Origin of the sequence: Pseudomonas sp. YL2 (assembly GCF_023063025.1) — a bacterium.
Taxonomy (GTDB): Bacteria; Pseudomonadota; Gammaproteobacteria; order Pseudomonadales; family Pseudomonadaceae; genus Aquipseudomonas; species Aquipseudomonas putida_A.
On sequence record NZ_JAJSLU010000021.1, the window covers coordinates 1 to 57,671 of the forward strand.

Genomic DNA, 57,671 nt, shown 5'->3' on the forward strand with positions numbered 1-57,671 from the left:
GAGTCAGAATCGAGTCTGTAGTCCCGCCCACCCCTTCAAGTCTAAACATACAAGCGAGCCTGCTCGCGAAGGGGCCATAACAGCCAGCAGCATCCTTGGCTGGCACTCCGCGTTCGCGAGCAGGCTCGCTCCCACAAGATCAGGCGAGAAAGCCGTCGGTGCGCAGCAGGGTTTCCAGACAGTGCTCGCTGATGTTGTAGAAATCCTTGAGCTCCTGAATCTTCACCAGCAACTGAGCCGGGTCCACCGGCTCGGCGCGTTTCACCGCGAGAATCATCTTGTTCTTGTTGGTGTGTTCCAGCGAGATGAATTCGAAAACTTTGGTCTCGTAACCGCAGGCTTCGAGGAACAGTGCACGCAGGCTGTCGGTGACCATTTCCGCCTGTTGGCCCAGGTGCAGACCGTATTGCAGCATCGGCTTGAGCAGCGCCGGGCTCTGGATCTGCAGGCGGATCTGTTTGTGGCAGCACGGCGAGCACATGATGATCGACGCGCCGGAACGGATGCCGGTGTGGATCGCGTAGTCGGTGGCGATGTCGCAGGCATGCAGGGCGATCATCACGTCCAGTTCGCTCGGCGCCACGCTGCGCACGTCACCGCACTTGAACACCAGCCCCGGGTGCTCCAGTTTCGCCGCGGCGGCGTTGCACAGGTTGACCATCTCTTCGCGCAGCTCGACGCCGGTGACTTCGCCTTCGGCCTTGAGCGTGTTGCGCAGGTAATCGTGGATGGCGAACGTCAGGTAACCCTTGCCCGAGCCGAAGTCCGCCACCCGCACCGGTTTATCCAGCGCCAGCGGTGACGAGGTCAACGCATGGCTGAAGACTTCGATGAATTTGTTGATCTGCTTCCACTTGCGCGACATCGCCGGGATCAGCTCGTGCTGCGCGTTGGTCACGCCCAGGTCCTTGAGGAACGGCCGGCTCAAGTCCAGAAAACGGTTCTTCTCACGGTTGTGCTCGGCGGACGGCGCTTCACGCAATTGCTGAGGTTTGCTGTTGAACAGTGAACTCTTGCCCTTTTTGCTGTATTCGAGCTGGGCTTCGTCGGTCACGGTCAGCAAATGCGCATTCTTGAACGCGGCCGGCAACAGCTCGGCAATCACCGCCACGCCTTCGCTCAGCGGCAGATTCTTGGTGATGTCGCGGGTCTTGTAGCGATAGACAAACGACAGGTTTGGCTGCGCCTTGACCGTCACCGCTTTGATGATGATCCGCTGCAGATCCGCCTCTTCACCCACGTACTTGGCCAGCACCATTTTGATGAAGCCGTTGTGTTCGAGGCTGGTTTGCAGCAGCTCGATGAACTGGGCGTGATGATCGGGCGCGGGCTTGAGGGAGGGGGCGGTAACGGACATGGAAAAGCGGCCTCGGACGGGCGAAATCGGGAATGGCAGGTATTTTAGGGGGGATGGCGCTTGGGGACACGCTCTTATTTACCCAACGGCACAAGAACTCAGCGCACTGCCTGGCCCCTGTGGGAGCGGGCTTGCTCGCGAAAGCGGCGTATCAGGCGACATCGATGTTGAATGTCAGACCGTATTCGCGAGCAAGCCCGCTCCCACATTGGCTCGGCGTAATCCGGCCATATGTATCAGACAGGCCTTGTTCAGCGGGACCGGAAAGAACCGCACCCAGACTCAGCCCAACACAATCAACCGATTGGGCAATTCATTCCTCACCTGCGTTACCGGCACGTGCACCTTGAGCAGTTCCCCACAGGCCTCGATGCAGGTGACAAAGCCCTCGAGCGTGCGCCCCTGCCGCACCTGCTCGGTGAACGCGGCGACGATCGCGTCCCAGCTTTTGTTGTCCAGCCGCCGGGAAATCCCCTCGTCCACCAGAATCTCCACGTAGCGCTCGGCCTCGCAGACAAAGATCAGCATCCCGGTGCTGCCGACGGTGTGGTGCAGGTTCTGTTCGAGGAACTGCCGCCGCGCCAGGTTCGATGCGCGCCAGTGACGCACGCGGCGCGGGATCAGATGAGTGGTGATTTTCGGCAGGCGAAACAGCAGGCACAGGACGATGAACAGGCCCCATTGCACCAGCAACAGGCTGTGCATCGTCAGCCAGCCGGTCAGGTAATGGACGATGCCCGGCACCAGCAGCGCCAGCAGGCTGGCCCACAGCAGCGGGATGTACGCGTAGTCATCGGCGCGGGCCGCCAGCACGGTCACCAGTTCGGCGTCGGTATCGCGCTCGACCCGGGCGATCGCCTCGGCGACTTTGCGTTGTTCGTGTTCAGTCAGTAATGCCATGTCGAAAAGTGCCTGATCATTATTGTTGTGTGTTCACCAGCCGCCGGACGAACCGCCGCCGCCGAAACTGCCCCCGCCGCCGCTGAAGCCCCCGCCTCCACCGCCACCGCCAAATCCACCACCGCCGAAACCGCCCCCGCCTCCGGAGCCGCCACGGCCGGCGGGAAGGATACCGAGCATCTGGCAGACAAACACGGTCAGGATGAACAACACCACCAGAAAAACGAACAACAGCGGATGCCGCGAGACAAAATCGCTCTGCGGATCGCCGCTCGACTCGTACACCGTCGACGGTTCGTCCAGCGGATTGCCGCCGAGCACCACCAGCATCGCCGCCACGCCGTCGCTGATGCCCTTGCTGAAATTGCCGGCCTTGAACGCGGGGGTGATCACTTGATGAATGATCACCGAACTCTGTGCATCGGTCAGCCGATCTTCCAGCCCGTAACCGACTTCAATGCGCAGTTTGCGCTCGTCCCGGGCAACGATCAGCACCGCGCCGTTGTTCTTGGCTTTCTGGCCGATGCCCCAGTGCCGGCCCAGTTGTACGCCGTAATCCTCGATGGTGGTGCCCTGCAGATCAGGCACCGTGACCACCACCAGTTGCTCGCCGGTAGCTTGCTCGTGAGCCTGCAATTGCTGGCTCAACTGGGCGCGCACCGACGGCTCGATCATCTGCGCCTCGTCCACCACCCGCCCGCTCAGCGCCGGGAACGTCAACTCGGCCCGGGCGCTGACGGCGAACAGCCAGAGCATCAGCACCAGGCCTATCTTCAACACACGCATGGGCAACCTCGAATCAGAACTTCACTTCCGGGGCCTTTTCCGCACCGGGGGTGGTGGCTTCGAAGGTTTCGCGAATCGGCAGGTCGCTGTACATCACGCTGTGCCAGAGGCGCCCGGGAAACGTGCGGATCTCGGTGTTGTATTTCTGCACCGCCAGAATGAAATCGCGCCGCGCCACGGCAATCCGGTTTTCCGTGCCTTCGAGCTGCGATTGCAGGGCAAGGAAGTTCTGGTTGGCCTTCAGATCCGGGTAGCGCTCGGAAACCACCATCAAACGGCTGAGCGCACCGCTCAGCTGATCCTGAGCCTGCTGGAACTGCTTGAGTTTTTCCGGATTGTCGAGGGTGCTGGCATCGACCTGCATCGACGTCGCCTTGGCCCGCGCCTCGACCACGGCGGTCAGGGTCGCCTCCTCATGCTTGGCGTAGCCTCTGACGGTCTCCACCAGGTTGGGGATCAGGTCGGCACGGCGCTGGTACTGGTTCTGGACCTGGCCCCAGGCCGCCTTGGCCTGTTCATCGAGGGTCGGGATATTGTTGATGCCGCATGCGGTCAACAAAGTGGCAAGCACCAGCAGCGTGGCGACCTGCAGACGCGAGCGGTAGGTTGGACTGACATTCATCAAAGTGATGCTCCCTGGCATATTTCATAAAAAACCGACCGTGAAACCTTCTGCATCAGCGGTTGGGGCATAATCGGCCGCGCCACTGGATTGCAACGGGCCGATGGGCTAAAAAGAGGCCCTGCGCAAACGCAGCCGAGTGTCGGCGGGCGTTTTTGGCTCGGTCATTTTGAGCCTGCACCCGAACAACAATAGTCGCTCCCTAACTTTTGGCTGGCCGGCATTGCATTGCCGCTTGGGCCCTTGAGAAAAATATTCATGAAGAAGCTGTGTTTGCTGGGCCTGTTCGTCAGCCTGGCCAGTCATCAAGTATTGGCCGCCACGACCCCGGTACCCCTGGAAAACAAGGACGCGTTCATCAGCAATCTGATGAAACAAATGACCCTCGATGAAAAGATCGGCCAGTTGCGCCTGATCAGCATCGGCCCGGAAATGCCCCGTGAGTTGATCCGCAAAGAGATCGCCGCCGGCAACATCGGCGGTACGTTCAACTCGATCACCCGCCCGGAAAACCGTCCGATGCAGGACGCGGCGATGCGCAGTCGCCTGAAGATTCCGATGTTTTTTGCGTACGACGTGATCCACGGTCACCGTACGATTTTCCCGATTCCGCTGGCCCTGGCATCGAGCTGGGACATGGACGCCATCGGTCAGTCCGGGCGCGTTGCCGCCAAGGAAGCCGCGGCCGACAGCCTCGACATCACCTTCGCGCCGATGGTCGACATCTCCCGCGATCCGCGCTGGGGCCGCAGCTCCGAAGGGTTCGGTGAAGACACCTACCTGACCTCGCGCATTGCCAAAGTGATGGTCAAGGCCTATCAGGGCGACACGCCGAGCGCGGCTGACAGCATCATGGCCAGCGTCAAGCACTTCGCCCTGTATGGCGCGGTCGAGGGCGGGCGCGACTACAACGTCGTCGACATGAGCCCGGTGAAGATGTACCAGGACTATCTGCCACCGTACCGCGCGGCGATCGACGCCGGTGCCGGCGGGGTGATGGTGGCGTTGAACTCGATCAACGGCATCCCGGCCACCGCCAATACCTGGCTGATGAACGACCTGCTGCGCAAGGACTGGGGCTTCAAGGGCCTGGCCGTCAGCGACCACGGGGCGATCTTCGAGCTGATCAAGCACGGCGTGGCCGCCGACGGTCGTGAAGCGGCGAAGCTGGCAATCAAGGCCGGCATCGACATGAGCATGAACGACACCCTGTACGGCAAAGAGCTGCCGGGGCTGCTCAAGTCCGGCGAGATCGAGCAGAAAGACATCGACAACGCCGTGCGCGAAGTGCTCGCCGCCAAGTACGACATGGGCCTGTTCAAGGACCCGTACCTGCGCATCGGCAAGGCCGAGGATGATCCGGCCGACACCTACGCCGAAAGCCGTCTGCACCGCGCCGAGGCCCGTGACGTGGCACGCCGCAGCCTGGTGCTGCTGAAGAACCAGAACGAAACCCTGCCGCTGAAGAAAGACGCGAAAGTCATGCTGGTCGGTCCATTGGCCAAGGCGCCGATCGACATGATGGGCAGTTGGGCGGCGGCCGGTAAGCCGGCGCAATCGGTGACCCTGTTCGACGGCATGAGCTCGGTGATCGGCGACAAGGCGAATCTGATCTACGCCCGTGGCGCGAATATCACCAGCGACAAGAAGGTGCTGGATTACCTGAACTTCCTCAATTTCGATGCTCCGGAAGTGGTCGATGATCCGCGCCCGGCCAACGTGTTGATCGACGAAGCGGTGAAAGCGGCCAAGGACGCCGACGTGATCGTCGCCGCTGTGGGCGAATCCCGTGGCATGTCCCACGAATCCTCCAGCCGCACCGACCTGAACATCCCGGAAAACCAGCGCGAGCTGATCCGTGCCCTGAAAGCCACCGGCAAACCGCTGGTACTGGTGCTGATGAACGGCCGTCCGCTGACCATCCTCGAAGAGAACCAGTCGGCTGATGCGATTCTGGAAACCTGGTTCAGCGGCACCGAAGGCGGTAACGCCATCGCCGACGTGCTGTTCGGCGACTACAACCCGTCGGGCAAACTGCCGGTGACCTTCCCGCGCTCCGTGGGCCAGATCCCGACCTACTACAACCATCTGAGCATTGGCCGGCCGTTCACGCCGGGCAAGCCGGGCAACTACACCTCGCAGTATTTCGATGACACCACCGGTCCACTGTTCCCGTTCGGTTACGGCCTGAGCTACACCCAGTTCACGCTGAGCGACATGGCGCTGTCGTCAACCACGCTAAACAAGACCGGCAAGCTCGATGCCAGTGTCACCCTGAAAAATACCGGCAAACGTGACGGCGAAACCGTGGTGCAGCTGTACATCCAGGACGTCGCCGGTTCGATGATTCGCCCGGTGAAAGAACTCAAGAACTTCCAGAAAGTCATGCTCAAGGCCGGCGAACAGAAAGTCGTGCACTTCACCATCACCGAGGATGACCTGAAGTTCTACAACGCCCAGCTCAAGTACGCGGCCGAGCCTGGCAAGTTCAACGTGCAGATCGGCCTGGATTCGCAGGATGTGACGCAGCAGAGTTTTGAGTTGCTGTAATTATTCAGGCAACACATAAACCCCTGTAGGAGTGAGCCTGCTCGCGATAGCGGTCTATCAGCCAGATCAATGCTGAATGACACGACGCCATCGCGAGCAGGCTCACTCCTACATTTGGTTTTGGTGTGTGGCTGCTAGCCGCGTCTGTCGAGGATATTGACCACCAGCCGATCCACCCACCCCCAGATCCGCTGCTTCACCCGCCGCCGCAACGGCCGGCGCTGCCACTCCTCCAGACTGACCTGCTGGCTCAGACCGAAATCCTTCTCGAAACTCTGCACCACCGCTGCCGTCAACGACGGGTCCAGCGCCTCCAGATTCGCCTCCAGATTGAAGCGCAAGTTCCAGTGATCGAAGTTGCACGAACCGATGCTCACCCACTCGTCCACCAAGACCATTTTCAGGTGCAGGAAGCACGGCTGATATTCAAAGATCTGCACCCCGGCCTTGAGCAGGCGCGGGTAGTAGCGATGGCCGGCGTAACGCACCGACGGGTGATCGGTGCGCGGCCCGGTGAGCAGTAACCGGACGTCGACACCACGGGCAGCTGCCTTACGCAGCGAGCGACGGATTTTCCAGGTCGGCAGGAAATACGGGGTGGCCATCCAGATGCGCTTCTGCCCGCTGTTCAGTGCACGAAACAGCGACTGCAGAATGTCGCGATGCTGACGGGCATCGGCATAGGCCACACGGCCCATGCCCTCGCCCATGTCCGGCACCTTGGGCAAGCGTGGCAGGCCGACATGCGCCGAAGGTTTCCACGCTCGGCGATGGCGGTTGGCGATCCATTGACGGTCGAACAGCACTTGCCAGTCGAGCACCAGCGGGCCGTTGATTTCCACCATCACTTCGTGCCACTCGCTGCTGTCCTGCCCCGGTGTCCAGAATTCATCGGTAACACCGGTGCCGCCGACCACCGCCAGACGCTGATCGACCAGCAGCAATTTGCGGTGATCACGATAGAAGTTGCCGACCCAGCGCCGCCAGTTCAGGCGATTGTAGAAACGCAGTTCGACCCCGGCTTTGGTCAGGCGCTGACGCAGGTGCAGGGTAAACGCGAGGCTGCCGTAGTCATCGAACAGGCAGCGTACCCGCACTCCGCGCTCGGCGGCCTGGACCAGCGCCTGAACCACGGCCTCGGCACAAGCGCCCGCCTCCACCAGATACAACTCCAGTTCGACCTGCTCCTCGGCGCGGGCAATTTCCACCAGCATGCGCGGGAAGAATTGCGGGCCGTCGATCAACAGTTCGAAGCGGTTGCCGTCACGCCACGGAAACACCGCGCCGCGCATGTCAGCGCGCCGTGAAAATCAGCACCGCACCCACCGGTACCGACAGACTGATGGCCGACAGGCCGGCCAGGTCGCGCAGGGTTTCCAGCCCCGGCGCCAGATCGAAATCCTCGGCGTTGATCACCAACGGCTCCAGGGTCACCACTTGAAAACGCCGGTCGTCGAGACGGGTGGCCAGCAACTCTGCCGGGTATTCATGTTGCTTGCCGTGCAGGTTGACGGTCAGCGGCAGACGCAATTCCAGCTGCGCACCGGGGGCCAGATCGTTGATCGGGCGCAGGTCGATCCGGGTGCTGATGGTCGCTTCGGGGAATTGCTCGATCTGGAACAGCTCCTTGCGCATGCGCTCGTCGCGCAGCGGGATGCCGCTGTTGATCGAATCCAGCTCGACTTCGACTTCAGCGCGGCCATCCGGATCGACCTTGCCGTGCAGCACCAGAAAGCGCTGCACTTCAGAAATGTGGGCGTTTTTCGTGCTGACGAACGACAGCCGCGACGACTCGCCATCCAGATACCAGTTGGCCTGCGCCGGCAGCGCGGCGGCAGTCAGCAGCAGACTGGCGAAGGCTGTATAGAGGGAGCGGTTGAACATTGAATACTCGTGGGGGCGATAAACCTGCACGAACCTTAACCGCCCACGCCGTTATTGCAAACTGATCGCCGCAAATCTATCGATTGGTGAAACCTCCTGTGGGAGCTGGCTTGCTCGCGAAGGCGGTGAGTCAGTCAACACAAATACTGAATGGCACACCACATTCGCGAGCAAGCCCGCTCCCACAGGGTTATCTATTGACTTGAGGATTGAGGCGGCAGCCCTGGCGTTCGCCCAGCCACTGGGCACGATTGCTGCGGCCCATGCCGCTGACGGTGATGGTTTTGCTCGCGCTGTCATCGCTAAAGTGGCTGGTTGGCAGCCACTGTTTCACATAACCCCGGCAGTATTCGGCATCGTTGTTCATCACGTAACGACACGAACAATATTCCTTGGCCGTGTAGGCGCTGATGATGTCGGGGAACGCCCAGAGGTTTTCCCGTTCGAGCCAGATCCAGCCGAGCAGCACGATCAGCGCCAACAGCAACACCCGCTTCAACAGCTTCATGGCTGCACCGCCTTGAGCACTCGTTTGAGCAGTTCGTTGTGGCGATAGCTGCCGTCGCGGTCATCGGCGTAACGCACGATCACCAGTTTCTCGCTGGGGATCACATACAGCGCCTGGCCCCAGTGGCCGAGGGCGGCGAAGGTGTCGGGCGGCGCGTCGGGCCACGGCGCGGCGGCGCCATCCGCCGGGCGATTGAGCCACCACTGACCACCGGGCACCGCTTCGTCCTGATGCGCCTTGTAGCCGGCAAAGGCAGTGCGGTTGAAAGCGACCCAATCCTTGGGCAGCAATTGCCGGTCGTGCCAACGTCCGTCGCGAGCCATCAGCAGACCGACCCGCGCCAGATCCCGCGCCGTGAGATAGGCATAAGAGGACGCGACAAACGTACCGCCGGCATCGGTTTCCCACACGGCGTGGCGGATGCCCAGCGGCTCGAACAACGCGGTCCATGGATAGTCGGGATAACGCTGCGGGCCCACCATGTTCTTCAGCGCCGCCGCCAGCAGATTGCTGTCGCCACTGGAGTAACGGAACGTCTGCCCCGGCGGCGCATAAGCGTCGTGATTGGCAGTGAACGCGGGCATGTCGCGGTGCCCACGGGTGTAGAGCATCGCCACCACCGAGGATTTCAGCGGCGCGTATTCGTAGTCTTCCTGCCAGTCCAGCCCGGAAGCCCAGTGCAGCAGATCCGCCACGGTGATCGTGGGGTGTTGTTCCAGCGCCGGATAAAACTTCGCGACCGGATCATCCAGTTTGAACAGGCCTTCGCCATAGGCCACACCGAGTACCGTGGCCATCAGGCTTTTGCTGATCGACCAGGTCAGGTGCGGGGTCTCGGCACGGGTCGGGCCGGCGTAGCGTTCGTAGATCAACTGGCTGTCGCGGATGATCAGCAGCGCGTCCGTGCGGATGCCCTGGCGGGTAGTGTCGTCGCGGGGTGGGAAGGCGTAGGTCTCCAATGCCTCGACCGCTGCGCCGCTGATTTTTGCGTCAGTCGGCCATTGCTCACCGGGCCATTGTTCGGCCTGGACCGTGAAGCTGATCAGCAGCAGAAACAGGGACAGGCTTTTGCGCATGGTGAGGGCTCTTGGGGAGAACCTGCTGAGGGTAGTCTTGCCACATGACAGATGTGTGGTGTTTTTGCCGCCGCCTTCGCGAGCGAGCCCGCTCCCACATTTGAAACGCATTCCAAGGGTGGGAGCGGGCTTGCTCGCGAAGAGGCCAGTCAGCCCACCGCCAAAGCCTTGGCCAAGCGTTTGGCCCGCGCGCCGGCCGCCAACTGCATCACTCCCTGATCACGCTGCCACATCTGCGCCCACTCCGGACTACCCTCGGCCAACGCCTGATCGATCTCGCCCTTCAGCGCATCAAACTGCGCAAACAAACCGCCCAACAGCACATGCCCGGCCGGGTTGTTCGGTGGCTGGCGACTCGCTTCCGCGCACCCGGCCAACAGCGCCAGCAAGCGCAACAGCAGCGGCTGCGACCAGCCGCTGTCCTGACCGACACCGTACAGCCACGCGGTCATCGCGCTCAGCACATAGACATCTTCCAGGCTACGAAACGGCTTCACATAAGCGTCCCAGCCATCGCCCGCGAGCAACTCGCACAACGCGCCGTCCAGATGCAGCCGACCGTGACTGATGTCCGGCATCAGCGGCAGCGCCGGGAGTTTTTCCACGCGCACGCCGGGCTCGCCGGGATAGACCACCGCCAGGCTCAGGCGCGGCGTTTCGCCGGGTTCTTCACTGCGCGCGGCGACGAGCAGCCAGTCCGCCGCGTCCCCGGCGGTGACGAAATCCTTGCGCCCGCTCAGGCGCAAATCCGTCATGCGCGTCTGCATGTCCGCCGGGCGCAGGCTGCGCTGTTCGGTCGCACACAACGCGCCAAGACTCGGCGGCGCGCTCGGCCAGAGCATGCGCAACGCCGCCTGATACCCCACCAGAAACGCCAGCCCCGGCGTCGCCATACGCCGCCCTCCGGCCACCGCCAGTTCGAACGGCGTCACGTTGCCCAATTGATGCAGCAAGGTAGCGAAACCTTCCGCCAGATCAGTCACGGCGGGCAGGCGTTCATGGCTTTCGAGCAGGCTGGGCCAGGGCATAAGAGGCTCCTTGAGGGCTGTCATACAAGCATCACCAAACGTTCACGGTGATGACACCGGGGCTACATAGCCTGACTTTGCACAACATGGCTGCATAAAGAAAGTCGATCGGCTGCAACCCACGACGGGTTCAAGGCCCGTACGGAGATTCAAATGACTCAGATCGCCCGCATCAGCGACACCGGCAATGAACGCCGCCTGCAAGCCGAACGCCTGATCGGCGCCGAGGCCTTGCAGCAAGCCCAGGCCTTGCGCTTCAGCGTATTCAGCGGCGAGTTCAACGCCAAGCTGAAAGGCGCGGAACTGGGTCTGGACATGGATGACTATGATGTTCACTGCAGCCACATCGGCGTGCGTGACCTGAACACCGGGCGTCTGGTCGCCACCACCCGTTTGCTCGATCACACCGCCGCCAGCAGCCTGGGCAAGTTCTACAGCGAAGAAGAATTCAGTCTGCATGGCCTCGCCCATCTGCAAGGCCCGATCCTCGAAATCGGCCGCACCTGCGTCGACCCGGCCTACCGCAACGGCGGCACCATCGCCGTGCTCTGGGGTGAACTGGCCGAAGTGTTGAATCAGGGCGGCTACAGCTACCTGATGGGTTGCGCGAGCATTCCGATGCAGGATGGCGGCGTGCAGGCCCACGCGATCATGCAGCGTCTGCGCGAGCGTTATCTGTGCACCGAACACCTGCGCGCCGAGCCGAAGAATCCCCTGCCGTCGCTGGATATTCCATCGAACGTGATCGCCGAAATGCCACCGCTGCTCAAGGCCTACATGCGCCTGGGTGCGAAGATCTGCGGCGAGCCGTGCTGGGACGAAGACTTCCAGGTCGCCGACGTGTTCATCCTGCTCAAGCGCGACGAACTCTGCCCACGCTACGCCAAGCACTTCAAGGCGGCCGTGTGATGAGCCGGTTGCGCGTGTACGCGCGGATCACGCGGGTGCTGCTGGTGGTGGCGCTGGGCTTGACCATGGCCAGCGTCTTCGGCGTGTTCGAACGTCTGGGCCTGGCGCACTCGATGCAACGTCGGCAGCGCTGGTCGCGGTTTTTCATGGCGCGTTTGAGCAATGCCCTGCCCTTTCGCGTGACCGTGCACGGCGACCTGCCGAAGCAGCCGATGCTGTGGGTCAGCAATCATGTGTCATGGACTGACATTCCGCTGCTGGGCATGCTCACGCCGCTGTCGTTTCTGTCCAAGGCCGAAGTGCGCACCTGGCCGGTGGCCGGTTGGCTGGCGGCGAAGGCCGGTAGTCTGTTCATCCGTCGCGGCTCGGGCGACAGCCAGTTGATCCGCAAACAGATGACCCGTCACTTGCAAACGCAACATCCGTTGCTGATGTTCCCGGAAGGCACCACCACCGATGGCCGCTCGCTGCGCACCTTTCATGGTCGCTTGCTGTCGGCGGCGATTGATTCGGAGGTGATGCTGCAACCCTTGGCAATCCGTTATCTGCGCAATGGCGAAATCGACGCGTTGGCGCCGTTCATTGGTGACGATGATCTGCTGTCGCATCTGATGCGTCTGTTCAGCCACGACTGCGGCGATGTCGAAGTGCATCTGCTCAAGCCGATCGCCTGTCAGGGCCGCGAACGTGCGGCGCTGGCGTTCGAAGCGCAGCAGGCGGTGCAGAAGGCGTTGTTTGGTGATATCGCCAAAGCGGCCGAACCGCGTCGCGCCGGCGAACTGATCGCAGCCTGAAACACCGATTCCCCCCCTGTGGGAGCGGGCTTGCTCGCGAAAGCGGTAGTTCAGCCAATGCACATGTTGAATGACCTACCGCATTCGCGAGCAAGCCCGCTCCCACAGGGGGTTACTGTGTTGCCGACGTTTGTGCAAATTCTTGAAGCTGCGGATAGAACAAGCGGAAATCCTCACTCAGCGGTTCATACAAGCGCCGTAATTCCTGCATCGCCCCCGCCAGCTCCTCAGGCCGGGTCAGGCGGCGGGAGATCCCGCGCAGCACCTGCTCCAGCACTTCAAACTCTTGATACGAACCCAGCCAGTCATTGGCAACCATGTGCGGCGCGATTTTCGCCAGGCGTTCGGGCAATTGCCGCTCATTCGACAGCACCCGGTACACGTCACGGGTGAACTGCTGCAGCGGTTGATCGGCGTACAGCGTCCAGTCGCGGGCCAGGCAATGGTCGAAAAACACATCGAGGACAATCCCCGCGTAACGCCGCCGGGTCTCGGTGAAACGCCCGAGGGCGATGTCCACCAACGGATGGCGATCGGTGAATACATCAATCCGCCGATGCAACTGAATCGCCGCTTCAATCTGGGGTGCAAATTGCCCTTGCAGGCGTCCTTTGACGAAATCGCCATACAGACTGCCGAGTAATTGCTCGGGGTGCTGGCCTCCGAGGTGTAAATGTGCGAGATAGTTCATGGGCGCAGCTTAGCACTGCGCGCTTTCATCGTTACAGCACACGTATCGTTATAACCCGATATACCGATTTATGCGGTCGTCAGATCAAATTCATATTGGTATATCGCGAAATACCGATTTAAAGTTCGCCTCATCGCGATATAGCGCTACACATCACGAGCATAAAGCCATGAACCTCGACCTCGACGAAATAATAAAAGCCCTGGCACACCCAGTACGGCGAGACATTCTCATCTGGCTGAAAGACCCCAAAGCCCAGTTTCCTGAGCAGATACACAACCACGAGTACGGCATCTGCGCCGGGCAGATCGATCAACGCTGCGGCCTGTCGCAGTCGACCGTCTCCGCCCATCTGGCGACCCTGCAACGCGCAGGTCTGATCAGCAGCCAGAAAGCCGGCCAGTGGCACTTCTTCAAACGCAACGAGGACGTGATCCAGGCGTTCCTCGACGCCATCGTCAAAGAGCTCAGCGCTCCCACAAGGAATTGATTCAAATGCCCCTCTCGCTACTCATTCTGGCCTTGAGCGCCTTCGCCATCGGCACCACCGAGTTCGTCATCATGGGCCTGCTGCCCGATGTGGCGGCCGACCTCGGTGTGTCGATTCCCGGCGCCGGCTGGCTGGTGACCGGTTACGCCCTGGGCGTGGCCATCGGTGCGCCGTTCATGGCACTGGCCACTGCCAGACTGCCGCGCAAGGCCGCACTGGTAGCGCTGATGGGCATTTTCATCGTCGGTAACCTGCTGTGTGCCATCGCCAGTGACTACAACGTGCTGATGTTTGCCCGTGTCGTCACGGCGCTGTGCCACGGTGCGTTTTTCGGTATCGGCTCTGTGGTAGCGGCCGGGCTGGTGGCGCCGAACAAACGGGCGTCGGCCGTGGCGCTGATGTTCACCGGCCTGACCCTGGCCAACGTGCTCGGTGTACCGCTGGGCACGGCGCTGGGCCAGGAAGCCGGCTGGCGCTCGACCTTCTGGGCGGTGACCGTGATTGGTGTAGTGGCGCTGATCGGTCTGATCCGCTTCCTGCCGGCCAAACGTGACGAGGAAAAACTCGACATGCGCGCCGAACTCGCCGCCCTCAAAGGCGCCGGCATCTGGCTCTCGCTGAGCATGACCGCGCTGTTCGCCGCGTCGATGTTCACCCTCTTCACCTATGTCGCGCCGCTGCTCGGTGATGTCACCGGTGTCTCGCCAAAAGGCGTGACCTGGACCCTGCTGCTGATCGGCCTCGGTCTGACGGTGGGCAACATCATCGGCGGCAAGCTGGCGGACAAGCGTCTCGGCGCGACCCTGATCGGCGTGTTCGTGGCGATGGCGGTGGTTTCCACCGTGCTGAGCTGGACCAGCGTTGCGCTGATCCCGACGGAGATCACCCTGTTCCTCTGGGCCACCGCTTCGTTTGCCGCCGTCCCGGCGCTGCAAGTCAACGTGGTGACCTTCGGCAAGGCCGCACCGAACCTGGTGTCGACCCTGAACATCGGCGCTTTCAACATCGGCAACGCTCTGGGCGCCTGGGTCGGTGGCAGCGTCATCGCCCACGGTTTCGGCCTGACCAGCGTGCCCCTGGCCGCCGCCGCGCTGGCCGTTCTCGCGCTGCTGGTGACCCTGATCACTTTCCGTCAGAACGGCGACGCCGGTCTGGCCCCCGCTACCCACTGATTAACCACTTCACTGACGAGGGTTGTACACATGGTAACTATTTTCGATCCGATCAAACTGGGCGACCTCGAGCTGTCCAACCGCATCATCATGGCTCCGCTGACCCGCTGCCGCGCCGACGAAGGCCGCGTGCCGAACGCGCTGATGGCCGAGTACTACGTGCAACGCGCCTCCGCCGGTCTGATCCTCTCCGAAGCGACTTCGGTGACGCCGATGGGCGTCGGCTACCCGGACACCCCGGGCATCTGGTCCAACGACCAGGTTCGCGGCTGGACCAACGTGACCAAAGCCGTGCACGCTGCCGGCGGCAAGATCGTCCTGCAACTGTGGCACGTCGGCCGCATCTCGCATCCGTCGTACCTCAACGGCGAAACCCCGGTCGCGCCGAGCGCCATCCAGCCTAAAGGTCACGTCAGCCTGGTGCGTCCATTGGCCGACTATCCGACCCCGCGAGCTCTGGAAACCGCTGAAATCGCCGAGATCGTCGAGGCCTACCGCACCGGTGCCGAAAACGCCAAAGCCGCCGGTTTCGACGGCGTGGAAATCCACGGCGCCAACGGCTACCTGCTCGACCAGTTCCTGCAAAGCAGCACCAACCAGCGCACCGACAACTACGGTGGCTCCCTGGAAAACCGTGCGCGCCTCCTGCTGGAAGTGACTGACGCAGCGATCGACGTCTGGGGCGCCGGCCGTGTCGGCGTGCACTTGGCACCCCGCGCCGATTCCCATGACATGGGCGACGACAATCTGGCCGAGACTTTCACTTATGTGGCTCGCGAGCTGGGCAAGCGCGGCATCGCCTTCATCTGCTCCCGCGAGAAAGAAGGCGCCGACAGCCTCGGCCCACAGCTGAAAGAAGCTTTCGGCGGCGCGTACATCGCCAACGAACGCTTCACCAAGGACAGCGCCAATGCGTGGCTGGCTGAAGGCAAGGCTGACGCGGTAGCGTTCGGCGTACCGTTCATTGCCAACCCGGATCTGCCGGCACGCCTGAAGGCCGACGCACCGCTGAACGACGCACGTCCCGAGTTGTTCTACGCGAAAGGCCCGGTCGGTTATATCGATTATCCAACGCTGTAAACAACAACAACTAACAAGTAAGCCCCGCCTCGAAAGAGGCGGGGCTTTTTTTATTTTCATACATTTAAAGATTCGCCATCAGAACAATATAAACCTAAGCTCCGCCCAGCAACTCATCAATTACAACCCACCAACTTAATCAAGCAAGGTTATATAAAAATGAATGATATAGATCCAAACAAACTTACATTCCTTCTGCAAATCACCAATGCCACGGATTCTACTTTCTGGCTTGACGATGCCTCTGCAAAGCACCCACCCTTGACGCGTATCGACAAGATCCTCCCCTACCAGACCGTCTTTATGATGTTTGAAGGAGATCCTCATCTGAAGCAGGACATCGTTATTGATTACGATATCAAAAAGGAGGTATTCAGCACTTACGTCTGCTACACCAACTACAAACAGAAAGTACAATTCGACACTACGCTCAGTTATTGCTACCGACAAATGGCGGGGCACCGAGCTCCAAAAGTCGAACTTTTCTGGGATACCAACGCGTTCTCTGTTGGCGCCGAACCCATCACCTGCGGCGCGGCATTGGAAAATGAAAACCCGGTTTACCCTTACAGCTATAAGATGATCGCATTCATGACGCCATCGGCCTGATAGAGAGTTACCTGCTCATGCAGTAGCGGTACGGACAACGCTGACATTATAGAGGCGCGAGCAAACTAAAGGCCGTGGCTCAAGCCCATCGGAAGTAACGCAGCCTGGTGGTGAGGATCGGGCAAAGGGAACCCGGAAACGAAACGGATCGGTTGGTGCGTATCGGCTGCTCGGCGCCCTTTTAGCCCGAGTCGTTAACATTCATTCACACAGTCGACACAAAACCCCTACAAAATACGTAGCTCGCTACCTATCAACCTGGCCAACGTACGTATATAAAAGCACTCCATTACAAAAAGACTTGAAGCAGGGACATTTCCCCGCTTCAAGTCTTGACACGAACAGATTCAATTACGCATTTTGTTTCATTTACGCAGGCTAGGGCTCAGGCGCAGCATATCAAGCCCTGTATCGACCCAGCGCTCGGCTTCGGCATGCAATTGAAAGCTGTCCGGCGCCAACAGCCATCCATACAGGAGGCCATCGATATACGCATGAATGCTGATGGCCGCCCGGGCAGTGTCGAGATCTTCCGGCAACTGGCCGCGATTGACCGCATTACGCAGGGTCAGACCGATGCGCAGGTTGCAATCGAGACTGGCCGTGCGGCGCTGCTGGCGCAGATCGCACATTTCATCGGTGAATTCGCACTTATGAAACAGAATCTCGTTGATGCGACGGGTCTTCGGATCCAGGGCTACCTGATGAAACAGATGGATCAACAGCTTGCGCATGCACCCCAACGGGTCGAGTTCGTCCTCGCTCTCGCTGGCCTTGGCCAATTCATCCAGCGGTTCATGCAGGCTGTCGAGCATCGCCTGCACCAGATCGGCCTTGTTGCTGAAATGCCAATAGATGGCACCGCGCGTCACGCCGGCCATCGTCGCGATATCCGCCAGGGTCGTGCGGGCCACACCCCTTTCATAAAACGCTTTCTCGGCCGCTTCGAGAATCTGGCTGCGCGTTTCCTGAGCTTCCTCTTTGGTACGACGGACCATGGCAGTAAAACCTCAAACAGGATGTTTCAGGGATGGCTGAATATCCGCTGAATAAAGAGGGGGCTGATCTCTCACGAATCGGCTCCCCGGCCTACAATTTCAAACCTTGCGACGCATTTTGTAACAGGGTGGGTACGACGCCAAGCTATTTACAAACAACCATGAACGTAAGTATATTCCTTAGCAAGCTACTTATCCACTCGACCCGATTTTTTTACCCTTTCACACTTCTTGTGCGCAATGTGCGCGCCTGACCCGAGGATCTTCATGCAATTCAAGCCAGCTGTTACCGCTCTGGTCACTGCCGTCGCCCTGGCATCGCTGCTCAGCGGATGTAAAAAGGAAGAAGCGGCCCCAGCCGCTCCGCCTCCTCAGGTCGGCGTAGTCACCCTGCAACCACAAGCGTTCACCCTCACGTCGGAACTGCCGGGGCGCACCAGTGCGTACCGCATCGCTGAAGTTCGACCACAGGTCAACGGCATCATTCTCAAACGTCTGTTCAAGGAAGGCGGCGACGTCAAAGCCGGCCAGCAGCTGTATCAGATCGATCCGGCAGTCTATGAAGCGACCCTGAAAAGCGCCGAAGCCAACCTGCGTTCGACCAAGTCGATCTCCGACCGCTACAAGCAACTGGTCGACGAGCAGGCCGTGAGCCGCCAGGAATACGACACCGCCGTCGCCAATCGCATGGAATCGGAAGCGTCGTTGCAGAGTGCGCAGATCAACGTGAAATACACCAAGGTTTACGCGCCGATCTCCGGCCGTATCGGCCGTTCTTCGGTGACCGAAGGCGCACTGGTCAGCAATGGTCAGGCCGACGCGATGGCGACGATCCAGCAACTGGACCCGATCTACGTCGACGTTACCCAGTCCTCGGTTGAGCTGCTGGAACTGCGCCGCGAGCTGGAAAGCGGTCGCCTGCAGAAAGCCGGTGACAACTCGGCAGCGGTCAAGCTGACCCTTGAGGACGGCAGCCAGTACAAGCTCGACGGCAAGCTGGAATTCTCCGAAGTATCGGTTGATCCGACTACCGGTTCCGTGACCCTGCGCGCCGTGTTCCCGAACCCGGATCACACCCTGTTGCCCGGCATGTTCGTCCGCGCCCAGTTGCAGGCCGGGGTCAACGCCGCGGCCATTCTGGCGCCGCAACAAGGCGTGACCCGTGATCTCAAGGGCACTCCGACCGCACTGGTCGTCGGCCCGGACAACAAGGTTGAACTGCGTCAGCTCAAGGCCAGCCGTACCGTTGGCAGCCAGTGGCTGATCGAAGATGGCCTGAAAGCCGGCGATCGTCTGATCACCGAAGGCCTGCAATACGTTCGCCCAGGTGCTCAGGTCAACCCGACCGAAGCGACCAACGTAGCCAAGAACCCGGCCCCCGCTCAAGCAGCTGACAAAGCCGCTGGCGGCAAAGGGGAGTAACTCATGTCGAAATTTTTTATCGACCGTCCGATTTTCGCCTGGGTAATTGCCCTGGTGATCATGTTGGTCGGGGCACTATCGATCCTGAAATTGCCAATCAACCAGTACCCGAGCATTGCACCGCCGGCCATCGCGATCTCCGTGACCTACCCGGGCGCTTCGGCGCAAACCGTGCAGGACACCGTGGTCCAGGTGATCGAGCAGCAGCTCAACGGTATCGACAACCTGCGTTATGTGTCCTCGGAAAGTAACTCCGACGGCAGCATGACCATCACCGCGACCTTCGAGCAAGGCACCAACTCTGACACCGCGCAGGTTCAGGTCCAGAACAAGCTGAACCTGGCCACCCCGCTGCTGCCACAGGAAGTGCAGCAACAGGGTATCCGCGTGACCAAGGCAGTGAAGAACTTCCTGCTGGTGATCGGCGTGGTGTCGCGTGACGGCAGCATGACCAAGGACGACCTGTCCAACTACATCGTGTCGAACATGCAGGACCCGATCTCGCGGACCGCCGGTGTCGGTGACTTCCAGGTCTTCGGTGCCCAGTACGCGATGCGCATCTGGCTCGATCCGGCCAAGCTGAACAAGTACAACCTGACGCCGTCGGATGTCAGCGCCGCGATTTCGGCGCAGAACGTCCAGGTGTCTTCCGGTCAGCTCGGCGGTTTGCCGGCGCTGCCAGGTCAGCAACTGAACGCCACGATCATCGGCAAGACCCGTCTGCAGACTGCCGAGCAGTTCAAGGCGATCCTGCTTAAGGTCAATCAGGACGGCTCCCAGGTCCGTGTCGGCGACGTGGCCGACGTCGGTCTGGGTGGTGAAAACTCGAGCATTTCTGCGCAGTTCAACGGCAGCCCGGCGTCCGGTCTGGCGGTAAAACTGGCCAACGGCGCCAACGCCCTCGACACCGCCAAAGCGCTGCGCAAGACGATTGACGACCTCAAGCCGTTCTTCCCGCAAGGCATGGAAGTGGTGTTCCCGTATGACACCACTCCGGTCGTGACCGAGTCGATCAAGGGTGTGGTTGAAACCCTGGTCGAAGCGATCGTGCTGGTGTTCCTGGTGATGTTCCTGTTCCTGCAGAACTTCCGCGCCACCGTCATCACCACGATGACCGTGCCGGTGGTATTGCTTGGTACGTTCGGCATCCTCGCCGCCGCCGGTTTCAGCATCAACACCCTGACCATGTTCGGTATGGTGCTGGCCATCGGCTTGCTGGTGGACGACGCCATCGTCGTGGTGGAAAACGTCGAGCGGGTGATGGCCGAAGAAGGCCTGTCACCGAAGGAAGCGACCAAGAAGTCCATGGGCCAGATCCAGGGCGCCCTGGTCGGTATCGCCCTGGTGCTGTCGGCGGTACTGTTGCCGATGGCGTTCTTCAGCGGTTCCACCGGTGTGATCTACAAGCAGTTCTCGATCACCATCGTCTCGGCCATGGCCCTGTCGGTAATGGTTGCACTGATCTTCACCCCGGCGCTCTGCGCAACCATGCTCAAGCCGATTGCCAAGGGTGACCACGGCACGCCGAAAAAAGGTTTCTTCGGCTGGTTCAACCGCAATTTTGATCGCGGTGTCAGGAGTTACGAGCGCGGTGTCGGCAACATGTTGTCGCGCAAAGCCCCGTACCTGCTGGCGTACCTGCTGATCGTCGTCGGCATGATCTGGCTGTTCACCCGCATTCCAACCGCGTTCCTGCCGGAAGAAGACCAGGGCGTACTGTTCGCCCAGGTGCAAACCCCGGCCGGTTCCAGTGCCGAACGTACTCAAGTCGTGATCGACGAGATGCGTACCTACCTGCTGGATAAAGAGGCGGGTGCGGTGTCCTCGGTGTTTACCGTGAACGGCTTCAACTTTGCCGGTCGTGGTCAGAGCTCGGGTCTGGCGTTCATCATGCTCAAGCCGTGGCACGAGCGTGATTCGGGCAACAGCGTGTTTGCCTTGGCACAGCGTGCGCAGCAACACTTCTTCAGTTTCCGCGATGCGATGGTGTTTGCGTTCGCCCCGCCTGCGGTACTGGAATTGGGTAACGCCACCGGTTTCGACGTGTTCCTGCAGGACCGCGCCGGTATCGGTCACGAAAAACTGATGGAAGCCCGCAACCAGTTCCTCGGCATGGCCGCGCAGAGCAAGGTGCTCTACCAGGTACGTCCGAACGGTCTGAACGACGAGCCGCAATACCATCTGGAAATCGACGATGAGAAAGCCCAGGCCCTGGGTCTGAGCCTCTCCGACATCAACAGCACCCTGTCGATCTCCTTCGGTAGTAGCTACGTCAACGACTTCATCGACCGTGGTCGGGTGAAGAAGGTTTACGTGCAAGGTCAGGCCGGTGCGCGCATGAGCCCTGAAGACCTGAAAAAGTGGTACGTGCGCAACAGCGCCGGGACCATGGTGCCGTTCTCCGCGTTCGCCAAGGGCGAGTGGATCTACGGTTCGCCGAAACTGGCCCGTTACAACGGCGTCGAAGCGATGGAAGTGCTCGGTTCTCCGGCGCCGGGTTACTCCACCGGTGAAGCGATGGCCGAAGTCGAAGCGATTGCCAAGAAGCTGCCGGCCGGTGTCGGTATCTCCTGGACCGGTCTGTCCTACGAGGAACGTCTGTCGGGCTCGCAGGCGCCAGCGCTGTACGCCCTGTCGCTGCTGATGGTGTTCCTGTGTCTGGCGGCGCTGTATGAAAGCTGGTCGATTCCGATCGCGGTCATGCTCGTGGTACCGCTGGGGATCATCGGGGCGTTGATGGCCACCAGCCTGCGCGGGCTGTCCAACGACGTGTACTTCCAGGTGGGCCTGTTGACGACCATCGGTCTTGCGGCTAAAAACGCCATTCTGATCGTCGAGTTCGCCAAAGAGCTGCATGAACAAGGGCGCAGTCTGCGCGATGCGGCGATCGAAGCGTGCCGCATGCGTCTGCGACCGATCATCATGACCTCGCTGGCGTTCGTCCTCGGTGTAGTACCGTTGGCGATCTCCACCGGTGCCGGTTCGGGCAGCCAGCACGCGATCGGTACTGGCGTGATTGGCGGTATGCTCACGGCCACGATCCTGGCGATTTTCTGGGTCCCACTGTTCTTCGTCACGGTTTCGTCCATCGGCCAGCGTAAAATCGCCGACCCGGACGAGACGACTGAAACTCCTAAAGAGGCTGGCCAATGAGCAAGTCGCTACTCTCCATCGCAGTCGCCGCCTTCGTGCTGAGCGGTTGCTCGCTGATCCCCGATTATCAGCAGCCTGAAGCACCGGTCGCGGGCCAGTACCCGCAGGGCCCGGCGTACTCGCCGGCCCAGGCGCCGGCGCAAGCCGCTGCCGAGCAGGGCTGGAAGCAGTTTTTCCATGACCCGGCCCTGCAACAGCTGATCCAGGTATCACTGGAAAACAACCGCGACCTGCGTGTCGCGGCGCTGAACATCGATGCCTACGCTGCGCAGTACCGCATCCAGCGTGCTGACCTGTTCCCGGCGGTTTCGGCCAATGCCAGCGGCAGCCGTCAGCGGGTTCCGGCCCGTGCCTCGCAGACCGGTGAAGCGAACATCAGCAGTTCCTACACCGCGACCGTCGGCATCAGCGCCTACGAACTCGACCTGTTCGGTCGGGTGCGCAGCCTGAGCGAACAAGCGCTGCAACAATATTTCGCCACCGAAGAAGCGCGCCGCAGCACGCAGATCAGTCTGGTGGCCAGTGTGGCCAACGCCTACATGACCTGGCAGGCCGACAAGGAACTGCTCAAGCTGACGCAAGACACCCTCGGTGCCTTTGAAGAAAGCTACAAGCTGACCAGCCGCAGCAACGAAGTCGGTGTGGCTTCGGCGCTGGACCTGGCGCAGTCGCGCACCTCGGTGGAAAACGCCCGGGCGCAATTGGCCAAGTACACCCGTCAGGTGGCTCAGGACGAAAACAGCCTGACCCTGCTGCTCGGCACCGGCATCCCGGCCAATCTGCAAGCGGCCAAACCGCTGTCGGATGACCTGCTCAGCGACGTACCGGCCGGTCTGCCTTCGGATCTGCTGCAGCGTCGTCCGGACATCCTCCAGGCCGAGTACAACCTGAAAGCGGCCAACGCCAACATCGGCGCCGCCCGTGCAGCGTTCTTCCCGAGCATCAGCCTGACCGCCAACGCGGGCAGCCTGAGCCCGGACCTGTCCGGTCTGTTCAAGGGTGGTTCGGGAACCTGGCTGTTCCAGCCGCAGATCAACCTGCCGATCTTCAACGCCGGCAGCCTGCGCGCCAGCCTCGACTACGCCAAGATCCAGAAGGACATTGGCGTGGCGAACTACGAGAAGTCGATTCAAACCGCCTTCCAGGAAGTCGCCGACGGCCTTGCCGCGCGCCAGACCTACACCGAGCAGCTGCAAGCGCAGCGTGACTTCGTCGCGGCCAACCAGGATTACTACCGCCTGGCCGAGCGTCGTTACCGCATCGGTGTCGACAGCAACCTGACCTTCCTCGACGCTCAGCGTCAGTTGTTCAGCGCGCAACAGGCACTGATCACCGACCGCCTCGCGCAGCTGACCAGTGCGGTCAACCTGTACAAGGCCCTGGGTGGTGGCTGGAATGCGCAGACCGCGCAGAACGAACCGCTGAAAGAAGAAGCACCGAAGATGAAGCTGTTCTGATCATCCGGTGAACACAAGGAGCCCGCCATTTGGCGGGCTTTTTGTTGCCTGAAACAAATGTGTTGTCTGGAATGGCGCTATCGCGAGCAGGCTCACTCCTACAGGGGAACGCATTCCAATTGTAGGAGTGAGCCTGCTCGCGATAGCGCCTTATCGACCACCACAAAACCCGGCTCAATCTTGCGTTCGATAATCGCCCAGAACCCGCTTTTACCAATTGAATCAAAACATCCGCCCCCCGCACCATTCGCTCCACAAAACCAATAACAACAGGTTCGATACCATGCTCCCGCGCCCTGTCCCGTCCGGCTGATCGCCGCCGCTTCATCCCTGATTCTGCAAGCTCGTGCCCGCCCCGAAATGGCGGCAACGGCTCTGTTCGACCTAAAAAAATAACAAGAGACCCTGCGATGACTCATCCCACTGCGCCGTACGCACTCCCCGGCCTGATCGCCCTGGCCCTGACCGGCGTCGCCCTCCCCGCCGCAGCCGAAGAAGCCGGTTTCGTCGAAGGTGCCAAGGTCAACCTCAACCTGCGCAACTTCTACATCAACCGCAACTTCACCAACCCGACCAAGGCTCAGGGCAAGGCTGAAGAGTGGACGCAGAACTTCATCCTCGACGCCAAATCCGGCTTCACCCAAGGCACCGTTGGCTTCGGCATGGACGTGCTCGGCCTGTACTCGGTGAAACTCGATGGCGGCAAAGGCACCGGTGGCACGCAACTGCTGCCGCTGGATCACGACGGACGGCCGGCGGACAACTTCGGTCGCACCAACGTCGCGTTCAAGGCCAAGCTGTCGCAGACCGAAATCAAGGTCGGCGAATGGATGCCGGTGCTGCCGATCCTGCGTTCGGACGACGGCCGTTCGCTGCCGCAAACCTTCCGTGGCGGGCAGATCACTTCGAAGGAAATCAACGGGCTGACCCTGTATGGCGGGCAGTTCCGCGCCAACAGCCCGCGCGACGACAGCAGCATGAGCGACATGTCGATGACCGGCAAAGCGGCGTTCACCTCTGATCGCTTCAACTTTCAGGGCGGCGAATACCAGTTCAACGAAAAACGCACACAGATCGGTCTGTGGAACGCCGAACTCAAGGACATCTACAGCCAGCAATACGTCAATCTGATTCACAGCCAGCCACTCGGCGACTGGACGCTGGGCGCCAACCTCGGCTTTTTCTACGGCAAGGACGACGGCAGCGCCCGCGCCGGCGAACTCGACAACAAGACCTGGTCGGGGATGTTCTCGGCCCGCTACGGCGGCAACACCTTCTACGTCGGCCTGCAGAAACTTACCGGCGACAGCGCCTGGATGCGCGTCAACGGCACCAGCGGCGGCACCCTGGCCAACGACAGTTACAACGCAAGCTACGACAACGCTCAGGAACGCTCCTGGCAGGTGCGCCACGACTACAACTTCGCCGCCCTGGGCATCCCCGGCCTGACCCTGATGAACCGCTACATCAGCGGCGACAACGTGCACACCGGAACCATCACCGACGGCAAGGAATGGGGCCGCGAATCGGAACTGGGCTACACCGTGCAGAGCGGCGCCCTGCGCGACCTCAACGTGCGCTGGCGCAACTCGACCATGCGCCGCGATTTCAGCAACAACGAGTTCGACGAAAACCGTCTGATCATCAGCTATCCGATCAGCCTGCTCTGAACCCGCACGCCGGCGCTGCACAAGCGGCGCCGGCATCAACCACTGGTCAGCCCGGACTGGCGATTTGTCGAGGCGCAGATACAGTCAACAGAGTGTGTAAATTCTCCAGCCTGCTGTAGGAGCCCTTAGTTTTCTTCCGTTATCTCCGGATGCTGTACGCGAAGCTGCCTTGGCCACGGAGGTCAGGTATGAGCAAGCGAATAGTTATCGTCGGTGGCGGTGTAGGTGGAACCATGCTGGCCAATCAACTGGTCGGCAAGCTGTATCCCGAAGTTCTACGCGGCGACGTCTCGATTACATTGCTGTCCAGTTCTCCCGATCATTACTACAAACCTGCGTTCATGTACGTGGCGTTCAGCCAGTTCTTCGAAGAAGAACTCAAACGTCCGGAACGCTCATTGTTGCGCCCGGAAATCAGTTTCCACGTTGAAGAAGTCACCCGTTTCGACTTTCCCGGGCAGCAATTGCGCACCCGTACCGGCAAGCGCTTCGACTATGATTTTCTGGTGATCGCCACCGGCTGCGTGCCGGCGCCGGAACGCATCGCGGGTCTGCAAGAAGCCGGCGACCACTTCTATCAATACCTTCCTGCCCGGCAGCTGGCGCAACGCCTGAACAGCATCGAAAAAGGCCGGATTTTCATTACCGTGTCCTTCCCGCAGACACCGAACGTACCGCACCAATGCGGAATCGCGCCCGTGGAAACGACATTGATGCTGGATGATTTATTGCGTCGCCGGGGTGTTCGCGAGCAAGTGGAAATCATCTACACCTACCCGACGGTTGCCCAGCTATTGCGCAATTGTCTGTTCTTGCAGCGTCCCACGGGTGAAATTCTGCCGAGCATTTTTGCCCGGAAAAACATTCAATTTCAGCGCGGCTTCACCCTGAGCCATGTGGATCCTGATGCAAAAATCGCCTACTCAATCGAGGGCGATGCGCAACCCTTCGACATTCTGATGGCTACTCCACCCATCCAGGCCGTCGAGCTGGTGCGTGGGTGCGGCATCTCACACGCCGCCAATGATGAAGGATGGCTCCCGACCAATCACGAAACGCTGCAGGTCTACGGTCTGGAGAATGTCTACGTGATCGGCGACACCGTCGACCTGCCGGTCAGCAAGGCCGGCGGCGCCTGTCATAACCAGGCGCCGGTGATCGCCAACAACATCACGGCCCAGATCCGTCTTGGCGCACCCAACTCGGTATACGACGGGCGGGTACAGGCGGTAGCCCAAATGGGCCTGAATGCCGGGATGCCACTGTGGTACGACTACGCCCACGATGTATTGCCGACACCCCCGACCAAATTGGGCGGTCTGCTCAGAAACGGTTTCAATCGCGGTCTTTACTGGGCGGTGGCCCGGGGAATGCTTTGACCCTGCACAGGGAGGAGTGATTGCTCATGAACATGCCCAAGGAAATGTCAGCCACGCCCGGGTTCACTGCACTGATGGCGAAACTGCAGCCGTTAATCGATGGCGGACGCCTGGAGAATATTGTCGACCTGCTTTCCCTGGTTTCCGATATTGCCGATCTGCTCGACGCGGCCATGGTGGAAAAACTCGCGCAATTGTTCGAGAGCAGCACAGCCGCCACCTGGACAGTCAGTAATGCAGTGCGCGTAGCCAAAGCCGAAGTATCGGCACAGTCAGCGGCGCCGGGGACTCTGGCGTTGCTCAAACTGCTGAATGAACAGGACACACGCAAAGGCGTGGCCGTTGTCCTGAAAACCCTCAACGTCATTGGACGACAACTGTAATCCGCCAGAGAGGACCTCCTCATGAGCGCCAAACTCGAAACGGCAGGGAACGCCTGCACCCACTGGGACGCCAAGGCGTACCAGCAGTTTTCCCGTCTCAGGCAACGCCCGGTCAACGAATTGCTCGACCGTATCGATCTGCACGACCCCAGACGAATTTATGACCTGGGCTGCGGCACCGGCATCGCCACTCAACTGCTGGCCGAGCGCTGGCCGCGTGCGCAGTTGCTGGGTGTCGACAGCTCGCGGCAGATGCTTGATCAGGCCCGGTGCCTGCCGATCAACGCCCAATGGCAAGAGTGCGACCTGCTCGACTGGCAACCCGAACAACCGGCCGATCTGCTGCTCGCGGCGGCGGTGCTGCATTTCATTGGCGATCATCAACACCTGCTGCCGCGCCTGCTGGGGTATCTGCGCCCGGGCGGCTGTCTGGCGGTGCACATGCCGGACTGGCGCGAGGCCTTGTGGTATCGATTGATGCTCGACACCCTCGACGACGCGGGACCGGGACACACCCCCATCGGCACACCGCAACTGCGCCAGTGCATGGCTGCGCGGTCATTGTTGACACTGGAGGACTATTACCGCGTGCTGGCGCCGCTGACCACGTCGCTGGAGATCTGGGAAACCGAGCAATTGCAGGTGGTTGGCGGCAAATCGCCGGTGTACGACTGGGTGAAGGTCTCGGCGCTGCGGCCGGTGATGCAGACGCTGACGTCTCAGGAACAGGCGCGGTTTATCTATCGCTTCCTGATGCGGGTGCATAAACATTACCCGCCGGAGAAAAACGGGCAGACGCTGTTTCCGTTCAAGCGGATTTTCATTGTCGCCAGGATCTGAGTGCCTGTGCTGATTGATGCATCACGGCGCCTGCCGCTTTCGCGAGCAAGCCCGCTCCCACAGGGAAATGCATTCCCAATGTGGGAGTGGATTTTCATTGTCGCCAGCGTTTGAGTACCTGTGCTGATTGATGCATCACGGCGTCTGCCGCTTTCGCGAGCAAGCCCGCTCCCACAGGGAAATGCATTCTAAATGTGGGAGCGGGCTTGCTCGCGAAGGCGTCAGTTCAGGCACCATCACTCCCGGGATTCGACTCCCAGCTCATCCCACACCGACTCCGCCAGATGAAACGTGGCATTCGCCGCCGGGATCCCGCAATAAATCGCGCTCTGCATGATCACTTCCTTGATCTCGCTCCTGCTCACACCGTTGTTGGCCGCCGCACGCAGATGCAATTTCAGCTCGGCCTCGCGGTTCATCCCGATCAGCATGGCGATGGTGATCAGGCTGCGCGTGTGCCGTGGCAGGCCCGGGCGGGTCCAGATGTCGCCCCAGGCGTGACGCGTGATCATCTCCTGGAATTCCGAGTTGAACTCGGTCAGCGCATTCAGGCTGCGGTCGACGTGAGCATCGCCCAATACCGCGCGGCGGACTTGCAGGCCTTCGTCGTAACGTTGTTTCTCGTCCACAAAAACTTCCTCACTGAGCGTTCAGAAACGCCAACACACGATCACTGAAAGCGGCACCGGCCTGCACGTTGGACAGGTGCGCGGCATAGAACTCGGCGTACTCGGCGCCGCGCACATGCTCTTGAATGAAATGCCCGCCAGACGGTGGCGTCACCGCATCTTCGGTACCCGCGATCACCAACAACGGCAGGTTGATCGAGGCCAGTTGCTCACGGAAATCGGCATCGCGCACTGCCGCGCAATTAGCCGCATAACCTTCAGGCGAAGTCGCCGCGAGCATGTCGGTGATCTTCTTCGCCGCGGCCGGATTGGCCGCGGAAAAATCCGGGGTAAACCACCGGGCAATCGACGCATCACGCAGTGCGACCATCGCTGCCGGGCCATCACGCAGCACGGTTTCGATGCGCGGGTTCCACACCGATGGATCACCGATCTTCGCGGCGGTGTTGCACACGATCAACTTGTGCAGACGATGACCGGCATTGATCCCCAGCCACTGGCCGATCAAGCCACCCATCGACAGTCCGCAGAAATGCGCACGCTCGATGTGCAGCGCATCCAGCAGACTCAGCACGTCGCGGCCCAGTTGCTCGATGCTGTAAGGCCCCGGCGTCACCAGCGACTGGCCGTGACCACGGGTGTCGAAACGCAGCACCCGGAAATGCTCGGTGAATGCCGGCATCTGCGCGTCCCACATGTGCAGGTCGGTGCCCAGCGAGTTGGACAGCACCAGCACCGGCGCATCGACCGGGCCTTCAATAACGTAATGCAGTTCGCCATCGGCGAGTTGAACGAAAGCCACAGCCCTCTCCTTTCAGACAGACAATGCGTTGTGTTCGGCCACTGCGCGCTCGACCCAGGCTTGCGCCTGGCCGAGGTAATGCGCGGGGTCGAGCAGATGATCGAGTTCGGTGCTGCTCAGTTCGGCGGTCACTTGCGGCACGTCGCCGAGTACCGCACGCAGGTGGCGCTGTTCGGCCACCGCGCGTTTGCAACATTGTTCGAGCAGGTGATGCGCGGTGTCGCGGCCGACCCGCTGCGCGAGGACGATGCTCACCGCTTCGGCCAGAACCAGCCCTTGGGTCAATTCGAGGTTGCGCGCCATGCGCTCGGCATCGACCTCCAGACCATCGGCCAGCAAGCGCGCTTGATGCAGCGCACCGGACACCAGGCAGCATATCTCCGGCAGGGTTTCCCATTCGGCATGCCACAGCCCGAGGCTGCGTTCATGCTCCTGAGGCATGGCGCTGAACAGCGTCGAAACCAGCCCTGGCACCCGCGTCGCCGCGCCGATCAACACCGCCGCGCCGACCGGATTGCGCTTGTGCGGCATGGTCGACGAACCGCCCTTGCCCGGCGCCGACGGCTCGAACACTTCCGCCGCTTCGGTCTGCATCAACAGACTGACGTCGCGCCCGAGTTTGCCGAGGCTGCCGGCGATCAAACCGAGCACCGCGCCGAACTCGACGATGCGATCCCGCTGGGTGTGCCACGGTTGCTCAGGCAAAGTCAGTTGCAGCTCTTCGGCCAGCGCCTGAGCGATCGGCAATGCTTGCTCGCCGAGCGCCGCGAGGGTGCCGGAAGCACCGCCGAATTGCAGCACCAGCAGCCGCGGCTTGAGTTCGCGCAGACGCTGACGGCTGCGGGTTACCGCGCCGAGCCAACCGGCAATCTTCATCCCGAGGGTGACGGGCGTGGCGTGCTGCAGCCAGGTGCGCCCGGCCAATGGCGTCGCCGCATGCCGCTGCGCTTGGGTGGCGAGCGAATCGGCCAGCGCTGCCAGATCGCTTTCAATCAGCTCCAGCGCCTGCCGCAATTGCAGGACCAGCCCGGAATCCATCACGTCCTGACTGGTGGCGCCCAGATGCACATAGCGCTCGGCCTCGGCACTGCTTGCGGCGATCTGCTTGCCCAACGCCTTGACCAGTGGAATCGCCGAGTTGCCGGCCGTGGCAATCGCCTCGCCCAGCGCCGCGAAGTCATACAGACCGGCATTGCAAGCGGCGGCAATCGGCGCCACGGCAGACGCCGGAATCACCCCGACCCGCGCCTCGGCCCGGGCCAGCGCCGCTTCGAAATCGAGCATGGCCTGCACCCGGCCCTGATCGCAGAACACCTCGCGCATGTCGCGGGCCGTGAAGTAGGCATCGAACAATTGATTGCCCGGTCGCTGAGTCATAAACAGTCCTTGCCGGCGCGGGCCAATGCGGCCCGCGCACATCGGTTTACAGATCGTGGTGCAAGTACGCCGCCTGTTTCGGCAGGCGCAGGCTGAACAGGAACGCCACCGCCATCATCACCGTGACGTACCAGTAGAACGCGTTTTCCATGCCCCCGGCTTTCAGGCTCAGGGCCACGTATTCCGCCGAACCGCCGAAGATCGCGTTGGCCACCGCGTAGGCCAGACCGACGCCGAGGGCGCGGACTTCCGGCGGGAACATTTCGGCTTTCACCAGGCCGCTGATCGAGGTGTAGAAACTGACAATCGCCAGCGCCACGGTGATCAGCACGAAGGCCAGCACCGGGCTGCTGATGCTTTTCAGACTCAACAGGATCGGCACGGTGAACAGCGTGCCGAGCGCGCCGAACCAGAGCATCGAATTACGTCGGCCGATCTTGTCGGCGAGCATGCCGAACAGCGGCTGCATGCACATGTACAGGAACAGCGCGCCGGTCATGATGTAGCTGGCGGTCTTGGCGTGCATGCCGGCGGTGTTCACCAGGTACTTCTGCATGTACGTGGTGAAGGTGTAGAAAATCAGCGAGCCACCGGCGGTGTAACCGAGCACGGTGATGAACGCGGCTTTGTGATCACGGAACAGCGCGCGGATGCTGCCGGCGTCCTTGTTCTCGCGCATTTCCTTGCTGGTGGTTTCTTTCAGGGAGCGACGCAGGAACAGCGAAATCACCGCCGCCACCGCACCGACCACAAACGGAATCCGCCAACCGTAAGCACGCAGTTCATCTTCACTGAGGAACTGTTGCAGGATCACCACCAGCGACACCGCCAGCAGTTGCCCGCCAATCAGCGTCACGTACTGGAACGAGGCAAAAAAGCCGCGCTGGCCCTTGAGCGCGACTTCACTCATGTAGGTGGCGGTGGTGCCATATTCGCCACCCACCGACAGGCCTTGCAACAGCCGCGCGAACAGCAACAGCAGCGGAGCCCAGACGCCGATGCTGGCGTAAGTCGGCAGACAGGCGATGAGCAGGGAGCCGAAGCACATCATCAGCACCGAAATCATCATCGAGGTCTTGCGGCCCTTCTTGTCCGCCAGCCGCCCGAAAATCCAGCCGCCAATCGGGCGCATCAGAAACCCGGCAGCGAACACCCCGGCCGTGTTGACCAGTTGCACCGTGGGGTTGTCGGAGGGGAAAAACGCCGGGGCGAAATAGATCGCGCAGAAGGCGTAGACGTAGAAGTCGAACCATTCGACGAGGTTGCCGGACGAGGCACCGACAATGGCGAAGATGCGCTTGCTGCGCTCCTCGCCGGTGTAATGAGCGGTGGTAGTTGTCATTGTTTTTTACTCTGAAGGGACAGGTGAGAGTCTAGACACACTTCGCAACAGTCCCGTTCCACAGTTTCATCTGCAACACAGTTCCCTTGTAGGAGTGAGCCTGCTCGCGATTGCGGTTTGTCATTCAGCCCTTATTCGTCTGATCCACCGCTATCGCGAGCAGGCTCACTCCTACAAGGTTTTGGGGTGTACTTCAATAATCGAAGAACACCGTCTCCGCCTCAGTGCCCTGCAAAATCACATTCCACTGATAAACCCCCGCCGCATCCGGCTTCGCCAGCAACGTCCCGCGACGCTCCGCCGGCACACATTCGAGCAGCGGATCATTGACGTTCGCCGGGTCGCCTTCGAAGTAGATCCGCGTCAGCAAGTGCTTGACCAGACCACGGGCAAACACCAGCACCACCAGATGCGGCGCCTGGGTCGAGCCCTTCAGGCCTTCAACCGTGCCCGGTTTGATCGTGGTGAAACGGAAGCGCCCTTCGGCGTCCACCGGCACCCGGCCAAAACCTTCGAAATGCGGGTCCAGCGGTTTGTCCTGCTCGTCTTCCGGATGCGCGTACTTGCCTGCGGCGTTGGCCTGCCAGACTTCGAGCATCGCGTCGTTGACCACATCGCCGTTGCCGTCAACGACTTGGCCGGTGATCGCCACGCGCTCGCCGAGGGTTTGTTCGACGGTGAGGTTTTCGCGGTTCAGCCAGGTCAGGCCGATGTGGTAGTACGGCCCGACGGTGTGGGACGTGGTGGCAGTCAGCGTCATCTTATTTCTCCATCGGCGTGGCGTCGCGGCCGCGCAAGACGATGTCCCAGCGATAGCCGAGGGCGTAGGACGGAATGGTTTTTTCCAGATCGAAAGCGGCGATCAGACGCTCCTTGGCGGAGGTGTCCGGCACGCAGTTGTAGATCGGGTCGTAGGCCAGCAGCGGGTCGCCGGGGAAATACATCTGCGTCACCAGACGGGTGAGGATGCTCGGCCCGAACAGCGAGAAATGGATGTGCGCCGGGCGCCACGCGTTGTGGTGGTTACCCCACGGATAGGCGCCGGGCTTGATGGTCTGGAACTGATACCAGCCATCGGCGTCGGTCACGGTGCGGCCGGTGCCGGTGAAGTTCGGGTCCAGCGGTGCGTCGTGCAGGTCGCGCTTGTGGTTGTAGCGACCGGCGGCGTTGGCCTGCCAGATCTCCACCAGAATCCCCGGCACCGGCAAACCGTTTTCGTCGAGCACACGGCCGTGAATGATGATGCGCTCGCCCAACGGCTCGCCGTCGTGCTGCGCGGTCAGGTCGTTGTCTTTCTCGGCGACGCGTTCGGCACCGATGGTCGGGCCGGTGATCTCCGACAACGAATGCGGCAGAAACACCAACGGCTTGGACGGCGAGCGCAGGTTGGTGGATTGATACGTCGGGTGCAGGTATTCAGGCTGGGTGCCTTCCTGCGGACGACGGTAGCCAGGCTTGTCAGTCATTTCGCTTTCCTCAGTTCTTATCAGTCGACGCGCTGCGTCAGACGCGTTCGATGGCCAGGGCCAGACCCTGCCCGACGCCGACGCACATGGTCGCCAGACCTTTCTTGCCGCCGGTCTTTTCCAGCTGATGCAGCGCCGTCAGCACCAGTCGCGCCCCGCTCATGCCCAACGGGTGGCCCAAAGCAATAGCGCCACCGTTCGGGTTGACCTGCGGCGCATCGTCCGCCAGACCCAACTCACGCAGCACCGCCAGGCCTTGGCTGGCGAAGGCTTCGTTGAGTTCGATCACATCGAAATCGCTGACCGCCACGCCGAGACGCTCGATCAGTTTGCGCACCGCCGGCACCGGGCCGATGCCCATCACCCTAGGTGCAACACCGGCGCTGGCCATACCCAGCACTTTGGCCCGTGCTGTCAGGCCGTGTTTTTTCACCGCTTCCGCCGACGCGAGAATCAGCGCGGCAGCACCGTCGTTGACCCCGGACGCGTTGCCGGCGGTGACAGTCTTGTCCGGGCCGTTGACCGGTTTGAGTTTGGTCAGCGCTTCAAGCGTGGTGTCGGCGCGTGGATGCTCGTCCTGGCTGACCACGATTTCGCCCTTCTTGTGGGCGATCCGTACTTCGACGATCTCCTCGGCGAAATAGCCCGCCGCTTGTGCAGCAGCCGTGCGTTGCTGACTGCGCAGGGCGAAAGCGTCCTGATCGGCACGCGACACTTTATAGTCGTCGGCGACGTTGTCGGCGGTTTGCGGCATCGCATCGACGCCGTACTGGGCTTTCATCAGCGGGTTGATGAAACGCCAGCCAATGGTGGTGTCTTCCAGTTTCATGTTGCGCGAGAACGCTGCGTCCGCCTTGCCCATCACGAACGGCGCGCGGGACATCGACTCGACGCCGCCGGCAATCGCCAGCTCCATCTCGCCGCTGGCAATCGCACGGAAAGCAGTGCCGATCGCGTCCATGCCCGAAGCGCAGAGACGGTTGAGGGTCACGCCCGGCACGCTGTCCGGCAGACCCGCCAGCAGCAGCGCCATGCGCGCCACGTTGCGGTTGTCTTCACCAGCCTGGTTGGCGCAGCCGAGGAACACTTCGTCGATCGCGTTCCAGTCCACCGAAGGATTGCGTTCCATCAGCGCCTTGATCGGCACGGCGGCCAGGTCATCGGCACGGACGGCGGACAAACCGCCGCCAAAACGGCCGATGGGGGTACGAATCGCGTCGCAGATATACACGTCACGCATCATGCTTCTCCCGGTGCCTGACCGTGGGCGGCGGCGGTGCGCGCTTCGAGATCGCGCAGTGCAGTGAGTTCGACCTCGGTCGGTGCCGCCGTGGTTTCAACGTTGTCGGCAAAGCGGATCGCCCAACCGGTGGCGGCGACCACTTGCTCGCGGGTCACGCCTGGATGCAGGGCGGTGACCACGAATTCGTGGGTGCCCTGCTCCGGTTCCATGATGCACAGGTCGGTAATGATCCCGACCGGGCCAGCACCCGGCAGGCCCAGACGCTTGCGCGAATCGCCGCCCTCGCCATGACCGACCGAGGTAATGAAGTCGAGCTTGTCGACGAACGAACGCGCCGACTGCTTGAGGATGATCAACACGCTCTTCGCCGAACCGGCGATCTCCGGCGCGCCACCGGCACCCGGCAAACGTACTTTCGGCGCGTGGTAATCGCCGACCACAGTGGTGTTGATGTTGCCGAAACGGTCGACCTGCGCCGCGCCGAGAAAACCGACGTCGATGCGCCCGCCTTGCAGCCAGTAGCGAAAAATCTCACCGGTCGGCACGACGGTGTCGGCGGTTTCCGCCAGTTCACCATCACCGATCGACAGCGGCAGCACGCTCGGCTTGGCGCCAATCGGACCCGATTCGTAGATCAGCACCACGTCCGGCGACGAAGTCAGGCGCGCAAGGTTGGCGGCTTTCGACGGCAGGCCGATGCCGACGAAGCACACCGAGCCGTTCTTCAGGCGACGGGCCGCCGCGACGGTCATCATTTCATTGGTGGTGTAAGTCATTACTTGGCCTCCGAAGCAGCGGCCAACTTGGCCTGAAACTCGCTGAAGTCAGCGCAGCCATGGATGTATTCGTTGATCCACGCGGTAAACGTCTCACGGTCGCGGGCGATCGGATCCCACGCCTGATAGAAGCGATTGTCACGCTCGGTGTAACCGTGGGCGTAGGATGGATGCGCGCCGCCGGGTACGTGGCAGACCGCGCTCAAGGCCCAGGTCGGCAGCACGCAAGCGTTCATCGGGGCGTTGAGGTTGTCGACGATTTCCTCGACGGTGACGATGCAGCGCTTGGCCGCCAGTGCCGCTTCTTTCTGCACGCCGAGAATGCCCCACAGCAGCACGTTGCCCTGACGGTCGGCTTTCTGCGCGTGGATCACGGTGACGTCCGGACGCACCGACGGCACGGCCGCCAGCACTTCACCGGTGAACGGGCAGGTCACGGACTTGATCAGCGGGTTGACCTTCGGCAGGTCGGAACCGGCGTAGGCCCGCAGCACGGCGAACGGCAGGCCGGAAGCGCCGGCGACGTAGGCGTTGGCCAGGTCGGCGTGGCTGTGCTCTTCGATTTCCAGGGCATGCGGCCACTGCTTCTCGACCGCATCGCGCAGACGGTGCAGCGAACCCACACCCGGATTGCCGCCCCAGGAAAAGATCAGCTTGCGTGCACAACCGGCACCGATCAGTTGGTCGTAGATCAGGTCAGGCGTCATCCGCACCAGGGTCAGATCTTTCTTGCCCTGCCGAATGATTTCATGACCTGCGGCTGTCGGAATCAGGTGAGTGAAGCCTTCGAGCGCGACGGTGTCGCCGTCGTTGACGAATTGCTTCACCGCGTCGTGCAGCGAAAGGATCTCAGCCATGGAGCAGGCTCCCGTTTTTGTAGTGAATCGCCAGTGATAAAAAGGCGCGAGGTTCAGCGCCGGAGTCACTGAAGATTAAGCCGCTGAAAATCGCCAAACAATCCGATAATCGACTGAGTGTTCGTTTATCGAACGGATTGTTATCACCCTATCAATCACAAGCAAAAGCTTCGCGAGCAAGCCCGCTCCCACATTTGCAATGTGTTTTCCCTGTGGGAGCGGGCTTGCTCGCGAAGGCGTCGGAACATTCAACGCAAATCAAAATGACTCGACTCAAGTCGCATCCGCATGACTCACCATGCCTTTGATCACCACCGCCGTCGTCGCCAACGCCGCCGGAATCACCAGCGCCGTCAGCACCTGCTCAAAATTCCAGCCCAACCCCAGCAACGTCGCGCCCATCCACGCCCCGAGAATCGCGCCAAAGCGGCCAATCCCGAGCATCCACGAGACCCCGGTCGCGCGCCCCTGAGTCGGATAAAACCGCGCCGCCAATGAAGGCATCGCCGATTGCGCGCCGTTGACGCACATCCCGGCCACCAACACCAAGGTCGCGAGCAGCGTGATGTTGCCCAGGCTCTGCCCCACCGCATAGGCAAACACCCCGGCCAACAGATAGAACGTGCCGATGACCTTGTGCGGATTGAAGCGGTCCATCGCCCAACCCACAGCGACCGCACTCAACACCCCGCCAAACTGGAACAACGCGCCAATGAACGCCGCCTGCTCCATGCTCGCGCCGCTGTCACGCATCAGGGTCGGCAGCCAACTGGTCAGCAGATAAACGATGACCAGGCCCATGAAGTAGGTCAGCCACAGCAGCAAGGTACCGACGCTGTAGGTGCCGGAGAAAATCACCGCGAACACGTTGCGCGCCTTGACGGTTTTCTGTTCCGGCACGCTGAAACTCGAGGCCTGCGCGACGGTGACCGGATCGATTGGCGACAAGGTCTTGCGTACTTTGTCGGTGCCGCGATTGCGCACCACCAGAAAACGCGCCGACTCCGGCAGCCAGAACAGCAGCACCACCGCGAGGATCAGCGGCAGGATCCCGCCGATCAGCAGCAGGCTGTGCCAGCCGAACGCCGGGATCAGCTTCGCCGAAATGAAACCGCCACCGGCCATGCCAAGGTTGAAGCCGCAGAACATGCTGGTCACCAGCAAGGATTTCTTGCGCTCCGGGGTGTATTCCGAGAGCAGCGTGGTGGCGTTGGGCATGCCGGCGCCCAGACCGAGGCCGGTGAGGAAGCGCAACACCAGCAGTTGCTCGACGTTGGTGCTGTAGGCCGAGGCCAGGCTGAAAGCGCCGAACAGCAGCACCGCGCCAACCAGCACCACTTTGCGTCCGAAGCGGTCAGCCAGCGGGCCGGAACCCAGTGCGCCGAAGACCATGCCGATCAACGCGGCGCTCATTACCGGGCCAAGGCTGGCGCGGTCGATGCCCCAGTCCTGGGACAGTGCCGGCGCGATAAAACCCATCGCCGCGGTGTCGAGACCATCGAGAAATACAATCAGGAAACACAGAATCACCACCCGCCACTGATAGCGCGAGATCGGTTGGGCATTGATGAAGGTCTGCACGTCGAGGCAGTTACCTACAGCGGACTGAGGCTGGTTCATTATTTTTATTCCACGCAAAAAACGCAGTCGAACGGCGGCCGGCCAGAGAGCGGCACGGTCACAAGAATAGAAGATCGAAATCAGGCGTTGCGGTGAATCCGGCAACAGGGAATGGAGCTGAGACAGTCGGGGAGCATGCGCATGGTGAGTTGCCTCTTGTCATTATTATGGGAGTCGACAATCCGGCAGGCTCATTCGAATCTGCGCCGGATGACGCTGCCGCGACATTAATGATCCGGGGCTTTTAGCGTCAATTCGATAAACGCAACACTGTGCGTTTATCGAACAGCTTCATCAGGCGAACAACTGCGCGCTGAGGTCGCGGCTGGCACTGAGCAGGCCCGGCAGGAAGCGTTGTTCCAGTTCGGTACGGCTGACGCGGCCGGCGTGGGTGCTGACATTAAGCGCCGCCACCACCTGGCCCGACGCATCGTAAACCGGCACGGCAATCGAACGCAGGCCTTGTTCGAGTTCCTGATCGACGATGCACCATCCCTGCTGCCGTACTTCCTGCAGGCATTCGAGCAGACTTTCGGGGGTGTGCAGCGTGCGGCTGGTCTTGGCCACCAGTTCGGCATGGTCGAGGTATTCGCGCAGCGAGGTGTCGTCCAGCGCCGCCAGCAGGATGCGGCCCATCGATGTGCAATAGGCCGGCAGACGCCCGCCCACCGACAGATCCACCGAGATCAACCGCTGCGTGGTCGCCGAACGGGCGATGTACAGAATGTCGTCACCTTCGAGCGTGGCCATGTTGCAGGCTTCGTGCAGTTGCTCGCTCATGCGGTCGAGATACGGCTGGGCCGACACCGCCAGCGGCGTCGACGACAGATACGCGTGCCCGAGAGTCAGCACTTTGGGCAGCAACGAGTAAGTACGGCCATCAGTGGTGGCGTAACCCAGTTTGATCAGTGTGTGCAGGCAACGGCGCACGGCAGCGCGGGGAATTTCCGTGCGATGGCTGATCTGGGCGATGGTCAGGTGCCGCTTGCGCTCCTGAAACGCCTGCACCACCGCCAGGCCACGGGCCAGCGAGGTCATGAAATCCGGATCGCCGGTCAGCGCCTGGATGCGTTTGGCCGGCGAAGCGACGATCGGCGGCGCCACGGAGGTGAAGGAGTTGCGCATTTGATCGTTCATTTCTTGTCCTTGTTTCCGGCACGGATCAATGGCTATACAAGCGGCTCGCCAGCAGATGCACAAGAGTCGAGACGCCAAGATTGGGCGATTATCGAACCGCCGACCGATTATCGCAATCCATCAGCCGCTGTCCTTCTTGGCTTCTTCATTCATTCACCTGCCTGTTCATCCAACTTCGCATGCCTCATTAGTTGATCGACTTAATGGCGCCAGAAACTGAACGCGAGTCCTTAAAAGGTTTCGGCGAATTTCAACTAGCGATAAAACTTGTCAGTAACAAAACGATCACACATCCCGAACCGTTTTTAACTTGGCAAAGATAGTCATTCCCGAATCGACCGCTATAATGCACCTCAGCGGCGCCACGTTTTCACTGGCCGAGGGTGCCGCCCGCTGACCCGATGCCTATTGCCGTCAGCCCGGCCAGCGCCTGACGCTCATTATTCATGCACCGCCAGCGCGCTTGCTGAAACAGGAAACTGATGCTGCGTCAGTTTTAATCTGGTGCCGTAGCCGCCTGCAACATGGAAGTCTTGATCGCCCTGCCGATAACGCCAATGCCTGACCCGGCATGGCCCTTTGGTGGACGTGTTCAATCGACTCGTTGCCGTGCGTTTCACCAGATATTTATCTCAACTCAAACAGGTAGCACTGTGACGAAAGACGAACTGCGCGCGGAACTTGAGCGCCAGGAACAACGTTACAAGGAAGTTTACGGCGGGGAAGTCACCACCTACGCCGCGCAACCCGAACCGGAACGCAAGGCATGGCGCAAACGCCCCACCGTTCAGGATCAGGTTTTCCAGCAAGAACTGAAAAAGATGGAAGAAGAACTCAAAACCGAAGAGCCCTGAACGGGCGATCCTGAGATTTTCGAGGGTCTGCGTCGCCACCGGCTAAAAGCACGGTGACCCGACCATGCCTTGCGCGCCCGCTATCCGCGGGCAGCGGCCCACCTCCCCCCGGCCTGCACGGGAAAGGAGCGTGTCTGACTCGTTTCAGAGATATTTCACACAGGCGTTTGAGGCTCTCGGGCGCTCGACGAAATGCCTGCTGCCCGAAGGTTTTTTCAAGCTAATCAAACACTTGAAAAACCCTGCAACATGCTCGGGCATTGCACCTTGCAACAATTTAATTCGACATTGATTGCTACCGATGAGCAGGTAGGGGATCGATTTCCAGTCTTTTCTGGCATAATCGCGCCCCCTTATGACCGGGTCAGAAAACCTTCATGATCGATTTATTCAGCGGACTGGATGCTTGGGTGCTTGTGAGCCTCTTGCTCGCCCTGACGTTTGTCCTCGCCTTCGAGTTCATCAATGGATTTCATGACACCGCTAACGCGGTAGCCACTGTTATCTACACCAAAGCCATGCCGCCTCACCTGGCGGTGTTCTTCTCCGGTGTGTTCAACTTCCTCGGCGTGTTGCTGGGCGGCGTTGGCGTGGCGTATGCCATTGTTCACCTGCTGCCGGTGGAACTGCTGATCAATGTGAACACCGGCCATGGCCTGGCGATGGTGTTCTCGTTGCTCGCCGCAGCGATCACCTGGAACCTGGGCACCTGGTACTTCGGTATCCCGGCCTCCAGTTCCCACACCCTGATCGGCTCGATCCTCGGTGTCGGCCTGGCCAACGCCCTGATCAACAACATCCCGTTGGCCGACGGCGTGAACTGGCAGAAAGCGATCGACATCGGCGCCTCGCTGGTGTTTTCGCCAATGGCTGGCTTCCTGATCGCCGCGTTGATCCTGATCGGCCTGAAGTGGTGGCGCCCGCTGTCGAAGATGCACAAGACCCCGGAACAGCGCCGCAAGATCGACGACAAGAAGCACCCGCCGTTCTGGAACCGCCTGGTCCTGGTAATCTCGGCCATGGCCGTGAGCTTCGTGCACGGTTCCAACGATGGCCAGAAAGGCATCGGCCTGATCATGCTGGTATTGATCGGTATCGTGCCTGCGCAGTTCGTCCTCGACCTGAGCAGCACCACCTACCAGATCGAACGCACCCGCGACGCGACCCTGCACCTGAGCCAGTTCTACAAGCGCAATGCCGATTCTCTGGGCGAATTCCTGGCCCTGGGCAAAAGTGTTGAAGGCGATCTGCCGGAGAAATTCCGCTGCAACCCGCAGCAGACCGAACCGACCATCAACGCCCTGCTTGGCACCCTTAAAGGTGTAGCGGACTACCATTCGCTGTCCTCGGAAAGCCGCATCGAAGTCCGTCGCTACTTGCTGTGCCTGGACGACACCGCGAAGAAAGTCGGCAAGCTGCCAGGCCTGGAAGCGCGTGAAAAAGCTGACTTGGACAAACTGCGCAAAGACCTGACCACCACCACTGAATACGCCCCGTTCTGGGTGATTCTGGCGGTGGCCCTTGCCCTTGGCCTGGGTACCATGGTCGGCTGGAAACGCGTGGTACTGACCATCGGCGAGAAGATCGGCAAGCAGGGCATGACCTACTCTCAAGGCATGTCGGCGCAGATCACTACCGCCAGCTTGATCGGTATGGCCAACATCTTCAGTCTGCCGGTATCGACCACTCACGTGCTGTCCTCGGGCGTGGCCGGCACCATGGTCGCCAACAAGAGCGGCCTGCAGGGTGGGACTGTTCGCACTATCCTGCTGGCGTGGGTGCTGACCTTGCCAGCGACTGTGGCGTTGTCGGCTGGGTTGTTCTGGTTGGCATCCAAAGCGCTGGGTAGCTGATAGACCGCAGTACATGAGAAAGGCGCGATTCGTGAGGATCGCGCCTTTTTTTGTTTTGGCTGCGAGTTGGATTGGGGGAATATCCATTGCTGCGGGGGTTGCTGATTACGGTTCCGCCCTTACGGCGGGTCACTTTTTCCAAACGCCGAAAAAGTAACCAAAAAGGCTTCCCCCGGCGTACGGCACTTCGCTTAGGCTCAGTGTTCCCTCGCTACGGTGTCCATCCGGGGGCATCGCCTCCGGTTTGCTTCGCTGCACCTCCTCTCGATGTATGCGGCTTCGCCGCATGGCGCTGCGCGCCTAACCCCCTGATGGACACCTACGCTCGGCCTGCCGAAGGGGCTGAAGATCAAAAGCCATATCAAGAGCCAGAGCAAGAGCCAGAGCCAGAGCCAGAGCCAGAGCCAGAGCCAGAGCCAGAGCCAGATCCAGATCCAGATCCAGATCCAGATCCAGATCCAGATCCAGATCAAAAGATCGCAGCCTTCGGCAGCTCCTACATGGGGTTGGGTGTATTCAGTTAGAGATTGGTCGGCTGTCAGGCCGCCTTCGCGAGCAAGCCCGCTCCCACAGTGGGATTGGGTGTGTTCAGTTAGAGATTGGTCGGCTGGCAGGCCGCCTTCGCGAGCAAGCGCACAACCCATGCGGCAAAGCCGCCCCACTCAACAGGATGAGCGCAAGCTCGGCTGCAGCTCTTGATCTTGATCCACGGGCGACATCGGAAGGCTGAGTGGAGGGATTGATCCGGGGGTGGGAGCGCAGCGACCGTTTGGCGCAGCCAAACACAGCGAGAGGAGGTGCAGCGAAGCAAACCGGAGGCGCTGCGCCCGGATCGATCCCGGAGCGAAGGGACCCCGAGCCCCAGCGAGCGGGCCGAACGTAGGAGCAAGCCTTTTGGGTTACCTTTTCGGCGTTTGGAAAAGGTGACCCGCCGTAAGGGCGGAACCCTAAGCCGCCGTTACCGCAGCAACGGATATTCACAAAGCACACCCAAAGTCTGGTCGGCCCAAAGGCCGCCAAGACACAAAAAAAGGGGCAACCGAAGTCGCCCCAAAATGCCTTGCGTGCTCATCAAACCCGGAAAGACCTACTTCTTGCGCTTATTCGCATCCTTCCAGATAAAAAATCCAAACCCTGCAAAAAACAGAACCATGAGACCTACGGTCAGAACCCCGGCAAACACCACGTTATCGAAAAACATGACTGTGGCCTCCTGGCCCCTGCTTTGCTGCGATGGAGCTAAGTTAACCAATCGCGCAGGCGCAGAAATTGACCAGGATCAAGTCCGGTCAACACAGAAGGCAAAGGCGGGAAAATAACTGACCTGCATCAAAGGATGCAGGGGAAGATCAACGCTTTTTCGGTTTCTTTTTCGGCTTTTTCTGGGCTTTTCCCAACGGCATGGCTTGCTCGAAGGCCTTGCGCACTTCGTTCAGCCGCTTTTCGTTGAGATCATGCACACGCTTGGCGCGCTCGGTGCCGAGGTCGATCAGTTTTTCATCTTGGCTCATGACGTTCAGCGCATCACTTGAAGAAAACACAACTGCCGCATCAGAGGCAGGACTGCGCCAATCATGCAGCCTGACGCCAGCGCTCGACAACAATTGATGTAAATAAGCAGACTCAGATCTCGATATCGACCCACAAGCCCTGACGCGGCTGATCTTCCATCAGCGGCACCACCGGCACGGTGTTGTCGGCATTCAGCTCGGTGCCCGGCACGGCCAGATGCTCTTCCGGGTCTTCGTCGGCTTCGCGGCGGCGACGATCACGTTCCTGCTGACGGCGCTGTTCCTCGCGCGCTAGCAGTCGATCCTCTTCCGGGTCGCGTTTTTGCAGGTCGATCGTGCTTTCGTTGGAGCTTTCCTGCACCGGCACCACCGGAGGAATGTCCGGCCGCTGGCGAATCGGATCCTGCTGGGAAGTGATCGGCACAGCGCTCAGGGGGAGCATCGGTGGCAGCATATAAAGGGTCTCCTGTCAGCAGGCTATCGGCTGCGGCAAAGGCGCCTTGAGCCATCCGTCGCAAATCTGTGATCGGGTTGGCACTGCAGGAGCTGCCGCAGGCTGCGATCTTTTAATCGGACATCACAAAACTCAAGTGTTTCCAAAGATCAGAAGATCGCTGTCTGCGGTAGCTTCTGCCCAGTAATCTTTGGCCCTGAAGCCTGCATTCCGTTAAGATAGCCCGCTTTTTCAAGGTGGGAGTCAGGCAGCATGGCGCAGCAGTATCAACCGGGGCAACGCTGGATCAGTGACAGCGAAGCAGAGCTTGGTTTAGGCACCGTTCTGGCACAGGACGGCCGCTTGTTGACCGTGCTTTACCCGGCCACTGGCGAAACCCGCCAGTACGCGCTACGGAATGCGCCCCTCACCCGCGTACGGTTCTCGCCCGGTGACACCATTACTCACTTCGAAGGCTGGAAGATGACCGTGCGCGAAGTCGACGACGTCGACGGGCTGATGGTCTATCACGGCCTCAACGGGCAGAACGAAGCCGTCACCCTGCCGGAAACCCAGCTGTCGAACTTCATTCAGTTCCGTCTGGCCAGCGATCGTCTGTTCGCCGGGCAGATCGACCCGCTGTCGTGGTTCTCCCTGCGCTACAACACCCTGGAACACACCAGCCGCCAGTTGCAGTCTTCGCTCTGGGGCCTGGGCGGCGTGCGTGCGCAACCGATCGCGCACCAACTGCACATCGCCCGTGAAGTCGCCGACCGCATTGCGCCACGGGTTCTGCTGGCGGACGAAGTGGGTCTGGGTAAAACCATCGAAGCCGGTCTGGTGATCCATCGCCAACTGCTCTCGGGCCGCGCCAGCCGAGTGCTGATCCTGGTGCCGGAAAACCTGCAGCACCAGTGGCTGGTGGAAATGCGCCGCCGCTTCAACCTGCAGGTCGCGCTGTTCGACGAAGAACGCTTCATCGAAAGCGATGCCACCAACCCGTTCGAAGACACCCAGCTGGCATTGGTTGCCCTGGAGTGGCTGGTCGAAGACGAGAAGGCGCAGGACGCCTTGTTCGCCGCCGGCTGGGATCTGATGGTGGTCGACGAAGCCCACCACCTGGTGTGGCACGAAGACAAGGCCAGCCCCGAGTACTCGCTGGTCGAACAATTGGCTGAAGTGATTCCCGGCGTGCTGCTGCTCACCGCGACCCCGGAACAACTCGGTCAGGACAGCCACTTCGCCCGTCTGCGCCTGCTCGACCCGAACCGTTTCCATGACCTGGCCGCGTTCCGCGCCGAGAGCGAGAACTATCGCCCGGTGGCTGAAGCCGTTCAGGAACTGCTCGACAAAGGGCGCCTGTCGCCGGAAGCGCACAAGACCATCCACGGTTTCCTCGGCAACGAAGGCGAAGCCCTGCTGACTGCGGTCAACGATGGCGATAGCGAAGCCAGCGCCCGTCTGGTGCGCGAGTTGCTCGACCGCCACGGCACCGGCCGCGTGCTGTTCCGTAACACCCGCGCCGCCGTGCAGGGTTTCCCGGAGCGCAAACTGCACCCGTACCCGCTGCCATGCCCGGACGAATACCTCGAACTGCCGCTGGGCGATCACGCCGAGCTGTACCCGGAAGTCAGCTTCCAGGCCCAGCCGGACGCCAGCGAAGAAGAGCGCTGGTGGAAATTCGACCCGCGCGTCGAGTGGCTGATCGATCAGCTGAAAATGCTCAAGCGCACCAAAGTGCTGGTGATCTGCGCCCACGCCGAAACCGCGATGGACCTGGAAGACGCGCTGCGCGTGCGCTCCGGCATCCCGGCCACGGTGTTCCATGAAGGCATGAACATCCTTGAGCGTGACCGCGCCGCCGCCTACTTTGCCGACGAAGAGTTCGGCGCGCAGGTGCTGATCTGCTCGGAAATCGGCAGTGAAGGTCGCAACTTCCAATTCGCTCACCACCTGGTGCTGTTCGATCTGCCGTCGCACCCGGACCTGCTTGAGCAGCGTATCGGTCGTCTCGACCGGATCGGCCAGAAGCACATCATCGAACTGCACGTGCCGTACCTGGAAACCAGCCCGCAAGAGCGCCTGTTCCAGTGGTACCACGAAGCCCTGAACGCGTTCCTCAACACCTGCCCGACCGGCAACGCCTTGCAGCATCAGTTCGGCCCGCGCCTGCTGCCGCTGCTTGAAGAAGCCGACGACGGTGAGTGGCAAGCGCTGATCGACGAAGCGCGCACCGAGCGTGAGCGTCTGGAAGCCGAGCTGCACACCGGCCGCGACCGTCTGCTGGAGCTGAACTCCGGCGGTTCGGGCGAAGGCGATCAGTTGGTCGAGGACATCCTTGAGCAAGACGATCAGTTCGCCCTGCCGATCTATATGGAAACCCTGTTCGACGCGTTCGGCATCGACAGCGAAGACCATTCGGAAAACGCCCTGATCCTCAAGCCGAGCGAGAAGATGCTCGACGCCAGCTTCCCGCTGGGCGATGACGAAGGCGTGACCATCACCTACGACCGCAACCAGGCGCTGTCGCGCGAAGACATGCAGTTCATCACCTGGGAACACCCGATGGTGCAGGGCGGCATGGACCTGGTGCTATCCGGCTCGATGGGCAACACCGCCGTCGCACTGATCAAGAACAAGGCGCTGAAACCGGGCACGGTGTTGCTGGAACTGCTCTACGTCAGCGAAGTGGTTGCACCGCGCTCGCTGCAACTGGGCCGCTACCTGCCACCGGCCGCCCTGCGCTGCCTGCTCGATGCCAACGGCAACGATCTGTCGGCCCGGGTCTCGTTCGAAACCTTGAACGATCAACTGGAAAGCGTGCCCCGCGCCAGCGCCAACAAGTTCATCCAGGCCCAGCGCGATCAGCTGACGCCACGGATCAACGCTGGTGAAGACAAGATCACCCCGCGTCACGCCGAGCGCGTGGCCGAGGCCCGTCGTCGTCTGGCGGCGGACACCGACGAAGAACTGGCGCGCCTGACCGCGTTGCAAGCAGTCAACCCGACCGTGCGCGACAGCGAACTGGATGCGTTGCGCAAGCAGCGTGAACTGGGTCTGGCGATGCTCGATAAAGCGGCGTTGCGTCTGGAAGCGATCCGGGTGCTGGTGGCGGGTTAAGTCCCCCGCTCTAGTGCTATAAATGAAGAGGCCCGCAGTGATGCGGGCCTTTTTTTGTCTGCTACTTATCAGCTGATGCTGATGGCCCCTTCGCGAGCAAGCCCGCTCCCACAGTTGACCGAGTTGTTTCAGGAAGCAATGCGGTCGAATGTGGGAGCTGGATGCATTGCGTCTGGAAGCGATCCGGGTGCTGGTGGCGGGTTAAGTCCCCCGCTCTAGCGCTATAAATGAATAGGCCCGCAGTGATGCGGGCCTTTTTTGTCTGCTATTTATCAGCTGATGCTGATGGCCCCTTCGCGAGCAAGCCCGCTCCCGCAGTTTGGAATGCGTTCCCATGTGGGAGCGGGCTTGCTCGCGAAGGCGATCATGCAGTCGCCACAGAAACATTAGGCTCAACCACTGCCACCAACCCCTCCTTCATTCGCTGCGCATCGCGCACAAAACAGCGCGCCGCCAGAAACAGAAACGCCATGGTGAAGAACAGTGCCACCGGAATCAGGTACATCGCGTCATGCAGCCCCACAGCCTTGAACGCCTCGGTCATCTGCTCCGCCCCCGCCGAAAGCATCGCCGACTTGGCGAAATGGTCAGACAAGGCCCCCACCACCACTGGCCCCAAGCCGCCGCCGAGCAGGTACAACCCGGCAAAGAACAGCGCCATCGCCGTGGCCCGCAGGCGTGGTTCGACCACATCCTGAATCGCCGTGTACACGCAGGTGTAGAAGTTATAGGCAAACAGCCAGCCGACACTGAACACCGCGACGAACACGCCGATCTCGACCCGTCCGGCATGCAGCGCCCACGCGGTGCACAGGGTCGAGATGATCAGGCTGAAGCCGGCAAACAGCAGCCGACCGTTGGCGACTCGTTGATGAATCTTGTCAGCGATCCAGCCGCCGAGGGTCAGACCGATCAACCCGGTGACACCGACGATCACGCCGGTCGCCACCGCCGCCTCCTGCAACGGCATCAGGAAGTAGCGCTGCAGCATCGGCACCAGAAACGAGTTGCAGGCATAGGTGGCGAAGTTGAAGCACAAACCGGCCATCACCAGCCACAGGAATGTCGGCACCGCCAGCACCCGGCGGATAGGCTTGTCGACTCTCTCTTGGGACACCTGCACGGTTTCCGCCGCGCCGCGTTTGGGTTCCTTGATGAAGAACATGAACACCGCGAGGATCAGCCCCGGCACCGCCGCGATAAAGAACGGCGCGCGCCAGCTGTCGAATGCCTTGACCATCGCGCCGATGGTGAAGAATGCCAGCAACAGGCCCAACGGCAGGCCGAGCATGAAAATACCCATGGCCCGCGCCCGACGGTGCGCCGGGAACAGGTCACCGATCAACGAGTTGGCGGCCGGCGCGTAACTGGCCTCGCCAATGCCGATGCCCATGCGCACCAGCAGAAAACTCCAGAAACTGCCGACCAGCCCGTTGACCGCCGTCAGCGCGCTCCAGGTCGCCAGGCCCCAGCCCATCAGTTTGCTGCGCGAACCGGTATCGGCCATGCGCCCCAGCGGCAGGCCGGCGATCGCATAAACCAGGGTGAACGCGGTGCCGACGATTCCCAGTTGAAAATCGCTGAGGTGCCATTCCATGCGGATCGGCTCGATGATGATCGCCGGAATGGTGCGGTCGAAGAAATTGAACAGGTTGGCAAGGAACAACAGGAACAGAATGCGCCAGGCATTCGCCGCTTGGGTCGAGTTCTGCATGGGTCCGTCTCTTTATTGTTATGTGGGCTTCACTGCCGACGCATCCGAGCCCGGAACCTGCAATCTAGACAGGCCTGCCGGGGCTGTCTGTGATCATTCGTCAGCCTGATAACGGGCCATGGCACTGTAACGAAACGTAAGCCCTTGATAACACTGAAATCCCCTATAAACCGGGGGTTTCGCGGCAAAACCCGGCTACAAAAAAATACTTTCGCGCCCCCCTTCCCAAGTTCATGGCGAAGCCTAGAATAGCCGCCGGATCCGTCCGGATTCGCCGATCAACCCCTTTGATACCCTCCCCATGTCCGAAGTCAGTCCGTGTCTGAATTGCGGTGCCTGCTGTTCCCATTTTCGCGTGTCTTTTTTCTGGGGTGAATGCGCCTCCTCCGGCGGTACGGTGCCCGATGAACTGGTGACGCAGATCAGTCCCAGTCGGGTAGCGATGAACGGCACCGACTGCAAATCGCCGCGGTGTACGGCGTTGATCGGTGAAGTGGGCAGTAACGTGCAGTGCTCGATTTACGAGCAACGCTCCAGTCCCTGCCGCGAATTCGATGCTTCCTGGGAATACGGCGAACAGAATGTCGATTGCGACAAGGCGCGCGCCCGCTTCGGCTTGCCGCCGCTCGAACCGGAATGGAATCAGATCCCTTACGACCAAACCGCCTGATGGTTTAGCGCCAATCGCTATAAGTCTCATGCCGAAATGGTTGGCGCCAATGTGCCACTACCGCTTGCATGGCAAAAACCGCCTCTATACTCCTCTCATTCGCCTGCGTTGCTGACGCAGCAGGGACGACTTCACAGACGGGGATGCTATGGAGTGGCTTGGTTTGCAGTTTGTTACCGAGCTGCCGCAGAGCGGGCAGGTCATTCTCGATTGCACACACAATCCCTTGCTGGTGCTGGTGGCCTATCTGGTCGCCTGCGCCGCGAGTTTTGCCACCCTCGACATGGCCGAGCGGGTTGGCCACGCCGAAGATCCGGGTTCGCAACGGGTCTGGCGCTGGATCGGCGCCACCTGCCTGGCTGGCGGCATTTGGGCCATGCACTTCATCGCCATGCTGGCATTCCAGGCGCCGCTGGAAATCCATTACGAACTGGCCACCACTCTGTTTTCCCTGGTGATCGCCCTGCTCGCCTCATGGCTGGCGATGCACACCCTGAGCGTGCCTCAACCCTCGCTGATGCAATACCTGAAAACCGCCATCGTTATTGGCCTGGGCATCGCCGGCATGCATTACGTCGGCATGGCGGCGATGCACTCGGTGGCCACTGCGTATTACCAGCCGCTGCTGTTCTGCCTGTCGATCGTGATTGCCATCGGCGCCAGCTTCGCCGCGCTGTGGGTCGCCGGTTATCTGCGTGAAGGCAGCGGCCGTTTTCATCAGTTGCTCAAATACACCGCCGCAGTGATCCTCGGCGCCGGCATCATCAGCATGCACTTCACCGGCATGGCCGCGTTGCATCTGGTGGTGCCCGAGGGGGCAGCACCGACCCTGAGCGGCGAAACCAATTACCTGCAACTGGGCCTGACCGTCGCATTGATCATCCTGCTGATTCTCGGCAGCGCGATCAGCGCGGCACTCGCCGACAAGAAACTGCAAAGCAAGGAACACGATCTGCGCCGGGTCAACGCCCTGCTCGGCCAGCTCGATCAGGCGCGGATGTCATTGCAGCAAGTGGCCAATTACGACGCGCTGACCAACCTGATCAACCGCCGCGGTTTCAACCAGCTTTTCGCCGAGAAACTCAACCAGAAAACCAGCGAAGGCGGCATGCTCGCGGTGATGTTTCTCGACATCGACCACTTCAAGCGAATCAACGACAGCCTCGGCCATGACGCCGGCGACGCCCTGCTCAAAGTCATCGCCAATCACATCAAAGGCTCGGTGCGCAGCCATGAAGACGTGGTCGCCCGCTTCGGCGGTGACGAGTTCTGCATCCTGATCAGCCTGCGCGAACGTGAGGAAGCGCGCAACATGGCGCAACGGATCATGCTGAAAATGAAGGAGCCGATCGAACTGGCCGGCCGCCGTATGGTGATGACCACCAGCATCGGCATCAGCCTGTTCCCCGACGACGGCACCACCTGCGAAGAACTGCTCAAGCACGCGGATCTGGCGCTGTATCAATCCAAGGGCGCCGGGCGTAACGGCCTGCATTTTTTCAGTGCCAACATGAAGACCCGCGCCAGCCTCGAACTGCAACTGGAAGAAGAACTGCGCCAGGCCCTGCGCGAAGAAAACGGGCTGACGCTGTATTACCAACCGATCTTCGAACTGAAAACCGGTCGAGTGACCAAACTCGAAGCGCTGATCCGCTGGCAGCATCCGGTGCATGGCCTGCTGGCCCCGGATCGCTTCATCGCGATTGCCGAAACCAATGGCCTGATCGCCGAACTGGATAACTGGGTGTTGCGCCGGGCCTGCACTGACCTTGGCGAACTGACGCGGCATGGCTGCAACGACCTGAAAATCGCCTGGAACTGCTCGCCGCTCAACCTTGCCCGGGAAGAGCTGGCCGATGAGATCGAAAGCGCACTGCGCAGCGCTGGCGTTGCGCCGGAACGGCTGGAACTGGAAGTCACCGAAAACGCGCTGATGGGCAACATCGCCAACACCCTGGTGCTGCTGCGGCAGATTCGCGCCCTCGGGGTGTCGCTGTCGATCGACGACTTCGGCACTGGCTATTCATCGCTGGCCTACCTCAAGCGCCTGCCGCTCAATACGCTGAAAATCGACCGCTCGTTCATCCTCGACATTCCCACGGCGACCGCCGACATGGAGATCGTCCAGGCGATCATCGTCATGGCCCACACCCTGCATTTGCAGGTGGTGACCGAAGGCGTGGAGAGCCTGGAACAGTACGAATTCCTCGAGCGCTCAGGCTGCGATTTCATTCAGGGCTACCTGCTCAGCCGCCCGGTGCCGCTGGACGAGTTACGCCCGGTGCTGGAAGAAATCAATCAGCGCAAACACTCGCACGCGGTCAATCCGTTGAGTCTGGCGCGCGGTACATTTGTACCAGTGTCGCTGGATCCTTCTGCAAAAAACCCTGCGCCCCATGCAGGCGCATCAATTGTGCGGCCAATCCGCTGATCGGCGTGGCCGAGCCTTGTTCGCGGGAGAATTTCACTGCGGTATCGAGGTCCTTGAGCAGCGTGCGCACGTGCCATTTCACCGGTTCAAAACGGCTCTCGGCCATTTGCGGGGCGAGGATCTGCAACGGTTTCGAATCGGCAAAACCACCGGCCAGCGCTTCGGCAATCAGGCTCGTATCGACCCCGGCCTGTTCGGCCAGCGCCACTACTTCGGCGATCACCAGCGCATTACAGGCGACGATCATCTGGTTGCAAGCCTTGGTGACCTGCCCGGCGCCGATGCCACCCATGTGCGTGACCCGTTGACCAAGGTTGAGCAGCACCGGGTGCACCCGCTCCAGATCCGCCACCGCGCCGCCGACCATGATCGCCAGACTGCCGGCCTCGGCACCCACCACGCCGCCGGACACCGGTGAGTCGAGCCAGCTCATCCCGGTCTTGTCGGCCAACTCGGTTGCCATCTCGCGGGTAGCGGTCGGTTCGAGGCTGGAAAAGTCCACCAGCAACTGGCCGCTTTTCGCACCTTCAGCGACACCCCCGGCGCCAAACACCACCTCGCGCACCACCGCCGTGTCGGCCAGACAGAGCATCACCACGTCCGCGTGTTCGCACAGTTCAGCGGGGCTTGCCACCTGCCGGGCGCCGGCTTCGACCAGTGGGGCGCACTTGGCGGGGTTGCGGTTCCACACGGTCAACGGGTAGCCGGCAGCCAGCAAACGGCGGCACATCGGCAGGCCCATCAGGCCGATTCCGGCAAAACCCAACGAAGGGAGCGTTGACATCATTTCGCCTCTTTTTGATTAAAGATCACTGAATAATGGCCGATTCATGAACGATCAGGAAAGGATTCCCCCGTGCGACGATCAGGCCAAGCCCCTGACGCCCGGGCCAAATTCGCGCAATAAAAGACGCGAGATCTTATTCCGTGAGGCTCGCTGACACTGGTCAGCGGACCAACCAGTCCAGGTATATGGCGCACAATGACTTCTAAAAACAATCCCGCCACTGCGGTATCCGATCTGACCCTGAGCCCTGCCGCAAACAGCCCGTCATCATCGAAGCCATTGCCTCCCTCGCGCCCGCTGGGCACTCAGCAATATCTGTACTACACCGAGACCAACACCGACCGCATCCTCGACAACCTCGACGGGCTGCGCGATCTGGTATTCCCGCGCCCACCGCACCTGGAAGGCGACAACGAACAGCACAACGATCAGGAGTTTCCGTCGGTGTGCCTGATCGGCCTCGGTCGCTGCGGCTCGAACATCGCTCTCGATGTCGCGGAGCTGGTGTACAACGCGCGCAAGTTCTACCTCAACGAATTCAACAATGAAGACCGCGCGGCGGATCGGCGTCTGGCCGACAAGGGCTACAGCCCGGCGCAGTGGATCAAAAACAACCTGCGCATCGGTCCGAACAAGTCGAGCAAACCGGTGTTCCTCGTCGAACCGCTGGTAATGCTGGGCGACCTCGACAAGGACATCGCCGGGCGCATCCGTTTCTCGCGCAAGGGCGAGAAAAGCGGCTTCCTGCGCGACTACAGCAAAATGAAAATCATGGACTTGTCCGAAGTCCACGCCGGTGGCGCCGGTAACGCGCCGATCCTCGGCCAGTATCTGGCGAAGATCATCCTCAACAAGGACACCCAGCGCTTCTCCAGCCCTGACTGGAAAATGATCCACTCGTACCTGATCGACAGCTGCGGCATCAAGGCCAACCAGTCGCGCCTGTACTTCTCGATCTTCAGTGCCGGCGGCGGTACCGGTTCGGGCATGGCCTCGGAGTTCGGCCTGGCCCAGCAGCACTCGTACATGAACAAGACGTTCGACACCAAGCCGATGGACGAACACGACGGCAAAAGCGGGCATTCGTTTGTGTTCGAGCCGATCTTCACCAGCGGCATCTGCGTGCTGCCGAACATTTCCGATCACCGCAGTGAAATGTCCGAGGCGCTGCACATCAACGCCGGACGCCTGCTGTGCAAATACCTCTCGGAAGAATGGGATTTCTCCTACAACTTCGCCAATGAAGACAGCAGCGAAGCCAGCGTCATGGGCCGTATCCGCCCATGGAACGCGATGATGCTGATCTCCAACGACATCATGCGTTACGCCGAAGAGAGCGATGACGGCAACATCCAGAACATTGATGTCAATGCGATGGAAAAGCACGCCAACCAGTACATCTCGCAGCAGATTTTCAACATTCTGACGGCGCAGGCGGTGACCACCGACTACGACCAGAACTACTTCCGCCGCGCCGGCATCGACATCGGCGAAACCATTCGCCTCGATGCCAACGACCTGTTCATGAGTCTGGCCGGCCCGGTTGCGATTGCCTACGCCGAATCGGTGGTGCCGGAAACCCCGCCACCGAGCAGCGACAAGTTCAAGGTGTTCGACAAAGAGCCACAGCGTCTGAACATCGATGACCTGTTCTTCCGTTCGATCGACCTGCCGCACTTCAATAAAGTCACCCAGGCCATCGAAGGCATCAGCCTGCTGCCGATCGAATCCAAGCGCTATCGCGCCTCGCTGGAGCAGTACAAGAATTCCGGCCACGACGCCGCCGCGCTGCACGACCTGCACTTCTTCAAGAACTGCTCGTCGGTGGTCTCGATCGTCTCGTTGCCCAAAGACTACAAGCTGTCGTACATGGACCTGAACCGGTTGAAGACCCACCTCAACAGCCTGTTCCCCAATACCACGCTCAAGCGTTATGCGCTGGTGATCGGTGCCTCGGCCAACCTGTCGCTGACCACCCTGATCGCCAAGAGCCCGTGCCTGTCGGACGACTTCCTGACGTTGATCGTGGCGTTCATCAAGCGCTGCTTCGCCAAGACCCCGTACCGTTTTGACGAGACTCTGGACAACTCGATCCTCGACTTCATCATCAATGAAGACTTCGACGAAGGCCGCATCGACGATCTGCTCAACGAGTTCGAGAACCCGGCGAAGATCCTCGACACCAACTGGTACGCGATCAAGCCGATGTACGAGAAGAAGTACCGCGAGCTGATCAACGACAAGGACAAGTTCGTCTCGATCAACGACATTCGCCTGTCGCGCGATTGCGTGAAGAAGTCGATCAAGTACCTGCGCGAGATCTACCGTCACCGGATCGGCAAGACCAAGGTTATTTCGCTGAATAACCATACCGGGAAGACTTACTCGGCCTGATCCAGATCCGAGTTGCCCCTATCGCGAGCAGGCTCACTCCTACAGTTGGAATGCGTTCCTCTGTAGGAGTGAGCCTGCTCGCGATGAGGCCCTCAAATTCCCTGAAAATCTCAGCCGTTCCAACATCCAGAAACAATTAAGCAGCCCTCAGGCTGCTCAATAAACTGTTCCCGTTACGTTTACGTCACCGTGAGGCCACCCACGCTTGTGGCCTTTCTCTACGGCAACGTGCCATCACGCTACTCGGCTACACACTTTTCGCTGCTGGCCAGGCGCACTACAAAGGTGCACAAGCTCAGACGGCCGCCCTTTCCTGGATCAGAATCCATGGACTCACCACCACCGCCCATAGCTGCGGATCACGCTCGAAAATATCCAGCGCCCGCGTTTCAGAGAGCTTGGCGACCTTGTCCTCGGCCAGCCAGGCGGCGACTTTCTCGCCATCATCCGATGCCACGGCCTCGGCGGCGGCGATCAAATCCAGGGCTGGGTCGACCCACAATAGGGCACCCTTGGCGAAGAACGGCTCCAGCTCTTTCCAGGTAATAGATGCGGTTTCACCAAGCAGCTTGGCATAGAGGGTGCTAGGTTCTTGATTCATGGGACTGTCCGGAAAAGAAATCGACGCGAATGATAACGTCGGTGGTCCGGCAGAAAAACCCGGTTGCAAATGGCTTCACCGAACGAAAAGAGCAGGAACGCCAAGGAATGCTGGTGTTTGGGATATATGCCCGCGAAAGCCCCGCCGCAATTCTGTCTTTTTCATTCAAAAATGCGACACCCCCAAGTTTTGCCCCTCGGCGCCTGCTTCCCAGGCCAACAACCGGCGCTCTACACTGTACCGGTACAGTTGCCGGGGGCATTTCCGGAGGGTATCGCAAAGATATCTGACCCGGTTCTGCTGCTACGGCGCCAGAACTCAAAAAAATTACAACAGTAAGAGTGGAGCACTATGACTAAGGCTACTAAGCAGATTTCCAAACTGTTTGCCGCTATGGTTCTGGCCGGGGTTGCCAGCCATTCGTTCGCCGCTGACACCATCAAGATCGGTATCGCCGGGCCTAAAACCGGTCCTGTAGCCCAATACGGCGACATGCAGTTCAGTGGCGCGAAAATGGCCATCGAACAGATCAACGCCAAGGGCGGCGTCGATGGCAAGAAACTCGAAGCTGTTGAATACGATGACGCGTGCGATCCTAAACAAGCGGTAGCGGTGGCGAACAAGGTCGTCAACGACGGCGTCAAGTTCGTGGTCGGTCACCTGTGCTCCAGCTCCACTCAGCCTGCTTCGGACATCTATGAAGACGAAGGCGTGATCATGATCACCCCGGCTGCCACCAGCCCGGACATCACCGCCCGTGGTTACAAAATGGTCTTCCGCACCATCGGTCTGGACAGCGCCCAGGGCCCTGCCGCCGGTAACTACATCGCCGACCACGTGAAGCCGAAAATCGTTGCCGTACTGCACGACAAGCAGCAATACGGTGAAGGCATCGCTACCGCAGTCAAAGCGACCCTGGAGAAGAAAGGCGTGAAAGTCGCCGTGTTCGAAGGCGTCAACGCCGGCGACAAGGACTTCTCTTCGATGATCGCCAAGCTCAAGCAAGCCAACGTCGACTTCGTCTACTACGGCGGCTACCACCCGGAGCTGGGTCTGATCCTGCGTCAATCCCAGGAAAAAGGCCTGAAAGCCAAGTTCATGGGTCCGGAAGGCGTGGGTAACGACTCCATTTCGCAGATCGCCAAAGAGTCCTCCGAAGGCCTGCTGGTGACCCTGCCGAAATCCTTCGACCAGGATCCGGCCAACGTTGCCCTGGCTGATGCCTTCAAGGCGAAGAAAGAAGACCCGAGCGGCCCGTTCGTGTTCCCTTCCTACTCGGCGGTTGAAGTGATTGCCGAAGGCATCAAGGCAGCCAAATCCGAAGACGCGGCCAAAGTGGCCGAAGCCATCCACGCCGGCACCTTCAAGACCCCTACCGGCGACCTGAGCTTCGACGCCAAGGGCGACCTGAAGGACTTCAAATTTGTGGTTTACGAGTGGCACTTCGGCAAACCGAAAACTGAAGTTTCGCCTCAGTAAGGCGCGCCCTGACTGACTGCCAATAAAGCCCACGGCGTGCCGTGGGCTTTGTTTTACGAATGTATGGGCCGCGCTGGCGTGATCCGCCAGTCTCCCCACCTGAAAATCTCAAAACCGTCATCAGCGGTTCGCTGGCAAAACCCGGATTCGAAGTGGATAAAGATCCACGGGGCCGGGCGGGAAAATGACTCCACCAGTGAAATGCGTATCAGGTTTTTAGGAGCGTTGTAATGCCTGACATCTATCACTTCTTCCAACAGCTGGTTAATGGCCTGACCATTGGCAGCACGTATGCCCTGATCGCCATCGGCTATACGATGGTTTACGGCATCATTGGAATGATCAACTTCGCCCACGGCGAGGTGTACATGATCGGTTCCTACGTGGCGTTCATCGCCATCGCAGGGCTGGCCATGATGGGAATCGACAACGTCCCGCTGTTGATGACCGCCGCGTTCATCGCGAGCATCGTCGTCACCAGTTCCTACGGTTACAGCATCGAACGGATCGCCTACCGCCCCCTGCGCGGCAGCAACCGTCTGATCCCGCTGATTTCCGCGATCGGTATGTCGATCTTCCTGCAGAACACGGTTCTGCTCGCGCAAGACTCCAAGGACAAATCCATCCCCAACCTGATCCCCGGCAACTTCTCCATCGGGCCAGGTGGCGCACATGAAGTGCTGATTTCCTACATGCAAATCGTGGTGTTCGTGGTGACCCTGATCGCCATGCTCGGCCTGACGCTGTTCATCTCCCGCTCTCGCCTGGGTCGCGCCTGCCGTGCCTGCGCCGAAGACATCAAGATGGCCAACCTGCT

General features: G+C 60.6%; 50 protein-coding genes (1 of these 50 running past the window's edge). 22 read left to right on the forward strand and 28 right to left on the reverse strand.

Annotation, left to right across the window (positions count from 1 at the left end):
* Positions 1–139 precede the first annotated feature (139 nt).
* The 4 genes from LVD08_RS23965 to LVD08_RS23980 form a co-directional block, all read right to left on the reverse strand.
* Positions 140–1,357 carry a class I SAM-dependent methyltransferase gene (locus tag LVD08_RS23965; RefSeq protein ID WP_247269420.1) on the reverse strand — a complete coding sequence of 406 codons (1,218 nt, stop codon included), beginning with the start codon at positions 1,355–1,357 and terminating at the stop codon, positions 140–142.
* Between the two features lie 282 nt (positions 1,358–1,639).
* Positions 1,640–2,257 (reverse strand): TPM domain-containing protein, encoded by a 618-nt coding sequence (locus LVD08_RS23970; protein ID WP_027614420.1) that lies wholly within the window; start codon positions 2,255–2,257, stop codon positions 1,640–1,642.
* 33 nt (positions 2,258–2,290) lie between these two features.
* On the reverse strand, positions 2,291–3,043 hold the full coding sequence (locus LVD08_RS23975; RefSeq protein ID WP_247269421.1) for a TPM domain-containing protein: 753 nt from the start codon (positions 3,041–3,043) through the stop codon (positions 2,291–2,293).
* Positions 3,044–3,056: 13 nt separating this feature from the next.
* Positions 3,057–3,665: a LemA family protein gene (locus tag LVD08_RS23980; protein WP_247269422.1), complete on the reverse strand. Its 609-nt coding sequence runs from the start codon at positions 3,663–3,665 to the stop codon at positions 3,057–3,059.
* Between the two features lie 258 nt (positions 3,666–3,923).
* On the opposite strand from LVD08_RS23980, the gene bglX reads away from it, so the two are divergent.
* Positions 3,924–6,215 (forward strand): beta-glucosidase BglX, encoded by a 2,292-nt coding sequence (gene bglX, locus LVD08_RS23985; RefSeq protein ID WP_098967613.1) that lies wholly within the window; start codon positions 3,924–3,926, stop codon positions 6,213–6,215.
* Positions 6,216–6,349: 134 nt separating this feature from the next.
* Here the strand turns inward: bglX and LVD08_RS23990 are convergent, their stop codons facing one another.
* The 5 genes from LVD08_RS23990 to LVD08_RS24010 form a co-directional block, all read right to left on the reverse strand.
* Positions 6,350–7,507, reverse strand: a complete 1,158-nt coding sequence (locus tag LVD08_RS23990) for a phospholipase D-like domain-containing protein (protein WP_247269423.1) — start codon at positions 7,505–7,507, stop codon at positions 6,350–6,352.
* 1 nt (position 7,508) lies between these two features.
* Entirely contained in the window at positions 7,509–8,099 is a 591-nt protein-coding gene (locus LVD08_RS23995; protein ID WP_027614416.1) for a YceI family protein, read from the reverse strand.
* Between the two features lie 190 nt (positions 8,100–8,289).
* Positions 8,290–8,607: an amidase gene (locus LVD08_RS24000; protein WP_096797055.1), complete on the reverse strand. Its 318-nt coding sequence runs from the start codon at positions 8,605–8,607 to the stop codon at positions 8,290–8,292.
* Entirely contained in the window at positions 8,604–9,683 is a 1,080-nt protein-coding gene (locus LVD08_RS24005; protein WP_247269424.1) for a serine hydrolase domain-containing protein, read from the reverse strand. Before LVD08_RS24005 ends, LVD08_RS24000 begins: the two co-directional genes overlap by 4 nt.
* 149 nt (positions 9,684–9,832) lie before the next feature.
* The gene (locus tag LVD08_RS24010) at positions 9,833–10,711 is read right to left on the reverse strand and encodes an acyl-CoA dehydrogenase family protein (RefSeq protein ID WP_247269425.1); all 879 of its coding nucleotides are present in this window, start codon (positions 10,709–10,711) and stop codon (positions 9,833–9,835) included.
* Between the two features lie 153 nt (positions 10,712–10,864).
* Here LVD08_RS24010 and olsB point away from each other — a divergent pair, with 153 nt between their 5' ends.
* Both olsB and LVD08_RS24020 read left to right on the forward strand, forming a co-directional pair.
* Complete coding sequence (gene olsB / locus LVD08_RS24015) at positions 10,865–11,620, forward strand: L-ornithine N(alpha)-acyltransferase (protein WP_007963187.1); 756 nt, start codon at positions 10,865–10,867, stop codon at positions 11,618–11,620.
* Positions 11,620–12,414: a lysophospholipid acyltransferase family protein gene (locus LVD08_RS24020; RefSeq protein WP_247269426.1), complete on the forward strand. Its 795-nt coding sequence runs from the start codon at positions 11,620–11,622 to the stop codon at positions 12,412–12,414. Before olsB ends, LVD08_RS24020 begins: the two co-directional genes overlap by 1 nt.
* A gap of 112 nt (positions 12,415–12,526) precedes the next feature.
* Here LVD08_RS24020 and LVD08_RS24025 read toward each other — a convergent pair whose 3' ends face one another.
* Positions 12,527–13,105: an acyl carrier protein phosphodiesterase gene (locus LVD08_RS24025; RefSeq protein WP_115988055.1), complete on the reverse strand. Its 579-nt coding sequence runs from the start codon at positions 13,103–13,105 to the stop codon at positions 12,527–12,529.
* Positions 13,106–13,274: 169 nt separating this feature from the next.
* On the opposite strand from LVD08_RS24025, the gene LVD08_RS24030 reads away from it, so the two are divergent.
* The 4 genes from LVD08_RS24030 (at position 13,275) to LVD08_RS24045 (ending at position 16,456) form a co-directional block, all read left to right on the forward strand.
* Positions 13,275–13,595 carry an ArsR/SmtB family transcription factor gene (locus LVD08_RS24030; protein WP_003222436.1) on the forward strand — a complete coding sequence of 107 codons (321 nt, stop codon included), beginning with the start codon at positions 13,275–13,277 and terminating at the stop codon, positions 13,593–13,595.
* A gap of 5 nt (positions 13,596–13,600) precedes the next feature.
* On the forward strand, positions 13,601–14,767 hold the full coding sequence (locus LVD08_RS24035) for an MFS transporter (protein WP_003222434.1): 1,167 nt from the start codon (positions 13,601–13,603) through the stop codon (positions 14,765–14,767).
* A gap of 30 nt (positions 14,768–14,797) precedes the next feature.
* Complete coding sequence (locus tag LVD08_RS24040; RefSeq protein WP_247269427.1) at positions 14,798–15,847, forward strand: alkene reductase; 1,050 nt, start codon at positions 14,798–14,800, stop codon at positions 15,845–15,847.
* A 159-nt stretch (positions 15,848–16,006) separates the two neighbouring features.
* Positions 16,007–16,456: a hypothetical protein gene (locus LVD08_RS24045; protein WP_247269428.1), complete on the forward strand. Its 450-nt coding sequence runs from the start codon at positions 16,007–16,009 to the stop codon at positions 16,454–16,456.
* A 365-nt stretch (positions 16,457–16,821) separates the two neighbouring features.
* Here LVD08_RS24045 and emhR read toward each other — a convergent pair whose 3' ends face one another.
* Entirely contained in the window at positions 16,822–17,454 is a 633-nt protein-coding gene (emhR, locus tag LVD08_RS24050; protein ID WP_027614407.1) for an efflux system transcriptional repressor EmhR, read from the reverse strand.
* 267 nt (positions 17,455–17,721) lie between these two features.
* Here emhR and emhA point away from each other — a divergent pair, with 267 nt between their 5' ends.
* The 7 genes from emhA (at position 17,722) to LVD08_RS24085 (ending at position 27,758) form a co-directional block, all read left to right on the forward strand.
* Positions 17,722–18,876, forward strand: coding sequence for an efflux RND transporter periplasmic adaptor subunit EmhA (emhA, locus tag LVD08_RS24055; protein WP_027614406.1), 1,155 nt, complete (start codon positions 17,722–17,724; stop codon positions 18,874–18,876).
* A gap of 3 nt (positions 18,877–18,879) precedes the next feature.
* The gene (gene emhB, locus LVD08_RS24060) at positions 18,880–22,029 is read left to right on the forward strand and encodes an efflux RND transporter permease subunit EmhB (protein WP_027614405.1); all 3,150 of its coding nucleotides are present in this window, start codon (positions 18,880–18,882) and stop codon (positions 22,027–22,029) included.
* On the forward strand, positions 22,026–23,486 hold the full coding sequence (emhC, locus tag LVD08_RS24065; RefSeq protein ID WP_027614404.1) for an efflux RND transporter outer membrane subunit EmhC: 1,461 nt from the start codon (positions 22,026–22,028) through the stop codon (positions 23,484–23,486). Before emhB ends, emhC begins: the two co-directional genes overlap by 4 nt.
* 410 nt (positions 23,487–23,896) lie before the next feature.
* On the forward strand, positions 23,897–25,156 hold the full coding sequence (locus tag LVD08_RS24070) for an OprD family porin (RefSeq protein WP_247269429.1): 1,260 nt from the start codon (positions 23,897–23,899) through the stop codon (positions 25,154–25,156).
* Between the two features lie 188 nt (positions 25,157–25,344).
* Entirely contained in the window at positions 25,345–26,535 is a 1,191-nt protein-coding gene (locus LVD08_RS24075) for an NAD(P)/FAD-dependent oxidoreductase (protein WP_247269430.1), read from the forward strand.
* A gap of 26 nt (positions 26,536–26,561) precedes the next feature.
* Positions 26,562–26,918, forward strand: a complete 357-nt coding sequence (locus LVD08_RS24080; RefSeq protein WP_247269431.1) for a hypothetical protein — start codon at positions 26,562–26,564, stop codon at positions 26,916–26,918.
* 21 nt (positions 26,919–26,939) lie between these two features.
* A complete protein-coding gene (locus tag LVD08_RS24085; RefSeq protein WP_247269432.1) occupies positions 26,940–27,758 on the forward strand; it encodes a methyltransferase domain-containing protein in 819 nt (272 codons plus the stop codon).
* Positions 27,759–27,994: 236 nt separating this feature from the next.
* Here the strand turns inward: LVD08_RS24085 and pcaC are convergent, their stop codons facing one another.
* From pcaC to pcaR, 11 genes are all read right to left on the reverse strand, one after another.
* A complete protein-coding gene (gene pcaC, locus LVD08_RS24090; RefSeq protein ID WP_027614399.1) occupies positions 27,995–28,387 on the reverse strand; it encodes a 4-carboxymuconolactone decarboxylase in 393 nt (130 codons plus the stop codon).
* Between the two features lie 10 nt (positions 28,388–28,397).
* Entirely contained in the window at positions 28,398–29,189 is a 792-nt protein-coding gene (gene pcaD, locus LVD08_RS24095; protein WP_103369029.1) for a 3-oxoadipate enol-lactonase, read from the reverse strand.
* 12 nt (positions 29,190–29,201) lie between these two features.
* The gene (locus tag LVD08_RS24100; RefSeq protein WP_247269433.1) at positions 29,202–30,566 is read right to left on the reverse strand and encodes a 3-carboxy-cis,cis-muconate cycloisomerase; all 1,365 of its coding nucleotides are present in this window, start codon (positions 30,564–30,566) and stop codon (positions 29,202–29,204) included.
* 46 nt (positions 30,567–30,612) lie between these two features.
* Positions 30,613–31,908, reverse strand: coding sequence for an MFS family transporter (locus LVD08_RS24105; RefSeq protein ID WP_247269434.1), 1,296 nt, complete (start codon positions 31,906–31,908; stop codon positions 30,613–30,615).
* Positions 31,909–32,101: 193 nt separating this feature from the next.
* Positions 32,102–32,668, reverse strand: a complete 567-nt coding sequence (gene pcaG / locus LVD08_RS24110; RefSeq protein WP_007963164.1) for a protocatechuate 3,4-dioxygenase subunit alpha — start codon at positions 32,666–32,668, stop codon at positions 32,102–32,104.
* Between the two features lies 1 nt (position 32,669).
* The gene (gene pcaH / locus LVD08_RS24115; RefSeq protein WP_027614394.1) at positions 32,670–33,374 is read right to left on the reverse strand and encodes a protocatechuate 3,4-dioxygenase subunit beta; all 705 of its coding nucleotides are present in this window, start codon (positions 33,372–33,374) and stop codon (positions 32,670–32,672) included.
* Positions 33,375–33,411: 37 nt separating this feature from the next.
* Positions 33,412–34,617 carry a 3-oxoadipyl-CoA thiolase gene (gene pcaF / locus LVD08_RS24120; protein ID WP_247269435.1) on the reverse strand — a complete coding sequence of 402 codons (1,206 nt, stop codon included), beginning with the start codon at positions 34,615–34,617 and terminating at the stop codon, positions 33,412–33,414.
* Positions 34,614–35,393, reverse strand: a complete 780-nt coding sequence (locus tag LVD08_RS24125) for a CoA-transferase subunit beta (RefSeq protein ID WP_027614392.1) — start codon at positions 35,391–35,393, stop codon at positions 34,614–34,616. Before LVD08_RS24125 ends, pcaF begins: the two co-directional genes overlap by 4 nt.
* Positions 35,393–36,250, reverse strand: a complete 858-nt coding sequence (locus LVD08_RS24130; RefSeq protein ID WP_003222404.1) for a CoA transferase subunit A — start codon at positions 36,248–36,250, stop codon at positions 35,393–35,395. Before LVD08_RS24130 ends, LVD08_RS24125 begins: the two co-directional genes overlap by 1 nt.
* Before the next feature lie 273 nt (positions 36,251–36,523).
* Complete coding sequence (locus LVD08_RS24135; RefSeq protein ID WP_027614391.1) at positions 36,524–37,870, reverse strand: MFS transporter; 1,347 nt, start codon at positions 37,868–37,870, stop codon at positions 36,524–36,526.
* Positions 37,871–38,164: 294 nt separating this feature from the next.
* Entirely contained in the window at positions 38,165–39,007 is an 843-nt protein-coding gene (gene pcaR / locus LVD08_RS24140) for a pca regulon transcriptional regulator PcaR (RefSeq protein ID WP_007963153.1), read from the reverse strand.
* Positions 39,008–39,660: 653 nt separating this feature from the next.
* On the opposite strand from pcaR, the gene LVD08_RS24145 reads away from it, so the two are divergent.
* Both LVD08_RS24145 and LVD08_RS24150 read left to right on the forward strand, forming a co-directional pair.
* Positions 39,661–39,861, forward strand: a complete 201-nt coding sequence (locus LVD08_RS24145; RefSeq protein WP_003222398.1) for a hypothetical protein — start codon at positions 39,661–39,663, stop codon at positions 39,859–39,861.
* A gap of 377 nt (positions 39,862–40,238) precedes the next feature.
* Entirely contained in the window at positions 40,239–41,714 is a 1,476-nt protein-coding gene (locus tag LVD08_RS24150; protein ID WP_003222397.1) for an inorganic phosphate transporter, read from the forward strand.
* Between the two features lie 1,087 nt (positions 41,715–42,801).
* On the opposite strand, the gene ccoM is transcribed toward LVD08_RS24150, so the two are convergent.
* From ccoM to LVD08_RS24160, 3 genes are all read right to left on the reverse strand, one after another.
* Positions 42,802–42,915, reverse strand: a complete 114-nt coding sequence (gene ccoM, locus LVD08_RS28155; protein ID WP_003222396.1) for a cytochrome c oxidase subunit CcoM — start codon at positions 42,913–42,915, stop codon at positions 42,802–42,804.
* Positions 42,916–43,063: 148 nt separating this feature from the next.
* Entirely contained in the window at positions 43,064–43,225 is a 162-nt protein-coding gene (locus LVD08_RS24155; RefSeq protein ID WP_096797040.1) for a hypothetical protein, read from the reverse strand.
* A gap of 112 nt (positions 43,226–43,337) precedes the next feature.
* Positions 43,338–43,679, reverse strand: a complete 342-nt coding sequence (locus LVD08_RS24160; protein ID WP_003222394.1) for a hypothetical protein — start codon at positions 43,677–43,679, stop codon at positions 43,338–43,340.
* 252 nt (positions 43,680–43,931) lie between these two features.
* On the opposite strand from LVD08_RS24160, the gene rapA reads away from it, so the two are divergent.
* A complete protein-coding gene (rapA, locus tag LVD08_RS24165; protein ID WP_247269436.1) occupies positions 43,932–46,778 on the forward strand; it encodes an RNA polymerase-associated protein RapA in 2,847 nt (948 codons plus the stop codon).
* A gap of 364 nt (positions 46,779–47,142) precedes the next feature.
* Here the strand turns inward: rapA and LVD08_RS24170 are convergent, their stop codons facing one another.
* Positions 47,143–48,492 carry a spinster family MFS transporter gene (locus tag LVD08_RS24170; RefSeq protein ID WP_247269437.1) on the reverse strand — a complete coding sequence of 450 codons (1,350 nt, stop codon included), beginning with the start codon at positions 48,490–48,492 and terminating at the stop codon, positions 47,143–47,145.
* A 301-nt stretch (positions 48,493–48,793) separates the two neighbouring features.
* Between LVD08_RS24170 and LVD08_RS24175 the strand changes: the two genes are divergently transcribed.
* A complete protein-coding gene (locus tag LVD08_RS24175) occupies positions 48,794–49,162 on the forward strand; it encodes a YkgJ family cysteine cluster protein (RefSeq protein WP_027614387.1) in 369 nt (122 codons plus the stop codon).
* Positions 49,163–49,310: 148 nt separating this feature from the next.
* The gene (locus LVD08_RS24180; protein WP_247269438.1) at positions 49,311–51,593 is read left to right on the forward strand and encodes a putative bifunctional diguanylate cyclase/phosphodiesterase; all 2,283 of its coding nucleotides are present in this window, start codon (positions 49,311–49,313) and stop codon (positions 51,591–51,593) included.
* On the opposite strand, the gene LVD08_RS24185 is transcribed toward LVD08_RS24180, so the two are convergent.
* The gene (locus tag LVD08_RS24185; RefSeq protein ID WP_247269439.1) at positions 51,484–52,380 is read right to left on the reverse strand and encodes an NAD(P)-dependent oxidoreductase; all 897 of its coding nucleotides are present in this window, start codon (positions 52,378–52,380) and stop codon (positions 51,484–51,486) included. The genes LVD08_RS24180 and LVD08_RS24185 overlap by 110 nt on opposite strands.
* Before the next feature lie 195 nt (positions 52,381–52,575).
* Here LVD08_RS24185 and LVD08_RS24190 point away from each other — a divergent pair, with 195 nt between their 5' ends.
* Positions 52,576–54,774, forward strand: a complete 2,199-nt coding sequence (locus tag LVD08_RS24190; protein WP_247269440.1) for a hypothetical protein — start codon at positions 52,576–52,578, stop codon at positions 54,772–54,774.
* A 295-nt stretch (positions 54,775–55,069) separates the two neighbouring features.
* Here LVD08_RS24190 and LVD08_RS24195 read toward each other — a convergent pair whose 3' ends face one another.
* Positions 55,070–55,375 carry a DUF2288 domain-containing protein gene (locus LVD08_RS24195; RefSeq protein ID WP_027614383.1) on the reverse strand — a complete coding sequence of 102 codons (306 nt, stop codon included), beginning with the start codon at positions 55,373–55,375 and terminating at the stop codon, positions 55,070–55,072.
* Between the two features lie 351 nt (positions 55,376–55,726).
* Here LVD08_RS24195 and LVD08_RS24200 point away from each other — a divergent pair, with 351 nt between their 5' ends.
* Together LVD08_RS24200 and livH are read left to right on the forward strand one after the other, a co-directional pair.
* Positions 55,727–56,854 carry a branched-chain amino acid ABC transporter substrate-binding protein gene (locus LVD08_RS24200; protein ID WP_047601142.1) on the forward strand — a complete coding sequence of 376 codons (1,128 nt, stop codon included), beginning with the start codon at positions 55,727–55,729 and terminating at the stop codon, positions 56,852–56,854.
* A 230-nt stretch (positions 56,855–57,084) separates the two neighbouring features.
* Positions 57,085–57,671: the 5' portion of a high-affinity branched-chain amino acid ABC transporter permease LivH gene (gene livH / locus LVD08_RS24205; protein WP_047601144.1), read on the forward strand. Its footprint extends 337 nt past the window's final position; the window shows 587 of its 924 coding nt (coding positions 1–587); the start codon lies at positions 57,085–57,087; the stop codon falls past the right edge of the window.

Bases quoted from the DNA above. Each gene is read 5' to 3' on its own strand.
- LVD08_RS23965 (WP_247269420.1), bottom strand. From the start codon at position 1,357: ATGTCCGTTACCGCCCCCTCCCTCAAGCCCGCGCCCGATCATCACGCC.
- LVD08_RS23970 (WP_027614420.1), bottom strand. From the start codon at position 2,257: ATGGCATTACTGACTGAACACGAACAACGCAAAGTCGCCGAGGCGATC.
- LVD08_RS23975 (WP_247269421.1), bottom strand. From the start codon at position 3,043: ATGCGTGTGTTGAAGATAGGCCTGGTGCTGATGCTCTGGCTGTTCGCC.
- LVD08_RS23980 (WP_247269422.1), bottom strand. From the start codon at position 3,665: ATGAATGTCAGTCCAACCTACCGCTCGCGTCTGCAGGTCGCCACGCTG.
- bglX (WP_098967613.1), top strand. From the start codon at position 3,924: ATGAAGAAGCTGTGTTTGCTGGGCCTGTTCGTCAGCCTGGCCAGTCAT.
- LVD08_RS23990 (WP_247269423.1), bottom strand. From the start codon at position 7,507: ATGCGCGGCGCGGTGTTTCCGTGGCGTGACGGCAACCGCTTCGAACTG.
- LVD08_RS23995 (WP_027614416.1), bottom strand. From the start codon at position 8,099: ATGTTCAACCGCTCCCTCTATACAGCCTTCGCCAGTCTGCTGCTGACT.
- LVD08_RS24000 (WP_096797055.1), bottom strand. From the start codon at position 8,607: ATGAAGCTGTTGAAGCGGGTGTTGCTGTTGGCGCTGATCGTGCTGCTC.
- LVD08_RS24005 (WP_247269424.1), bottom strand. From the start codon at position 9,683: ATGCGCAAAAGCCTGTCCCTGTTTCTGCTGCTGATCAGCTTCACGGTC.
- LVD08_RS24010 (WP_247269425.1), bottom strand. From the start codon at position 10,711: ATGCCCTGGCCCAGCCTGCTCGAAAGCCATGAACGCCTGCCCGCCGTG.
- olsB (WP_007963187.1), top strand. From the start codon at position 10,865: ATGACTCAGATCGCCCGCATCAGCGACACCGGCAATGAACGCCGCCTG.
- LVD08_RS24020 (WP_247269426.1), top strand. From the start codon at position 11,620: ATGAGCCGGTTGCGCGTGTACGCGCGGATCACGCGGGTGCTGCTGGTG.
- LVD08_RS24025 (WP_115988055.1), bottom strand. From the start codon at position 13,105: ATGAACTATCTCGCACATTTACACCTCGGAGGCCAGCACCCCGAGCAA.
- LVD08_RS24030 (WP_003222436.1), top strand. From the start codon at position 13,275: ATGAACCTCGACCTCGACGAAATAATAAAAGCCCTGGCACACCCAGTA.
- LVD08_RS24035 (WP_003222434.1), top strand. From the start codon at position 13,601: ATGCCCCTCTCGCTACTCATTCTGGCCTTGAGCGCCTTCGCCATCGGC.
- LVD08_RS24040 (WP_247269427.1), top strand. From the start codon at position 14,798: ATGGTAACTATTTTCGATCCGATCAAACTGGGCGACCTCGAGCTGTCC.
- LVD08_RS24045 (WP_247269428.1), top strand. From the start codon at position 16,007: ATGAATGATATAGATCCAAACAAACTTACATTCCTTCTGCAAATCACC.
- emhR (WP_027614407.1), bottom strand. From the start codon at position 17,454: ATGGTCCGTCGTACCAAAGAGGAAGCTCAGGAAACGCGCAGCCAGATT.
- emhA (WP_027614406.1), top strand. From the start codon at position 17,722: ATGCAATTCAAGCCAGCTGTTACCGCTCTGGTCACTGCCGTCGCCCTG.
- emhB (WP_027614405.1), top strand. From the start codon at position 18,880: ATGTCGAAATTTTTTATCGACCGTCCGATTTTCGCCTGGGTAATTGCC.
- emhC (WP_027614404.1), top strand. From the start codon at position 22,026: ATGAGCAAGTCGCTACTCTCCATCGCAGTCGCCGCCTTCGTGCTGAGC.
- LVD08_RS24070 (WP_247269429.1), top strand. From the start codon at position 23,897: ATGACTCATCCCACTGCGCCGTACGCACTCCCCGGCCTGATCGCCCTG.
- LVD08_RS24075 (WP_247269430.1), top strand. From the start codon at position 25,345: ATGAGCAAGCGAATAGTTATCGTCGGTGGCGGTGTAGGTGGAACCATG.
- LVD08_RS24080 (WP_247269431.1), top strand. From the start codon at position 26,562: ATGAACATGCCCAAGGAAATGTCAGCCACGCCCGGGTTCACTGCACTG.
- LVD08_RS24085 (WP_247269432.1), top strand. From the start codon at position 26,940: ATGAGCGCCAAACTCGAAACGGCAGGGAACGCCTGCACCCACTGGGAC.
- LVD08_RS24100 (WP_247269433.1), bottom strand. From the start codon at position 30,566: ATGACTCAGCGACCGGGCAATCAATTGTTCGATGCCTACTTCACGGCC.
- LVD08_RS24105 (WP_247269434.1), bottom strand. From the start codon at position 31,908: ATGACAACTACCACCGCTCATTACACCGGCGAGGAGCGCAGCAAGCGC.
- pcaG (WP_007963164.1), bottom strand. From the start codon at position 32,668: ATGACGCTGACTGCCACCACGTCCCACACCGTCGGGCCGTACTACCAC.
- pcaH (WP_027614394.1), bottom strand. From the start codon at position 33,374: ATGACTGACAAGCCTGGCTACCGTCGTCCGCAGGAAGGCACCCAGCCT.
- pcaF (WP_247269435.1), bottom strand. From the start codon at position 34,617: ATGATGCGTGACGTGTATATCTGCGACGCGATTCGTACCCCCATCGGC.
- LVD08_RS24125 (WP_027614392.1), bottom strand. From the start codon at position 35,393: ATGACTTACACCACCAATGAAATGATGACCGTCGCGGCGGCCCGTCGC.
- LVD08_RS24130 (WP_003222404.1), bottom strand. From the start codon at position 36,250: ATGGCTGAGATCCTTTCGCTGCACGACGCGGTGAAGCAATTCGTCAAC.
- LVD08_RS24135 (WP_027614391.1), bottom strand. From the start codon at position 37,870: ATGAACCAGCCTCAGTCCGCTGTAGGTAACTGCCTCGACGTGCAGACC.
- pcaR (WP_007963153.1), bottom strand. From the start codon at position 39,007: ATGAACGATCAAATGCGCAACTCCTTCACCTCCGTGGCGCCGCCGATC.
- LVD08_RS24150 (WP_003222397.1), top strand. From the start codon at position 40,239: ATGATCGATTTATTCAGCGGACTGGATGCTTGGGTGCTTGTGAGCCTC.
- ccoM (WP_003222396.1), bottom strand. From the start codon at position 42,915: ATGTTTTTCGATAACGTGGTGTTTGCCGGGGTTCTGACCGTAGGTCTC.
- LVD08_RS24155 (WP_096797040.1), bottom strand. From the start codon at position 43,225: ATGAGCCAAGATGAAAAACTGATCGACCTCGGCACCGAGCGCGCCAAG.
- LVD08_RS24160 (WP_003222394.1), bottom strand. From the start codon at position 43,679: ATGCTGCCACCGATGCTCCCCCTGAGCGCTGTGCCGATCACTTCCCAG.
- rapA (WP_247269436.1), top strand. From the start codon at position 43,932: ATGGCGCAGCAGTATCAACCGGGGCAACGCTGGATCAGTGACAGCGAA.
- LVD08_RS24170 (WP_247269437.1), bottom strand. From the start codon at position 48,492: ATGCAGAACTCGACCCAAGCGGCGAATGCCTGGCGCATTCTGTTCCTG.
- LVD08_RS24175 (WP_027614387.1), top strand. From the start codon at position 48,794: ATGTCCGAAGTCAGTCCGTGTCTGAATTGCGGTGCCTGCTGTTCCCAT.
- LVD08_RS24180 (WP_247269438.1), top strand. From the start codon at position 49,311: ATGGAGTGGCTTGGTTTGCAGTTTGTTACCGAGCTGCCGCAGAGCGGG.
- LVD08_RS24185 (WP_247269439.1), bottom strand. From the start codon at position 52,380: ATGATGTCAACGCTCCCTTCGTTGGGTTTTGCCGGAATCGGCCTGATG.
- LVD08_RS24190 (WP_247269440.1), top strand. From the start codon at position 52,576: ATGACTTCTAAAAACAATCCCGCCACTGCGGTATCCGATCTGACCCTG.
- LVD08_RS24195 (WP_027614383.1), bottom strand. From the start codon at position 55,375: ATGAATCAAGAACCTAGCACCCTCTATGCCAAGCTGCTTGGTGAAACC.
- LVD08_RS24200 (WP_047601142.1), top strand. From the start codon at position 55,727: ATGACTAAGGCTACTAAGCAGATTTCCAAACTGTTTGCCGCTATGGTT.